Below are 55,575 nucleotides of genomic sequence, written 5' to 3'. Positions count from 1 at the left end.
CGTTGGCGTCGGCCCATTCGTCCCAGATGGTGACGCCGTTGTCCTTGAGATACTTGATGTTGGTGTCGCCCTTCAGGAACCACAGCAGCTCATGCACGATCGCCTTCAGCGGCAGCCGCTTGGTGGTCAGCATCGGGAAGCCGGCGGACAGATTGAATCGCATCTGATGGCCGAACACCGACAGCGTGCCGGTGCCGGTCCGATCTGTCTTCTCGGCGCCGTCTGAAAGAATCCGCTCGAGCAGGTCCTGATACTGGTGCATGTGCCAATGAGCCTTTGGGGAGGCGGCGAACTTAACGGCCGCCCCCGCGCTGCGACAGCAGCGATTCGCTGCTCCCACAGATTATACCCGGAAAAGGTGAGCGTTCCCGCGGCAAACGACAAGGGGCGGAACTTAAGTCCCGCCCCTCGCCTATCGGCTTGAAAGTGCTGGTTAAGTCGCCGGCTTGAGCACCGGGCTCCACTTCGCGATCTCGTTCTTGACGAGGGTTGCGAGGGCTTCCGGCGTCCGGTCCTTGGGGGCCGGGATGACACTGCCAAGCTCGAGCAAGCGCTTCTTCACGGTCTCGTCGTCGAGCGCCTTGATGGCGGCGGCGTTCAGGCTGGCAATGATCGCGGGCGAAGTTCCCTTCGGCGCGAACATTGCGTTCCAGGCCTGGGCCTGGAAGTTCGGCAGGCCGGCTTCCGCGGTCGTCGGCACGTTCGGCAGCGACGGATTGCGCTCGGGCGTTGCGATCGCATAGGCCTTGATTGTGCCGGCGTTGATCTGCGGAACCGCGTTGACGATCTGATCGCACATGTAGTCGACCTGCCCCGCCACCAGCGCGTTCATCGCAGGACCCGTGCCGTTGAAGGGCACGCCGACCGGCTTGATGTCGAGGATGGAGTGCAGGAGCTCGCAAGAGACATGCGAGACCGAGCCGACGCCGGCATGCGCAGCGTTCACCTTCTCGGCATTGGCCTTCACGTAAGTCACGAACTCCTTGAGGTCCTTCGGCGGAAAATCCTTGCGCGCGAGGATCAGGATCGGCGTGCCCGCGAGCAACGCGATCGGCTCAAAATCCTTTTCGGGATGATAGGCGAGCTTGGGATAGAGCGGCACGGATGCCGCGTGCGTGCCCATATGCCCGGTGATGAGCGTATAGCCGTCATTGGTCGCGCGTGCGGCGCGCGTGGTTGCGGTGGTGCCGCCGGCGCCGACCACGTTCTCGATGATGATGCTCTGCCCCAGCGTCTGCGCCATATGCGCGGTGACGATGCGCGAGATGACGTCGGTCGGGCCGCCCGCTGCGAACGGCACGATCATGGTGATGCTGCGCGTCGGATAGTTTTGCGCTTTCGCCGGTGCGACAAAGGCGCACAGCGATGCGAGCGCGGCAGCACATGCGCCCGTAGCAAGCGCGCGAAGAGAGGTCATATCGTTTTCCCCGGGACACAAACAAAAAAATGCCGGCCACAAGGGCCGGCATTTTCATGTCACGAAGACATCACACACGTCGATTCGACTTCCGAATGCGGCGTGCGGACGCAGGGCGCCGCGCGGACGCAGGGCCGCGCGGACGCAGAGCCGCGCGGACGCGATCAGTTCTCGGACTCGGTGAACACCTCGTCGCGCTTGGCACGCAGCGTCGGCAACACCGTCAGCACCAGAAGGCCGAGCGAGATCGCCAGCAGCACCGCCGAGAGCGGCCGCGTCAGGAACACGCTCCAGTCGCCGCGCGAGATCAGCAGCGCGCGGCGCAGGTTCTCTTCCATCAGCGGTCCCAGCACCATGCCGAGCAGCAGCGGCGCCGGCTCGAAATCGTGCTTGATCAGCCAGTAGCCGACCAGACCGAACACGCCGGCGAGGATGACGTCGACCGGCGCGTTGTTCACCGAGTAGATGCCGATCGCGCAGAAGATCACGATCGAGGGGAACATCAGCCGGTAAGGCACGCGCAGCAGGCGGACCCAGATGCCCACGAGCGGCAGGTTGATGATGATCAGCATCAGATTGCCGATCCACATCGAGGCGATCATGCCCCAGACGAGATCCGGCTGCTTCTGCATCACCTGTGGACCCGGCACGATGCCGTGGATGGTCATCGCGCCCACCATCAGCGCCATCACCGCGTTCGGCGGGATGCCGAGGGTGAGCAGCGGGATGAAGGAGGTCTGCGCTGCGGCGTTGTTGGCGCTTTCCGGCGCCGCCACGCCTTCGATCGCGCCGCGACCGAACCGCTTCGGATCCTTCGCGAGCTTCTTCTCGAGGGTGTAGGCCGCGAACGAGGCGATCACCGCGCCGCCGCCCGGAAGGATGCCGAGGATCGAGCCGAGCACGGTGCCGCGCAGGATCGGTGGCGTCGAGTCGACCAGGTCCTTCCTGGTCGGCATCAGGCCGGTGATCTTCTGCTGCACGAGGTCGCGGTTCATCTCGGCGCCTGCGTCGAGATTGCGGATGATCTCGGCGAAGCCGAACACGCCCATCGCCACCGTGGCAAAGCCGAGACCGTCGGCGAGCTCCGGAATGTTGAAGGCCATGCGCGAGGCGCCGGTCTCGATGTCCGAACCAACCATCGAGAGCAGGAGGCCGAACACGATCATCGCGATCGCCTTCAGCACCGAGCCCTTGGCCAGCACGACCGCGAAGATCAGGCCGAGCACCATCAGCGAGAAATATTCGGCCGGACCGAACGCCAGCGCGAGCTTTGTGAGTGGCGCGCCGAGGACGGCGATCAAAACGGTCGCGACGCAGCCGGCAAAGAACGAGCCGATCGCCGCGATCGCCAGTGCCGGGCCGGCACGGCCCTGCTTGGCCATCTGGTGACCGTCGATGGCGGTGACGACCGATGTCGCCTCACCTGGAATGTTGACCAAGATGGACGTGGTCGAGCCGCCATATTGCGCGCCGTAATAGATGCCGGCGAGCATGATCAGCGCGCCGACCGGCGGCAGGCCGAAGGTGATCGGCAGCAGCATCGCGACGGTTGCGATGGTGCCGATGCCGGGGAGAACGCCGACCAGCGTGCCGACGAGGGCGCCGATCAGGCACATCAGGAGGTTGATGGGAGAGAGCGCGACGGCAAAACCGTGAGCGAGGTTGGCAAAGATATCCATCACACCCTCACTGGACCAGGAAACGCGGGAACATCGGCATCGGTAGTCCGAGCACATAGGGGAACAGGATCGCGCAGCCGAGCGTCAGGCAGGCGCCGACGATGGCCGCCTCCAGCCACCGCGTCTCATGCGACCCGGTCGCGGCGATCATGAAGCTGACGAAGGCCGTGACCACGAGGCCGAGCGGCCGGATCGCGAGCGCGAAGAACAGGATCGCGACCATCACGAACAACGGCCCGCGCCAGGAATAATGCGACATTCCCGCCCCGTCCGTCAGAAGGCCGGTTAGGGCGATGCCAGCGGACAGCGCGACCAGAAGCCCGCCGAACATCCGCGGCGCGGTGCCTGCGCCGAAGGAGAAGCCGCGCATGCCCTGCAAATCACTGGAAGCCCACAGCGCAAACAGGGCGAGCGCCATCAGAATGACGCCGCCGACATAGTCCTGCGCCGAGCGGATGGTCATGAACAGCGTGACGATCGCCACCGCGAAGATCGGATAGGAATAGATCAGCGCCAGCAGCACATCGGATGACGCCTTCTTGGTCTCACCGCCGACTGCTCCGATCAGCGCACCGGGCGCGCCCGCGACCAGCGCGGTGGCGTGGCTGATCAGGACGGTGGCCGGGCCGCGTCCCGCCCCCCAGCCGAAGATCGTGCCGATCGACCAGATGAATTCGAAAATCTGCGGCGCAATCGCCAGCAGGCAAAAGCCGAGCGCCACCGAGGTGTTTCGGGTGGCTGTCGCTGAGTGGCCCATCGTATCGGCCATGCATGTCTCCTCCGCGACCCGTAAGTCACGAGCACTGTTGTTCTAAATCGGCTGGAAAGGGATCCCCGGGCCGCATCACTGCCTAGCGATTTTCATCACACAATGCCAGCAAAACCCAACAGGCCGCCGGCGAGCAAAAGCCATAGTGGATTGATGCGCGAGATCGAGGCGATCACCGCAACCATGGCGGTCAGAAGCAGTGCAGCAACGGTGCGATCGGTCGACTGGGCCAGGATCAGGGCGCTCGCTGCCATCAATCCGATCGACAGCGGAACCAGTGCAGCCTGGATCAGGCCGGGCCAGCGCGATTGGCTGGGCCGGCTCAGGAGACGGCTGACATAATAGGCAAGCAACGCGGTCGGCAGGCACATCGCCAGCGTCGCCGCCAGAGCGCCGGGGATGCCGGCAACGGCATAGCCGATTAACGTGACAATAAGCACGTTCGGACCCGGCGAGAGTTGCGCGATCGCATACGCGTCGGCGAACTGCTTGTCGGTCATCCAATGATGCACGTCGACCGCGATGCGGTGCATCTCCGGCACCGCCGCCGCGGCGCCACCGACCGCGAACAGCGACATTAGACCAAAGGTGGAGATCAGCGCCCAGATCGGGTTCTCGCTGTTCATGCTGCTACCTTCCGCCGCATCAGATATGTGACGCCGATGCTGACGGGGATCGCGACCAGCAGCACCGCCTGGAGCGGCAAGCGGAGCACGCCGATGGCGATGAACACGCCGAGCATCAGGAGGAGCACCACAACATCCATCCGCTTCAGCAGCGGCGTCATCATGCGGAAGACCACCGCGATCAGGAGGCCGACCGCGGCGCAGGAGATGCCGGCGAGGACCCGGCGCAGCACCTCGACGTCGCCGAACCGGGCATAGATGATCGCGAGCACGGTCATGATCAGCGTCGGCGGCAGCAGCAGCCCGCTGAAGGCGGCAACGCCGCCCGCGATCCCGCGCAGGCGCGAGCCGAACACCATCGACAGGTTGACGATATTGGGCCCCGGCAGGAAATGGCAGAGCGCAAAGGTCTCGTTGAACTCGTCCGCCGTCATCCAGCGGTGCTGGTCGACGATGGCGTGGCGGGCAAACACCAAGACCCCGCCGAAACCGGCCAGCGACATCCGGGCGAAGGCCAGGAACAGCGCCAGCAAGCCGGGCGGTGGGGCGTGGGCGACAGGGATATCCGGCTCTTGGACGGCCGGTGCTGAATCCGGGGGCATGTCAGGAGCTTAGAACGGCCGCGGCCGCGCGGCCAAGGTCAGAGGCGGACGGTCCGGAACCTATCCAAAGGGAACAGCGCGATCGCCGCTCGAAACCTCTGTTTTTTGAAACCTTTGCCCCCTATATTGGGGGTGCCGGTTCGCCGGCTATGGAAATAAACGGTCGTCGTAATAAACCATTCGGACCCGGGGGCGGTACCCGGCGCCTCCACCAAAGCTCATCGGACTCCAGTCCTTCAAGGTGAGTTTTGGCGGGGGCGAAATAGGATCGACGAGGGCGTAAAGGGCGTGCTTTTTCCCGGTATTGTTCCGCCGTTATCGGGCTACTGCAATAGTTGCCAACGACAACTTTGCTCCGGTTGCTCAGGCTGCGTAACGCAGTTTGAAAGACCACTCTAAAGTCCTAGCGGGTTAAGCTCCGCTAGGCGGGGTTCGGAGGCACCTGGCAACAGAAGCCTCCACTTTAACTTTTTGATTTCCTCTCCGGCGGGGACTCCTGCTGACCCGTCAGGCGCAGTACTATCGCGGCTTGGCGAGTCGGGCCGGCGGGGTCCGGCTCCGGGGATGCAACAGGACCACCATGGCGACCGATCATATCCGATACGATGTGCTGGCCCGCGACGCGCTGCGCGGCGTGCTGCGGAAGGTGCTGACCGATGCCGCGGCCCATGGCCTGCCGGGCGAGCACCATTTCTTCATCACCTTCGTGTCGAAGGCCGAGGGCGTGAAGCTGTCGTCGCGGCTCCTCGCGCAATATCCGGAAGAGATGACGATCATCCTCCAGCACCAGTTCTGGGACCTGACCGTGCTAGAGGACCGTTTCGAGGTCGGCCTGTCCTTCGGCGGCATTCCTGAGCGGCTGGTGGTGCCATTCAGCGCCATCAAGAGCTTCCTCGATCCGTCCGTGAAGTTCGGCCTCCAGTTCGACACCTCCGACGTTGCCGAGGTCGCACCGGAGACATTGCCGGCAGCCCCCGCTCCTGCCGCTGTGTCGGTGCCCGCGCCCGCCGCTGAGACGGCGGAAGCTGCGGACGAGCCGACCCCGCCGAGCCAGGGCGGCGCCGAGGTCGTGCGGCTCGATCGTTTCCGCAAGAAATGATCTAGGTTGGGCGCTAGGCCGTCGCGTCCGCCCAAACTGTCTATATAGAGAGGCATATCAGAAGGCCGCGCGGCGTTTCGCGCGACAGGATGGATATGCTCATGGCCAAGACGACCCGCCCCGCGCGCAACGCCGAAACTCGCACCGAGACCGACAGCTTCGGTCCGATCGAGGTCCCCGCCGATCGTTATTGGGGAGCGCAGACCGAGCGCTCGCGGCAGAATTTCCGCATCGGCGCCGACCGCATGCCGATCTCGCTCGTGCATGCGCTCGGCATCGTCAAGCTCGCCGCGGCGCAGTCCAATCTCGAGCTCGGCCTGCTCGACGAGCGCCGGGCCAATGCCATCATCCGCGCCGCGCGCGAGGTGATCGAGGGCAAGCTGGACGACCATTTCCCGCTCGTGGTGTGGCAGACCGGCTCCGGCACCCAGAGCAACATGAACCTCAACGAGGTGATCGCCAACCGCGCCAACGAGCTGCTCGGCGGCGAGCTCGGCGCCAAGAAGCCGGTGCATCCCAACGACCACGTCAATATGAGCCAGTCGTCGAACGACTCCTTCCCGACTGCGATGCACATCGCAGCCGCGAGCCGCATCAATGCCGACCTCGTCCCCGCCCTCGGCGAGCTGCTCGGGGCACTCCGCAAGAAGGAGAAAGAGTTCGGCAAGATCGTCAAGATCGGCCGCACCCACACCCAGGATGCGACGCCGCTGACGCTCGGCCAGGAATTTTCGGGCTATGCCGCGCAGGTCGAGAGCGGCATCGCGCGGCTGAAGGTCGCGGTGAAGGACCTCTATCCGCTGGCGCAGGGCGGCACAGCCGTCGGCACCGGCCTCAACTCGAAGCCGCGCTTTGCCAAGCTGTTCGCAAAGCACGTTGCCGGGATTACGAAGCTGCCCTTCACCAGCGCCGCCAACAAATTCGAGGCGCTGGCCTCGAACGACGCCTACGTGCTGGCGCACGGCGCCATCAATTCCGTCGCGACCGGCCTGTTCAAGATCGCCAACGACATCCGCCTGCTCGGATCAGGCCCACGCTCGGGGCTTGGCGAATTGATCCTGCCGGAAAACGAGCCGGGCTCCTCGATCATGCCGGGCAAGGTCAATCCGACGCAGTGCGAGGCGATGACCATGGTGTGCTGCCAGGTGTTCGGCAATCACACTGCCATCACGGTCGCCGGCAGCCAGGGCCATTTCGAGCTCAACGTCTACAAGCCGGTGCTGGCCTACAACATGCTGCACTCGATCCGCCTGATGGCGGATGCGGCGCGCTCCTTCACCGAACATTGCGTCAGCGGCATCCGCGCCGACGAGAAACGCATAAGTGAGCTGATGCAGCGCTCGCTGATGCTGGTCACGGCGCTGGCCCCGAAGATCGGCTACGACAACGCCGCCAAGGTGGCCAAAACGGCGCATGCCAACGGCACCACGCTGAAGGAGGAGGCGCTGCGGCTCGGCTTCGTCTCGGCGGACGAGTTCGACCGCCTGGTGCGCCCCGAGAAGATGACCAGCCCGGGATAAATTCCGAATTCCGATAGTCATCCGTAATGATACGGACGCTCGACGCTCAGAAATATGCAGTTTTAGAGACGGGATTTGATTACCGTCAATGAAATGGCCGGACGGCGTGTTACGCCCGCCGTCTGCCCTTGACGGGCGAAATTCATCGTTTGATGGCCCGAGGGGCCGATTGACGAGGATGAGCGAATGACGATCAAGTCTTGTGGGGCGCAGCGCGCCACCCTGTTTCTGAATGTTTCATCCTGCCTGATGAGGATCGGATGATGGAGACGCGGCATGGGGAACGTCATCAACCTGAATCGTTTCAGGAAGCGCGCCGAGCGGGAAGCCTCGGCGAAGCAGGCGGACGCCAACCGGGCGAAGTTCGGCCGCTCGAAGGCGGAGCGGTCGGCGGAGGAGACGCGCGCGGACAAAGCGAAGGCGCATCTGGACCAGCATCAGATCGATCGCGAGGAGCAGCCATGAAGTCGCCCGTCGTGAAACGGTCGATCGTGGTCGCCGGCCACAAGACCAGCGTCAGCCTGGAAGAGGCCTTCTGGAACGGCATGAAGGAGATTTCGGGCCTGCGCAACATGACGCTGTCCGAGCTGGTCGGCGAGATCGACAGCAACCGCCAGCAGGGCAATTTGTCCTCGGCGATCCGCCTGTTCGTGCTCGACTACTTCAAGAGCCGCGCCATGGCCGCCCTCCAGCCGGACAAGGTCCCGGCCCAGTAGCGGCCGAGGCGTTTCCTCACGCTTTCGGCATCTGCACTTTAAAATCACTCTAAGGTGCAGCTTCGGCCGACCCGCGCGCTTGACCTCACTGCCCTGCGTTGAAAATACAGGGCATGACCGACACCCATGACACGCGCCGCGAGATGCCGCTGGGCCTGGCCCAGCGCGGCTATACCGGCGTCATCCAGCACCTCTCCGCCAAGGACGCAGGCTCGGCGCTCTCGGATATCGAGCTCGAGAGCCGGCTGATCGAGCTCGGCTTCGTCGAGGGCGCCCGGGTCGAGGTCCTGCACGAGGGGCTGGTCGGGCGCGACCCGATCGCCGTGCGGGTCGACAACATCACGATCGCGGTGCGCCGCCGCGAAGCCATGGCCATCATCGTCGCCTAATTGGCGACCGGACATCTGCTCCCAAGGCCTTTGATCACATGGAATTACCCCTGCTGCATCTCGCCCTGGTCGGCACGCCCAACAGCGGCAAGACCTCGCTGTTCAACGCGCTGACCGGCAGCCGGCAGAAGGTCGCGAACTATCCCGGCGTCACCGTCGAGCGCAAGGAAGGCTTCTTCGTCACGCCCCAGGGGCGTCAGGTCTCGGTGGTCGACCTGCCCGGCACCTATTCGCTGCGCGGCCGCAGCCCGGACGAGGAGATCACCCGCGACTTCGTGCTCGGCAAGGCTTCCGGCGAGACCGTGCCCGACCTCGTGTTGTGTGTCGCCGATTCCACCAATCTGCGCCTGACCATCCGCCTGCTGCTGGAGCTCAAGCGCACCGGCCGGCCGATGATCCTCGTGCTCAACATGTTCGATATCGCGAGCCGCCGCGGCATCACCGTCGACGTCGAGCGGCTGGCCAAGGAGCTCGGCGTGCCCGTGGTCACCTCGATCGCGGTGCGCAAGGGCGGCACCGCCGACCTGCTGGCGCTGACCGACGAGATCTCTGCAAAACTCGCCGCCGAGCCGCCGCAGGATAACAGCTGGCGCGCGCTCAGCGTCTCCGAGCTGCGCGCCACCCAGCGCGAGGCCGATCGCATCATCGCCGATTGCGTCAGCCTGCCTGCCAGGCCCGACACCTGGACCGCGCGGATCGATGCGGTGGTGCTGCATCCGGTCGGCGGGCTGATCGTCCTGGCGCTGATCCTGTTCGTGATGTTCCAGGCGGTGTTCGCCTGGGCGCAGCCGGCGATGGACCTGCTCAAGTCCGGCTTCGACACGCTCGGGGAGTTCGTGCAAGCCACCCTGCCCGACGGCCTGTTGCAGAGTTTCTTGCAGAACGGCGCGATCGCGGGCGTCGGCAGCGTGATCGTGTTCCTGCCGCAGATCATCCTCATCTTCCTGTTCATCCTGCTCCTGGAAGATTTCGGCTACATGGCGCGCGCAGCGTTCCTGATGGACCGCATCATGGGCGGCGCGGGGCTGCACGGCCGCGCCTTCATTCCTCTGCTGTCGAGCTTTGCCTGCGCCATTCCCGGCATCATGGCGACGCGCGTGATCGACAACAAGCGCGACCGGCTGACCACGATCCTGATCGCGCCGCTGATGACCTGCTCGGCGCGCATTCCGGTCTACACGCTGATCATCTCCGCCTTCATTCCGGCAAAGGACGTCTGGGGCTTCATCAACCTGCAGGGCCTCGTGATGTTCGGCCTGTACGCGACCGGCATCGTCAGCGCACTTGCCGTCTCGTTCCTGATCAAATTCTTCATGCTGCGCGACTATGCGCCGGCGCCGTTCATGCTGGAGCTGCCGGACTACAAGATGCCCCGGCTGAAATCGATCGCGATCGGCATCTTCACCCGCGCCAAGATGTTCCTGTACCGCGCCGGCACCACGATCTTCTCGATGATGGTGTTGATCTGGTTCCTGGCTTCGTTCCCGCAGCCGCCCGCGGGCGCAACCGAGCCCGCGATCGACTTCAGCCTTGCTGCCATCATCGGCAAGGCGCTGGAGCCGCTGCTCGCCCCTGTCGGTTTCAATTGGCAGATCGCGGTCGCCCTGATCCCGGGCATGGCAGCGCGCGAGGTCGCGGTCGCGGCGCTCGGCACCGTCTATGCCATCGAAGGCGGCAAGGAAGCGGCCGAGCAGATCGGCCAGGTGCTGGCGACGAAATGGTCGCTCGCAACCGCTTTATCGATGCTGGCCTGGTACATCTTCGCCCCGCAATGCGCCTCCACGCTCGCCGTGATCCGGCGCGAGACCGGGAGCTGGGGATGGATGGCTGCGACCTTCGCCTACATGCTGGTGCTGGCCTATGCCGCGAGCCTCGTGACGTACAACATCGCGGTGGCGCTCGGGGCGGGATAGCCCCTCGAAACCAAACTTCGAAAACAACCCCATGCACAGTAGACCGGCGCTGCGATATCAGGGGCCTTACGTATTATCCGAAATACATTTGACACGTCGGGCAAAACACCGGCATAATGGCATCATCGAAAAGTGGCATGACGACTGTACTACTTCGTCGGGCAAAACACTGGCACGATGGAGTTGTCGAAGAAACTTCGTAACCGCATCGGAGATTTCTTCGCGCGCTTGATTTGAATCAAGCCCGTTCTCACAGCGCATTGCAAAATGGCGTAACGTCGTCGCAAGCTGGGCCCATTGTGGGGGGCGCGGAGCGAGCGAGATGTCGTTGCTGGCGTACTTCTGGAAGGTCGGTGCAGTGTTGCTCGCCCTGCTCTTCCTTGCGGACTTTTGTCTCCCGAAAGCCCCGATCGCCGAGAAGAGCGCCGCAGACCGGCCGGCGATACGCATTCACTCGGATCGCAAATTGCCCGAACGCGTCATCCTCGATACAAGCATGCCGGTCATCGTCGCAGCGGCGCCCGCGGTGTCGGTCGCGCAAGCCGCGGCCCCTCTCGACCGCGCAGAACCGCCGATGATCCGGGCCCAAACTCCGGCGGTTGCCAACGCACTCGCCATGGCGCGCCCGGACTCGCCGCCACGCGAGGCGGTCGATCGCAAGCGAGCGCGCAAGTCCCAACACGCCGCTGTGCGGTCGAAGCGACACACGCCGCCCCAAATGGTGCTGGCGGCTCGGCAGGGGCAGTTCGGATGGTTCGGGTACAGATACTGGTAATTGGTTGCGAGGCGCGCACGGCGCGCCTCCGGTCTCGCTCACTTATTGGCAAACATACATGATCCCATCGCCGCCCTTGACGAGCGTGCCCGGCGTGCAGCCGAGACCGTTACGAGCGGCGTAATCGCTCCAGCCGCTTCGTCACGCTCGAGCCCGACGAGCAGAAGGAGTGCGTCGACCGACGTCGCGCCGTCGAAGGCAGCATCGTGCTGTCCCTTGGTACAATGAACCTTATGACGATAGTCACCAGTTCCGCGCTGGAACAAGCTCGAATTTTGCGCGGACCTCGAGCGGTCGGCACTGGCCGGTGTCACATGCGCCATGGCTGACAAACCCGATCGTCACCTGATTGAGGAGTTGGATCAATGCCGATGCACCAGACCTCGGCCTCGCTTCCCCGCCCACATACGCTCATAGAGTTCGGAATACTCTCCGCCTCAAATCCGACGATCAGCCTGAGCGAATTCACCTACACACGTGGCAGCGAGATCTACAGCGAAAAAGAGCCGATCGAATTTGTCTATCAAGTCAAGTCGGGCGCGGTACGAAGCTGCAAACTGCTGTCCGGCGGACGTCGCCACATCGGTGCCTTCCACGTTGCCGGCGACTTCTTTGGGCTGGAGAACGGCGATGTCCACCGCTTCAGCATGGAAGCCATGGTCGACACGATCGTGCATCGCGTCAGGCGTGAGAGCCTCGATGCCGCCGCCGAGAATGACGGCACCTTGACCAGAGATCTGCTCCGCATGGCGGCTACGAATCTTGGGCATGCGGAGGATCATATGCTGCTACTCGGACGCAAGACGTCGATGGAGCGGGTCGCCGCCTTCCTGATCGAAATGGACAAGCGGCTCACCACCGCAGGCATTCTGGCGCTGCCCATGACTCGGCGCGACATAGCAGACTATCTCGGCCTGACGATCGAGACCGTCTCGCGATCGCTGTCGCATCTGCGCGAGCTCGGCATCCTTCGTTTCATCGACAATAGCCAGCGCCACATTGTTCTCGTGGACAGGCAGCAACTCGCCGGGCTCGACCGCCAGAACTGACTCTGGCAGCAACAGGCATCCCTGCTCGTTGCGACCTCCAATGAAAAAGGCCCCGGTCGATGCCGGGGCCTGAGTTCACTGGGAAGACATCAGATCAATAGCGCGCCGCGACCGGCGCACCGAAACCGCCGAAGCGGTAGTTCAACCGAAGCGTGACCATGTCCACATCCTGCGTGACCCCGCTGCCAGTCAGGGTGAACCCGCCGGGCGTCACGACCCCTGCGAAGGTGGTGTTGTCACGTCCCATCCAGAGATGGTCGTACTCGACGCCGACCGACCAGTTCGGCGAGAATCCATATTCCCAACCGACACCCAGCGCGCCGCCCCAGCGCGTGTGGCCTGCCGAGGCGAGGCCGACGCCGGTGACATTGTTGAAGATGTCAAAGCGATTGCGCGTCACGGCGGCGCCGCCCTTCACGTAGAGCAGCGAGGCGTTCCATGCCCAGCCGAGCTGGGCTGTGAACAGCCCGATGGCGTCGATCTTGCCCGTGGTCGAGATCAACGGATCGATCAGGCTGACGCGCGTGTTCTTGATCTCGGCCCAATCGCCCTGGGCTTCCAGGCCGAGCACAAACTGATTGGTTTGCCAGCGATACCCGATCTGCCCGCCGGCGAGGCCGCCGGAGCGATCGGCGCAACCGCTTCCGACGGCGCCTGCGGGCGTTATGAAATCCGCGCAACCGTGACTCTGTCCCCAGCCTCCGTTGGCGCCGATGTAGAACCCGGTCCAGTTGTAAACCGCCACCACCGGCGCGGGCGGCGGCGCCTTGACGGCCATATCGGCCGCCAAGGCCGGAGCCGACATGCTCAGCGCCGCGAAACCGATCGCCGCGATCGAAAGTTTTTTCATCGTTTCGTCCCCTTTGCTCAAGTTTCTTACGTCCGACGCAAGACCCTTATGCAGGCTGGCGTGCATAAAAGTCTGCGAACAGCCTGAAGTTTACGCGCGGGGGGAGTGTTGACCCGTAACAAAATGGCAACACCTAAGCGCCATCGCTATGCATGCAAAAGTGCTTAGTCGGTGTCCGAAGTGCCGCTCGTCGCGGCGCCATCCTGTTCGTCGGCGAGCCACGCATTGATGCCGGAGGACGGGATCAATCGCCTTGGAAGGTGCGGGTTGATCGTGCCTGCAAAGACGGCGCATCCCGCATCGCGCTTTTCGCGCGCGAAGAGTTTGGCCTCCTGCTCTGTCGGAAAAGTCCTTGTCTCGCGAGGGCTCCGCTGTCTCGGAAGAATGCCCCGCTGTTGCACCTCAAAGGTAACGTACCACGTTGCAATCATTGCGCTGCACCAACTGTCACCAACCCTCAGTGACGCGTTGTGGTACGACTGGCATCCGCCTGCTTGATTCAGATCAAATTTGATGCCCCCGGACAATACAGAGCAAACGGCATCAACCGGTCTGCATCGGCGCAAATTGCCGTCCAATCAGCGCAGGTCGCTGCGTCCATCCTCCGGATCGCTTTCCGGCTCCTGGATCAGCACCGCGGGTTCGTCATAGCCTGCGCGGCTGCTGTAGAACACCAAGGCCATCAGGCCGACGCCGACGATCAGCGAGAACACGACGCCGAGCACCAGCGCGACATAGCCCGCTTCCGGCACCTTGGTATCCGTGCTGACCCAGCCGAGATAGCCGAGCGCGCCGGCGCCGACGAGCAACGCGCACAGCACCGCGATGACCAGCCATCGGGCGAGCTTGCCGTCTTGCGGGTTGGATGGTGCCGGTTGATCATGTGTAACACTCATGGATCTCTCCTTTTGTGCCTGAGGAGGGCCACGGCATCACGCCTACTGTGCCGTGGCCTTGGTTGCGATTGCATGCAGCGCGCCGGTCATTGTGGTAATGGCAGCCCTCGCCGGCTCGCCAACGCCATGACGCCCCGCCACAAAGGCGGGATCGTTGTACGACAGCCAGGTTACGCCCTGCTCGTCCTGCCAGACCAGCGCCTTCAGTGGCAGGTCGATACCGATGGTCTGCGCCTGCTGCATCAACGGCGTGCCACCCTTGGCGTTGCCGAAGATCAGCAAATCCGTCGGCCGCAAATTCATCCCGACCGCAGCCGCACCCGCGGCGTGATCGACATGGGCGAACACCGTGAGACCCTTGGCTTTCACTTCCGCCTCTAGCCGCTTCATGGTGTCTTCGGGGCCGAAACTGCTCTTGATGGTGATGAGTCCGTCTGCAGCCATGACTTGCGTCTCCCATGAACATGTCGCCGCGATCAGAGCGAGCATCCTGATCAGTGCCGAAAGCCTCATTGTCCGCTCACTTGTTGCGGAACAGTTTGGCGGGATCGAATTCCGGCTCCGGAACGAAGCCGTCGCGATTGGGCATCTTGATCTTCGGCAAGGACTCCTTGTCGATCTTGCCATCGGCGGGAACGATGCCGTTGAGGCTCAATATGTAGGCGGTGACGGCATAGGTCTCGTCGGTGCTGAGCGAGCCCGGCGTCGGATAGGGCATCGCGCGATGGATGTAGTCGAACAAGGTCGTCGCATAGGGCCAGAAGCTGCCGACCGTCTTGACCGGCATGTTGGAGGCGAGCGTGCCCTGTCCGCCGGCGAGGCGATCCTTGATGCCGCCCTGGCCGTTGTCGCCGTGACAGGCCGCACAATTGTCGGCGAAGATCTGCTTACCTTGGACCGCGGTGCCGCTGCCGTCAGGCAGGCCCTTGCCATCGGGCCCGACGTCGATGTCCCACAGTTTGATCTCGGCAGGCGTCGCGGTACGGCCGAAATCAAACGCCAGTGCGGGAGCCGCGAGCAGTCCGGCGGCGAGGATGCCAACGAAAACCAGCTTGTCATGCGAGGACATTGCGGACCCTCCCGGCCTCGTCGATGCTCCAGGTCTGCTGCGCGTTGTAGTGAAACAGCGCATTGGTCCCCATCGCGGCGATGAAGGACTGCCGGTCCGGCTGGACGTTGCCCTTCTCGTCGGTCGAGCGGCTCACGATCTTGGTCGGCTTGCCGTCCCAGACCCAATCCATCTGGAAGCGCACCTGCGCCTTGGACAGCACCGGCTGGCTCAATTGCGCCGGCTTCCAGGTCTTCGCGCCGTCGGTCGAGATCTCGACCTTGGCGATCTTGCCGTGGCCGCTCCAGGCAAGGCCGGAGATGCGGTTGTAGCCAGGCTGGATCTGCATCATGCCCGAGGGCTGGGTGATGACGGAGTTGGTTTCCATCCGCAGCTGAAACTGCCGCGCCTTGCCATTCGCGAGCAACTGCGTGTAGCGCGCCGTTTCCCAGCGCGTCATCCAGGGCGCGTTGCCGAACTTGAGGCGGCGCAGCCATTTGATGTTGAGGTTGCCCTCGAAGCCCGGCATCACCAGCCGCATCGGAAAACCATGCGCGGGCCGCAGCGGCTCGCCGTTCTGCCCGTAGGCGACGAAAGCCTCGTTCACGATCTCGTCGGTGAGCGGAATGCTGCGATCGACGCCCGCGCCGTCGCCGCCCTCCGCCAGCATCCAGCTCGAACCCTTGTCCTTGGCGACGAGGTCGATCAGGAATTTCAGCGGGACGCCGGTCCATTCATTGGTGCTGACGAGGCCGTGCGTGTTCTGCACCGTGATATCAGGGTCGGATTTTTTCCAGTTCTCCCAGCCGTTGCCAGTGCACTCGATGAACACGACACGGGTGACCGACGGCATCTGCTTCAGGTCCTCGACGCTGAACACCAGCGGCTTCGAGACCATGCCGTGGATCAGCAGCCGGTGCTGCGCGGGATCGATGTCGGGCACACCCGAATGGCTGCGCTCGTAATGCAGGTCGGTCGGCGTGATGTTGCCGACGAGCTTCTGGTGCGGCGTCTTGGAATTGATGGCATCGCCGGGATCGACGTTGCGCTTGCCGGGCGTCGCCTCGGGAATGCGATCGAGTTTTGCGAAGCGGGAGCGTTCGCTGTGTGCGCTGAGATCGGCGCCGGGCCCGCGATCGGGCACGTCGGCCAGAGTCTCGGCGGCGGCAGCTTCAGTTGCGGCCGCGCCAAGGATGCCCGCCGACAGGCCTCCCACGAAGCCGCGGCGCGACACGTTCGCAGGCCGCGGTGACAATTCGGTTGGCGTTCTGGACGTCATGGGCTCTCCCGTCGATAACCGTGCTTTTTCGAAATGACGGCAACGCTCATGTCGCGACACTGACATGACGCTGCGACGATTGCGCGTTAGGTTGTGTTAGAAGGAATGAGCGTCGGCGCGTTGGCTCACGCTTCCTTGAACGCCTCATGCGCGCGAGTCGCGTAGACCAGCGCGGCGCCGGCATTGACCGAGATGGCGGTGCCGAGCGCTTCGGCAATCTCTGCTTCGCTCGCGCCGTGCTTTTTCGCCTCGGCCGCATGGACGGTGATACAGCCGTCGCAACGCAGGCTGATGGCGACCGCAAGCGCGATCAGCTCACGCGTCTTCGCATCGAGGTGATTTGTCTTGGCGCCTGCGCCGCTCAGGGTCGCGTAGCCCTTGACCGTATCGGGCGCGAGCTTGCCGATCTCGCCGACACCGGCGACGATCTGGCGGCGATAGTTGTTCCAGTCGAGCATGGCCATGAGATGCTTCCTTCTCATCGTGATGCCGTTAGGTTAGATGCGATCTGCCGCTCCGTGGAATGGCCGGGCGGCTCGGACTCATGTCCGCGAGGATCAAGGGGAGAAGGATGTCGGAGGCGGACGCGGCGGAGTTGTTGAAGGCGATGGTGCCGCTGTTCAGGATCCGTCCCGTGATCGAGGATTCCTGCAAGTTCGGCGGCAGCTGGGAGTCGCTACACGCGCCAAACGGCAAGGGTTGGGCGCAATTCCACATGGTCACCCGCGGCTCTTGCGTGGTCGAGCGGCCGGGCCTCGGCCCGCAGCGGCTGGAGGCCGGCGACATCCTCCTGCTGCCGCACGGCGACAGTCACGCGGTCCGAAGCCAGAGGGACGGTGCTGCCGGGCGGATTTCGACCGAGCTCCGGAACGGCGTCCGGCAGCGCGCGACGGTCGATGCCGAAGTCGACACCGAACTCCTGTGTGGCCGCTTCCTGTTCGAAACCTCGGACGAGAACCCGCTGATCGCGGCCCTTCCCGACGAGATCGTGCTGCGCACGGCGGGAGAGCCGTTGCTGGAAAGGTTCCGGCACCTATTGATCGACATCCGCGACGAGCTCGACGCCGGGCGCGTTGGAGCGGAGATGGTCGCGGCCGACCTTGCGCGGGCGCTGTTCGTCATGATGCTCCGCGACCATCTCGCCGACGAAGCCTCCGGGGACGGGACGATGTCGCTGTTGCGGGACCGCACCACGGCCCGCGTGGTAGCCGCAATCCTCAACGATCTCGCCAGGGACTGGACGCTCGATGAGATGGCGACGGTCGCCATCTCGTCGCGCGCGACGTTGGTGCGGGCGTTCCGCAAGCGCGCCGGGGTCGCGCCCATGACGTTCCTGGCCGATCTGAGATTGACGATCGCGCGCAAGCGGCTGGCCGGCACCTCCGATCCGATCGCAAAGATCGCCAGCGAGGTCGGGTACGCGTCCGAAAGCGCCCTGAGCAAGGCCATGATGCGCAGATACGGCCTGCGGCCCAGTGCCCTGAGAGTGGCGGGGCCTGGCCATCAGCAAGGCACGGCGGGCTGAGCGCGCCGATTGACCCGCCGGGCAAAACAGGGGCAGATGGCAGCGTCGGCCTCGGCATCGCTGGCCATCTCCAAAGCGGCAGTCTTTTTCCATGAATGGCTTCAGCACGATGAGGTTGACCGCCGAGCGGCTGAACGAAAATCACATCGACGATCTCGTCGCGCTGCATCTCGATCCCGAGGTGTCCCGCTATCTCGGCGGGGTGCGGGAGGCGGAGGCGACGAAGCAATACCTCGCCGTCAACATGGCGCATTGGGACCAGCACGGCTTTGGGCTGTGGGTCCTGCGCACGAAAGACGGGACCTTCGCCGGACGGGCGGGCATCCGGCACATCGTCGTCGATGACATCGACGAGATCGAGATCGCCTACACGTTCAAGCGCGAGTTCTGGGGCCAGGGACTGGCAAGCGAGATCGCGACCGCACTGACGGAGATCGGGCTGTCGCAACTCGAGCTGTCGTCCCTCATCGGCCTGGTCTTCCTCGCAAACGGCGCCTCCCGCCGCGTGCTGGAGAAGGCGAACTACGTTTTGGAGAAGAGCACGATTCATCGCGGCGAGGACGTGGTGATCTACCGTATCCGGCGGTGAAAGGCGGATTCACCCTCAGCCGGTGCGCGACCGAACGATTGATTGCGGCAGCGAAGCGAGAAACAGCACGACGCAGACGCACAAGAGCACGATGTCCTTGAACAGGAACTCTCCGGCCAGATTCCAGGCCATCGGATCGGTTGAGAGGCTCCATGTCACGACGCCCGGCGTCGTGAAGAAGAATGACCACGTGATCGCGAAGGTCACGACGCCCATGAATGAACCGACCGCAGACAAGATCGGACTGAAGCTGCCGGCCACGAGCAGCGCCGCGATCACGAATTCGGCGACACCGAGGAAATAGGCCTCGCCCCTCAGGCCGAACACCGACAGCCACGAGATGAACGGGCTGTTGGTGATGAACTGGGCGATGCCCTGTGCGGATTGCAGCGTGAATTTCTGCATTCCAAACGAGATAAAGATGATCACCATGACCCAGCGAAGGATGGCGAGCGGACGATAAGAACCGCCACCGCTCTCGGCGACATTGAACCCTTGCATGTGACGATGTCTCCCCGGACTGCGCGCGCATCTGCTGGCGAACGAAAGCGTTCGCTTACCGGCTATACGGAGAGGAGCTTCCGGTGTTACCCGCGCCTGGCTGGTTCACAGATCACAGCTGCGTGCGATGCGCGTGTTCGTGGACAGCGAGCGACAGCATGTAGGATGGGTAGAGCGAAGCGAAACCCATCGCGCTTCAGTACGCTCGGCAGGCAATGATGGGTTTCGCTTCGCTCTACCCATCCTACGGGCTACCTCACGGCTCCATCGTGTAGGAACGCCCGGGTTCGAGCACGTAGATGGTCAGGAAGCGGAGCGGTCGGTCCGGATCGCAATTGCGAAACAATGTGTGTGGAAGATCCGCTCGGTCCTGCAACGTCTCGCCCGCCCGGTATTGCCGCGGCTCGTCGCTGCCGTAAGCAGACTCGGCAACGCCTTCGACGATATAGATCGCGCCCGCGACGGGATGCCGGTGCAGAGGCGCAACACCGCCCGGCGGATAGGTGACCTCGACGACCATCAGCTCCTGCTGCGTGCCGGGCAAGGGAAGACGCTCGAGAACCTTGCGTGTGACGCCGGCAAAGCCTGCTTGTTGTGCGCGTGTTCCACCGTCTGATCGTTCATCCATGGGTGCCTCGCTTGCTCTTGCAGTTCCATTGCAACTTGTTCGCTGGAGCTCGCGAATGCAACCGACCTGAACAGCCATTCAAGAAAGTTTCGCTACTGTTCCTGCAACAGGTGATGGCGGCAGTCGTTGACTCCGCGACGATGCAGACCAAGGAGGAACAGATGAAGAAGCTGACTTACGCTCTTGCGGCGCTAGCGACGCTTGCAATCGGTGCCCCCACCATCGCCAATGCGGCCGGCTTCGGCGTCTATGTCGGCGGCGACAGGGATTATTATGACGGCCCGCGCGCCCGCATCTACGAGCACGACCGCGGCTGGCATCATGGCTGGTACCACCGCGACCGCGACTATGACCGCGGCTTCGTAATTCGCCGACATCACGACTGGGACGATTAGTGCGGACCAGTACAAGTGAGCAAGGAGGCCCCGCTGCGGCGGGGCCTTTTTGCATTTGGACGAAAGAAGAGGCCGCCGACCGCGGCGGCCTCCTCATTGCGATACGCATCAAATCACTTGGTGTAACCCTGGCTCGTGCACCACCACATCGCGTCGGCCGCGCTGGTGCCGCGCTCTATGACGTATTTCCGGCAGGCTTCGTAATTGGCAGCATAGCGCTTGGCGCACGGCACCGGTGAAATGGTGCCGCCGCTCCAGGAGCATTTGTACTCGGCACTTGCAGGCGACGTCGAAAGGGTTGCGACAGCGAGCCCGACGACGAGGAACGACAAGGTCTTCATGGCTATCTCTCCCATATCCTGGGGATAGCGCGTGCTATCCCAGGTGGTACGATAGCACGCTTTCGACCGCGCCGGTTCGGCGATTGCCCGCCCGGAATCGAGGGAGAGCCTTGCGGAAATCTGGATTGCTTCGTCGCACGGGCGCCTCGCAATGACGACGGAAGCCATCCTGCAACTTGTCCGATGGGCAGACGATGCCCATCCTGCGACGTCTTACCTGAAATACCCGAGCACGAGATCGATGTCCGAGCTGCGGGCCGCGGTGCCGGTCAGCTCGGCGTCGATGACGCGGCGGCAGGCTTCGATCGCGGCGTGGTCGCCGAGATCGTTGGCGGCTTCGAGAACGAGCCAGGCGGCGTCCACCGACGCCTTGTCCGGTGCGCCGTCGCCGACATCGGCGGTGACGGCCTTGGTGAGGTTCTTGTTCTTGCGAACCGCGGTGCCGAATTGAGGCAACATTGCAAATACTCCCTCGATTTCCCGCTCAGTGAACCTGGAGCTCGGGCTGACGGCCCGCATCGGCACCCGCGCCGGTCTTGCGCGACTGGTAGAACTTCAAGATGCTGCGCGAGGTCTCGATCTTGAGCCGGCCGAACTCGCGTTCATTGTCCTGGAGCTCGCGCGCCGTGATCAGATGATCCTTGGCGCCGAGGAACAGCAGCGACATCGTCGTATCCCAGGCGAAGTCGAGCGCCTTGCACAGCACCAGCAGCATCTCGCGGTTGCGGTCCATCAGCGCGCGCTCGATCACGTCGACCGGCAGCGCCGACAGCAGCGACAGGCCGATCTGCACCTCGTCGAAACGGTGCTGTCGCGCGTAATTCGAGATCGAATCCTGGTTGAGATTGCCCTGGCGGTACTGCGTCGTCACCACGCGCTTGGCGACGAAATAGCTGCGCGAGGACGGACCGAACTTGGACTGAAGGTCGCCGGTGACCTCGGTCACCGAGCTCTGGATCTGCGCCATCATCTCGGGACGCTCGGTCTCGAGGCGGCGGCGCACGTCTTCCGACGCCTTCGAGATCAGCTGCTGGAAGATGTGCCGCGGCACGTCCTTGCGCAGGCCGAGCTGCTCGGCGAGGATCGAATCTCCCTCGGCGCGGCGGACCATGTGCAACAGGCCGGAGCCGGAGAAGCGCGCGCCCTCGTTCCTGGCAACCGAGGTCACGACCTCCTGGTTGCCGCGCTTGACCAGCACGTCGGTCACGGCCTCGCCGATCTGCTGGCGCTGCGAGATCGCGAGCAGATGCGCCTGGCCCTTGGTCAGGGCGCTCTCGACCAGCATCTTCTCGTCGATGCGATTGGAATCGCGCAGCACGGGACCGGCGACCTCGATCTCGTCGTCGAGGGCGAGCTTCTCGATGACGTTGAGCGGGGCGTGATCGCAGGCCGCCATCAGCTCGGAGAGCTGCGCCCGCGCCGCCACCTCGATTTCGTCGGCGAGCCGGCCGATGACCTCGCCGAACATGCTGATCTCGTCGTCGCTGTAGCGGCCCGTGATCAGGATGTCGGTCGCATGCCACAACGCCTTGGCGCGGCTCTCGTCGGTGCCGCGCGCGATCGCGTCGTCCAGATCCTGTAGAAGCGATTTCGCCCCGTTCATCTCGATAACCCCAGTTCTTGGTCGTCCTTGGCGCGCCGTCCTGCCTGTGCTGGCAGGACGCCGAATTCCTCTGGGAACAACACTAGAGCTGAGATGCGAGAATTCAGTAAAATCAGCAAATCAGTTTTGCCGACCAAAATTCATTCAAATGCGAGGGAATGGGTTAACTGGCGAGCAGGACGGGAAGCCGCCGCACGGGAGGTGCGCCCCCTCTCCCGCTTGCGGGAGAGGGTTGGGGAGAGGGTGTCTCTGCAATGGGATAGCCCCCTGGAGGAGAGAGCCCTCACCCGGCGCTTTGCGCCGACCTCTCCCGCAAGCGGGAGAGGTTAAGAAAGCCCGCGGCTCGATCCCCGCAAACCAATTGGCCCTTACGGATTCGACGGCGTCAGGACCAGCGGCGGCTTCGGCCGCGGCTTTGCCGGCGGCGGGCCCGGGGCCGGTCTCACCTCGATCGGCGGCGGCAGGGGGGCGACCTGCTGGCTTGCGAGCGGCGGGCTTGTAAGGGGTGGGCTTGGCGCTGCGGGAGCGGCCTGCGGCGCCTTCGGCATCGGCGCGGCCTTTGGCTTGGCCGGCGGCGCACGACGCGGGTCGCGGCCGGGCAGCGGCACGTCGGTCAGCGACGGCTCCGGCACCGGATCGGGGGACACCAGCGTCGGCAGCGCCGCGGTCGCCGGCGGCGGCTCGCCGCGCTCGATCGCATCTAATCGGCGCGTCTCGCGGTCGATGGTGCGCACGGCGAGCCATGACGACAGCGGCGCGAGATCGACGGTGCGGCTCAGCCTGTCGGGGGGGCCTGCCGCGAACAGCTGGATCTCCGGCGGCGCGCCGGAGAGCCCGGTCATGATCGGGGTCAGGCTGGCGCGGATGTCGGCCTGGTCGGCGGGAATGTCGTAGCCGCCGGAGACGATGGCGCGCGCATTCTTCGCTTCCAGCGGCGTTGCGCCGACCCGCAACCGACCGTCGCGGATCGTGAAGGGGATCTGCGCCGAGGCAACCGCGATGGGAGCTGCCGACAAGGCGGGCTCGACCAGTTGCCGCAGGCGGTTGTCGTCGCTGACCTGGCCGCCGTCGCTGGCGCGGATGGCGATCTCGAAGGCGCGCGGATTGAGACCGGATATCTCGGCGGACTCCAGCGTCACCGTGCCGTTGCCGGCGAGCGCGCCGGTCAGCGCCGCGATGCTACGGCCCTGGCTCGTCAGCGCCATCTGCACCGAGGCGCGCCCCTTCGGCAGCGCGAGATCGCGGTAGCGCAAGCTCGCCGCATCGACATTGGCAAGCTCGATGCGCGCGCTCAGCGCGAGGCCATTGGCGCCGTTGCGCGCATCAAAGCTCGCCGACATCTCGCCGCCGCCGAGACCGCCCTTGAGGCCGTCGAGCGCGAGCGACTGGCCGTCGCTCCTGAGGATGCCGCCGACGGGACGCAGCTCGATGCCGCCGGGCAAATTGCCGTGCAGCGCCTGGAAGGCGATCCGGCCGCGCCAGCCACTGATGAGCCCCGCGCTGAGCGGCTCGCCGGCATCACGCCCGGCAGCACCAACGGCCATTGCGAGCGCAGGCATGAGATCGAGTGAGTCGAGGCCGACTTCGCCCTCGACGTTCTTCTCCGGGTCGAGCGTCACCGCGAGATGGCCGCGCAGATGCGAGCCGGCCGCGCTGCTGTCGAGATCGTCGAACGTCAGGCGGTTGCCTGACAGGGCGACGCGCGCGGACAGGTTGACGCTCTGCACCGATTTGTCGGTCGGGCTGGTGCCGAACAGCGGTGCCAGATTGGCATTGCGCACGCGCAAATTCACGCTGCCTTTGGGCTCCGAGAGTTCGACATTGCCTTGCGCATCCGCGTCCAGCCCGCCGCCGTTGAGCTTTGCGTTCAATTGCAGCGGCCGCCGCCAGGCGCCGCTCAGCTTGCCTTCGAACTGCGAAGCGCCCTCGCCTGCGGCCACGATGCGGTCGAGCCCGAGCAGCGCCAGCAAGGGGCCAGCCTGCGGTGTCGAGACTTTCGAGTCCAGCGTGAAGTCGCTGCTCCGCAACGTCTCGATATCGATGCCGCTCACGGCGGCGACCGGCGTCTGCGCGGTCAGCGTTGCGCTCGCCTTGAGCTGCGGCGCGTCGAGGTCGAACACGGCGCGGGCGTTGCTGCGATCGGCATGTTCGGCGTTCTTGTCGAGGCTGAGGTCGAGCTTGAGGCGCGTCGCGCCCGACACCGACGGGAGCGCATCGAAGCGTGCGCGCGCCGAAGGCGCAAACGGCTCGATCAGCGCGGTCAGCTCGCGCAGCGAATTGGCGGAGGATTTCAGCGCGAGCTTGCCGGTCGCCTTGGTGCGATCGAAACTGCCGCTCGCCTCCGTGGTCACGCCGCTGGCCTGGCCGAACCGCAACTGCTCCAGCGACAGCGCCGCCGGGCCGTAGCCGAGCTTGGCCGCGAACGGCTTCAGCTCCTGGCCGGCAGAGATGGCGCGGCCGATATCGAGCGAGAGTCTTGCTTCCTCCGGCCATTCGCCCTGCGGGCCGGCGAGCGCGCGCACGAAGCTTGCGGCGGCATCGAGGTCGAGGCGATCGGCCTTGATCTCGGCGTCGATGTGCGAGCCCTTGCTCGCGCCGGTCTGCACGAAGGCGATGCGGCCCTCCACCGCGCCGCCCTCGATCTCGGCCTTCAACTTGTCGACGGCGAGATGATTGGCGGCGATCGTGACGTCGCCGGACAGGCGCAGCGGCCGCGTGCTGCGGCGGTTGATCTCGCTGCGGCCCAGGAGCCAGGCCACCAGCGTATCCGGATCGGACGACTCGACGCTGAGGCGGCCACTGAAACTGTCAGCGCCGGGCGTCGCACCGTTGAGCGAGAGCTGCGTCATGCCGGGCGCACGCAGCTCGAGCTTCTGGAAGGTCCAGGACCGTCCGTCGGTCGAAAGCTCCGCGGCGATGTTCTGGAGCGGACGGCCGCCAAGCATGATCTGGTCGGAGTTGAACTCGATCTGCGCCGGGATCGGCGCCTGCGGGATCGCAGCTAACCCGGCGCGCAGTGCCGGCAGGATGCGCAGCGGCTCGGTGTCATCCTTGCCGGCGAGCTTGTCGGCATCGACCTGGCGCGCCGACAGCACCGCGCGCAGCAGCGGCGAGGCGCCGAATTTGAGATCGCCGACGCCGCCGAGCTTGAGCGCGCTGTCCTCCGCACCGAAGCTGGCGTCGACCTGCTCGAACTTGGCGCCGGCCGGATCGGCCTTGAGTTTTGTCGTGAGCTTCCACGGCGTCGGCCCGGCCTCGCCCGGCTTTTTGGCCGCGGGCACGGCGAGCGTCAGCGCGCCGTCGAATTTTGGCTGGCGGTTGTCGAAGGCGAGCACGCCTTCAAGATCGGCGAGGATCGGGCGCTCGCCAGGATCGACGTTGAGATGCAGACGCGTGGCGCTGCCGTCTGCGCTCGGACCGGACGAGATTCGGAACGGATAGCGCGAGCGGCCGACCGTAAAGCTGCCGTCGCCGCGCACCGAGCCGGCGAGCGAGCGGACGTCGCCGGAGAAGGCGATGTCGTTCAATTCCAGCGTCGAGCGGCTGGCGGCATCGTGCAGGGCGATGCGGCCGGTGAGGTTGAGCCGCTCGATCGCGAGCGAGGCGAGGTTGAAGGTGCCGCTCGCGGTCGAGGGCAGATCGACCCGCCCGCGCGCATCGAGGCCGAGATCGACCGCCATGCCATTGACCGAAAGCTCGGTGGCGCGCCATTCGCCGCGCATCAGGGAGCCCAGGCTGAACTCGACGTCGAGCTTGTCGGCGCGCAGGCGGCCGAGATCGTTGTTGCCGCCGAAGGTGACCGAGCGCAGCCGCAGGGTCGGCGCCGGCAAGAGCCGCGCGTCGAGCTCGCCTGCCACCCGCACCGGCACGCCGATGATGCGGCTCGCCTCCGCCTCGAACTGGGGCCGGAACTGGTTCCAGTCGATGAAGTAAGGCCCGATCAGCGCGGCCAGCAGCGCAATGATGAAGGCAATCGCTAATCCGAGCAGCGTCGTCTGCACGGGTCTCCCCTCGGCCAAACCGGCCCGGGCCAAACCTGAGGGCCTCAGGCGCGCCGGAACAGCCCCCTTATATAGGGCCAAGTGTGGCGAAGTCACAGCGACTGTTGCGCGCGGAGGTTAACGCCGGTGGTAAACCCTCATGGTGAGCAGGCCGCGGAAACGCGGCCGTCGCGAACGGCAAGGCCCGGCTATCGCCGCGTAGATGTAGCGGGGCCTGTCATCCTTCGAGACGCGCTGGCGCGCTCCTCAGGATGAGGACCCTGGCAGCGATCACCAGCTCGCCGGCAGCCGCTTCAGGCCGCGCAGCACGAAGGTCGGGCGCCATTCGGGGTTCTCGACGTCGTCGATCCGCAAGCCCGGCAGCCGCCGCAGCAGCGTCGCGATGGCGATCTCGGCCTCGATCCGCGCCAATTGGGCCCCCAGGCAGAAATGGATGCCGCCGCCGAACGACAGCGGCCTGACATTGGGCCTGGTAACGTCGAGCCGGTCGGGATCTTCAGGATAGACCGCCGGGTCGCGGTTGGCCGAACCGAGCAGGCACAGCACGGATTCGCCTTTGGGGATGGTCTTGCCGCCGAGTTCGACATCCTCCAGCGCGACGCGGCCGGTCATCTGCACCGACGAATCATAGCGCAGGAATTCCTCGATCGCCCCCACCATCAGCTCCGGCCGCGCCTTGAGCAGCGCGAGCTGGTCCGGATTGCGGTGGAGCGCAAGCAGGCCGTTGCCGATCAGATTGACGGTGGTCTCGTGGCCCGCGCCGAACAGCAGGATGATGTTGGCGGTCAGCTCCTCGTTGGTGAGCTTGTTGCCGTCTTCCTCGGCCTGCACCAGCTGGGTGGTGAGATCGTCTCCGGGACTGCGGCGGCGCAGCTCGAACAGCTGCTGGAAGTACATCTGCGCCATCATGTTGGCGGCATTGCCCTTGGCGATCTCCTCGGGCGACATCGGCACCGGATCAAGCAGCCGTCCGCCGTCGCGCGAGCTCTTGTAGAAGACCTCGCGATGATCCTCGGGAATGCCGAGCATGTCGCAGATGATGGTGACAGGCAGGCGGAAGGCGAAATCCTCGATCAGGTCCATGTGGCCGCGATCGATCACGGCATCGATGGTCTGGTCGACGATCTCCTGGATGCGTGGTCGCATGTCCTCGACGCGGCGGGCGGTGAACGCCTTCACGACGAGGCCGCGCAGGCGGGTATGGTCGGGCGGATCGGCTTGCAGCATCCAGTGACCCATGCTGCGGAAGATCGGCTCGTCCATGATCTGCGGGCCGTAGCGCCGCTTGGTGCGCTCGACAAAATCCTTGCCGAAGCGCTTGTCGCGCATCACGAGGCTGACGTCGGCATGGCGGCTGGTGACGAACTGGCCGAACGACGTCACATGGACCGGATCGATCGTACGCAGCCGGTCGTAATGCGGATAGGGATCGCGGATGAAGTCAGGCGACAGCGGATCGAACAGCGGTCCGCCTGCGGGTTGCACTTGCTCGTTCATGGTGACCTCACATCGGTTGCCGCATGACACGAATACGCCGGCAGCCCCTCTTTCGCGCAGCGTAACCATCCCTGAAATCATCAACTCGATACATTGTTGTATCGAGTTGCATTCTGCCCTAAACTGCGCCGATGTCAAGGGTAAGAACCAGGCCGACCAGGGACGACACGCGCGACAAGCTGTTCGAGGCGGCCGCGCGCGTGTTCGAGGCGGACGGCATCGGCGGCGCCAGCATCGAGGCAATCGCGGCCGCGGCGGGCTTCACCCGCGGCGCGTTTTATTCGAACTTCAAAAGCAAGGACGAATTGATCATCGCCATGCTCGAGGACCATGTCGAGCAGTCGATCCGGCGCAATATGGACATCCTGGCCCAGCACGACAATCTCGACGATTTCATCGCGGCACTGAAATCGATGGACCGCAGCAAGCAGGATCCCCTCGGCCGCTCACCCCTGCTCCACATGGAGATGATCCTGTTCGTCGCGCGCGCCGAGAAGCGCCGTCCCGAGCTTGCAAAACGGCTGCGCGCGCGGCGCAAGCTGGTTGCCGACATCGTCGAGGCGACCTTGAAGAACAAGCCGAGCGGCGAGACGCTAAACCCGCCCTGGATGGCCAGCGTCGTACTGGCGCTGGAAGACGGCTTCCGCCTGCACCGGCTGATCGATCCCGAGACCACGCCGGCCGACAGCTTCTTGCGCGCGATCACTGATTTGCGCCGCAGGACGGGACTGGCGTCGGACTAGAATCTTCGCATGCGCTAATCCGTCGCAGTCGGGGAACGCCTTGCGCAACGCGGTCTGAATCGGCCGCGGAACAGCGGAACGTGCCGATCTCTTCAATCACCGCGATCAGCGACAAGGCCTCCGTCGGAAGACGCGCAGCCGTCGAGATGAACGCGCCGTTTATCTTCATGACTCTTTCTCTCTCCCGCACGCGCGTTTGCAACTTTTGCCCGTCGTTGCTGTTGGCCCGGCATCGCAACACCAACTGGGAGGAAGGCACATGAAGAAGACCGCGTTGGTTCTGGCAACCGTCGGCACGCTCGGCGTGAGCGCCGTGGCAGCGCCAACGCCCGCGGAAGCCCGCTGGCGTGGCGGCTTCGGTCCGGCGCTGGCAGGCGGGTTGATCGCAGGCGCCATATTCGGCGGCCTCGCCTCTTCCGCTTACGCGTATGGTCCGGGTTACGGCTATTATGGCCCTGGTTACGGCTATTACGGCGGCGGCTACGAGCCGTATCCCTGGGGCGGCTACACCACGACCTACTACAGCTCGGGTTATGCCCCGGCCTATTACGGCTACCGCTATCGCCGCGTCGTGCGTCCCGCTTTCGCCTATTACGGCGCACCGTTCCCGCGGCGGCACTTCTACCACCATCGTTGGCACCATCACTGGTGATGTGAAGCGCCAAGACAGGCCCGGCGCGGAACGCTGAGCCTCGGAAACCGAACAACCAGATCGATGCATCCGGCTTCGATCGAGAGCGTTCGTGCGCGCGGTCGCGTCGTTACGCAACCGCGCAACTGCAACCAAGCAACCCCAAGGAGATTCAGATGAACATGGGAAAGAACAAGTTCCTGCTGACGACAGCAGTGCTGCTCGCTGGTGTCAGCCTGGCATCGGCGCAAGGCATGCGTGAAGGTGCTGGCGGCGGAATGAGTGCGGGCGGCAGCGCAAGTGGCAGCGCAGCTGGCGGTGCCAGCGGAGGTGCTGCGGAACACTCCAGCGGCGCGAGCTCGCACGGTGCAGGTGGCGCCTCGCACAGCGAAGGAATGACGCAGGGCCGCGCCGGCGGTGGCCGGGCCGAGGGTTCCTCCGCGACGCAAGACAGCAGCCGGGCCGCCGACAAGGCCGACAAGCAGACGATCGGTCAGGGCCGCGAGCGCGACAACGCACGTCAGTCGCAATCCGAACCCGGCAAGCAGGGCAAGGACCAGACGATCGGTCAGAGCCGTGGCGATCGCGACCAGGCGCGTCAGTCCAAGTCCGAGAGCGACAAGAGCGGAAAGGATCAGACCGTCGGACAGAGCCGCAGCGACCGCGACCGTACGCATCAGTCGCAAGGCGCAGAGCAGAACAAGAGCACGACCACGGGCGCCAATACCAGGGACAATGCCCGGGATAAGGCTGCGCAAGACAAGAACGCACAGGACAAGAACGCACAAGACAAGAATGCCCAGGGCAAGAATGCGCAGGGTCAGAGCACCACGACGACCGGCGCGAACACCAGGAATGACGCCCAGAGCAAGACCGCGCAGGATCCGAGCAAGACAACCACCGGCGCGAACACTGGCAATAACGCCCAAGGCCAGAACGCCCAAGGCCAAAACACGCAGGGCGCAACGACCGGCGCCAACACGCAAGGACAGGCCAACGCCCAGGCACAGACCCAGAGCGGGGCTACGCAGAGCATGTCCGGCCGCGTACAGGTGAATGCCCAGCAGCAGACCCAGCTGCAGCAGTCGGTGCTGAGCTCACGCAATGTGGACCGCGTGAGGGTCAACACCAATTCGCTCAACTTCCGCGTCAATGCCGGCGTGGTCGTGCCGCGGAACATCTCCGTGGTTTCGGTCTCGGCCTATCCCGCGCTGATCGACGTCTATCCTGACTACCGCGACGACAGCTTCTTCGTCGTCGATGACGAGATCGTCGTCACCGACCGGAGCCGCAGGATCGTCGACGTCATTCCCGCCGGACCGCGGACGCACTATGCTCGGAGCAGCAGCTCGACCGTTAGCGGTGGCGGCGGCAGCGTTGCCGCGCTGGATCTCAGCCCGGACGAGATTCGCGTCGTTCAGCGCGTCCTGATCGAACGCGGCATGCTGTCCGGCGAAGCCGACGGCGTTCTCGGGACGGATACGCGCAATGCGTTGATGACCTTCCAGAGACAGGAAGGCTTCCAGGCCACCGGCTCGATCGATACCCGCACGGTCACTGCGCTCGGCGTGTCGAACCAGATCAGCGCCACGCAAGGTCAGTCGACCACCGTCGGCCAGGGCGGCAACAACCAGTCGACGCCGCAGAGCACGACCGGGCAAAGCACCGGCCAGAGCAACGCGCCGGCGCAGCAGAACCAGACCACAGGTCAGGCTCCGCAGAACCAGCCGTCCACGACCGGCCAGGCTCAGCAGAACCAGCCGGCGAACCCGGGCCAGGCCAGCACGCAACCGCCATCGGGCCAGACCACCGGCCAGGCCCCGGCCCAGAGCAACACTCAGTCCACCAGTCAGCCCGGCACCAGCCAGAACACGCCGACTGGACAAACCAACCAGAACAATGCCCCGCCGCCTTCGACGTCAGGGCAGCCGGCCAAGAAGTACTGACGCGCTTCCGAGCCCCGCCTCCCGGCGGGGCTCTTTTTCTGCGGCCTGCCGCATTGAAAGCGATAGGCCGTAGCAAGCAGACCTGATGCTAGCGCGCCCTGGCCGCCCACACGCGCGTCCGCACGCAGTTGCGAGGCATTTGCAATCAAAAGAGCACAGTCGGCATTGGTGCCGTTGACTGACACAGAATTAATTTGCCCCCTGCGCTTCCAAAACGTAACTGCCGATCAAGGGCGACGTGATCCGGCAATGGCCGGGCGAGAAGGCGCTGCAACAACAAGCAAGAAAAGCAAGCGACGCGCTACTTTTCGTCCAGGAGACATCATTGCCCGGCATCGTCCATGTCGTGGATGACGACGCATCGTATCTGACGACCATCCAGCAACTTCTCGAGGCGAGCGGATACCGCGTCGCGATCTATGCGTCGGCGCAGCAATTGCTGGACCAGGCGCCAGACGAAAGCAAAGGCTGCATTCTTCTCGACGTCCGGATGCCGGGCCTTTCCGGACTCGAGCTGCAGCAGCGCCTGATGCAGCGCGGCTCGACGCTGCCCATCATCTTCCTGACCGCTTACGCGGACATCGGCATCACCGTGACGGCGATCAAGGCGGGTGCGGAGGACTTCCTCATCAAGCCTGTCAGCCCGGATGATCTGCTGCGGGCGATCGCACGCGCGATGGCGCGGCATGGCAACGCGCGCGCGCTCGACGGCGAAGTGGAGGTGCTTCGGCGCAGGCTATTGACGCTGACGCCGCGCCAGCGGCAGGTCTTCCAGATCATCGTGCGGGGCAAGACCAGCAAGCATGCCGGGCGCGAGCTTGGGAGCTCCGAGCGCACCATCAAGGCGCATCGGCGCGCGATCATGGAAAAGTTTCAGATCCAGTCGCTGGTGGAGCTGGTCCGGATTGCCGAACGGCTCGGCGTGCTCGGCGCGACGGACGAGCCGGCGGCGGACGCATAGGGCGATCTCTGCGTGCGAGCAGAAGCGACCCGGCAGCGCGAGAATCAGCCGCCGTTCAGCGTATTGCTGATCCGGGTGACGATCGCATCCCATTGCCGCTTCTCGGCGGCCGGATAGTTGATCAGCACGCAGTGGACGTAGCGGCTGGCGAAATTGCAGCGGTCGTACCAGATCTTGCCGCGCCGGATGCTGGAGACCACGAAGAAGCGCGGTGTGACGCGCTTGTAGATGATGCCGGCCGGCGGGTTCTTCCTGGCCAGGAACGCCCGCGGTGAGCCGCCGTCGTTCGGGACGGCCTGCACCGTGAGGTCCGCACGGCCGTCGCCTGTCCGGTACTGCACGCCATATCCGTCGGGCCGGCCCGCTTCTTCGGTGAAGATGGACGCGGGAATGTCGACACTGGTTCCGCTCTCGGGAATGCGATAGCTGCTCCAGCTCTCCGCGCCGGCGGCAGCCGGCAACGCGCAGAGCATGATCAGGATTGCGGCGGTCTTCTTCATCATGTTGCTGCTCTTGTGCCGGTTGGTTGGATGGTAGCCGCCCGGCCGCAACAACGTGGGGAATAGCCGGACGTTCCGATCCGGAAAAAGTACCCCGGCCCGATGGCGTTCGAAGAAACGCATCGAAGCGACGATACGCTAGATCCTTCGGCTCGGCGACCTTCGCGTCAGTATCGTAGGGTGGGCAAAGCGAAGCGTGCCCACCATTTCTCTCGAAATCATTGACAGGTGGTGGGCACGGCGCAGTGCGCCTCTGCCCACCCTACGATTCCGAGTTCGCGGAGATCCCCCTCACATCCCTCGCAGCAGCTCGCTCAGCGGCCGCTTTTGCCCTTGTTCGTGGGCAAGGGGCAATTGGTGCAGACGCTGTCGTCGCACATCCGGCAGATCGTGAAGCGATCCATCTCGGATGTGTCCTGCCTCGCCAGCAGCTCGTGGATCAGCGTCTCAAGCCGCTTCGTCTCTGCAGGCGACAGCACATCCAGAAGCGACGCGACGGCTGAAATCCTTGAGGTCATCAACTCGTTCCGCATCGCCGCGCCCGTGGCGGTGAGGTGCAAGGCGATCTCGCGGCCGTCCTTTCCGGCGCGGCGCTCGACGAGCCGATCCGAGACCAGACGGTCCACCAGGCGGACGGTGCCGGAATGCGACAGGCCGAGGATGCGCCGCAGCTTGTCGTTGGTCATGCCCTGGCCGTAGCCGATGACGACGAGCGCCGCGGGCGTCTCGCCACCCCGGCCTATGACCTCGCGCGCGCCCTGCTCGATCCGATCCATGACCGCGAGCGAGAGCGCTCCCAGCAAATTCGCGATTCCCGTTTCCATACCCGCAACAATATGTGCGCTGCGCACAAAAAACAACTTGACCAGACATGTGTGCTACGCACATATTCGCGTGCAAGAAACGACGACATGGAGAATGACGATGAATCCGAGCAGCGCTGCGCGGACGACACCAACGGCCACCGTCGGTGAACCCGCCCTGAAATACGTAGAGGCCAATGGCGTGCGGTTCGCCTATCTCGAACAGGGGACCGGTCCTCTCGTGATGTTCCTGCACGGATTTCCCGACAACGCCTGGTCCTATCGCAAGCAGCTGCAGGTCTTCGCCGATGCCGGGTATCGTGCGGTCTCGCCGTTCCTGCGCGGCTACGCGCCGACCGGGATTCCCGCGGACGATGTTTTCGACCCCATCGCGCTCGGCAGGGATCTCGAAGCGCTCATTGCGGCGCTGAGCGAGGACGGACAAGCCTGCGTCGTCGGCATGGATTGGGGTGGCACGTCGACCTTTCAGGCGCTGGCCACGGCGCCATCGTCGATCAAGGCCGCCGTGGTGATGAACACGGCCCACCCGATCACGTTCTCGAGCATCAGGCGCGATCCCGAAATCGTTCGATCCATCTTCCACGTCTACTTCTTCCAGCTGATCGGCGCCGAGTCGGCGGTCAATATCGAGGGACTGCCCTTCGTCGACTATCTCTGGAAGCTGTGGTCACCGGCCTTCGACAACGAAGCGCATCTCCGTTCGGTCAAGGAGACGCTCAGCTCGCCGGGCACGATGGCGGCGGCGCTCAAATATTATGGCGGCCTCACCGAAGCGAGCCGCATGGGCCGGCTGCCGATCAATGACATGCACACGCCGACGCTGACGATCTATGGCAGCAACGATCCGACAGCGAAATATTCGGTGAAAGAGGAGCGGCTGTTCAAGGGACCGCACAAGCGCGTCGTTCTGCCTGATGTCGGGCACTTCCCGCACCTCGAGCGTGAGGCTGAAGTCACCGGCCTGATCATGGACTGGTTCAGGACGCACGCATCCGCCTGAAAGCAATCGCGGACGCCGGACGACGCCGCACGATCGATCTCATTCTCTCAGCAGGAGTGCACGCAATGGACATCGGGACACAGCAGAAATACGCAGAGACGTTTCTTGGTCTTCACAGGACAGGCGATCCGCTCGTTCTGTTCAACGCGTGGGACGCCGCTACCGCCAAGGCGATTGCGAAGGCGTCGGCCGCCATCGCGACCAGCAGCGGAGCGGTCGCCTCCGCCCTTGGCTACGCCGACGGAGAAAATGTCCCGCTCGACGTGGTGGCCGGCCTGGTGTCGCGGATCACCGCGACCGTCCCGGTTCCGGTATCAATCGATCTGGAGGCGGGATATGGCGACACACCGGATGCCGCCGCGACGTCGGCGACGAAAATTCTGCAAGCCGGCGCCGTCGGCATCAATATCGAAGACGGGCTCTCCGGCGGAAAGCGCCAACTCGTCAGCCCCGAACAGCACGCCGCGAAGATCAAGGCGGTGCGAAAGGCCGCGCAAGATTTCGGCGTTCGCCTGTTCATCAATGCCAGGACCGATCCGTTTCTGCTGAAATTCGGATCGCCGGAGGAATGCCTGAACGAAGCGGCTCGGCGCGCGAAGGTCTATGCCGAGGCCGGCGCCGACGGGATTTTCGTTCCCGGCCTCACCGACCTCGCGCTGATCGAGAAGCTGGTTCAGCTCACGCCGCTGCCGGTCAACATCATGGTGACGCAAGGTGTTCCCGAAATCCCCGATCTCGCCCGCGTCGGCGTTCGGCGGGTGAGTCTCGGGCCGTGGCCCATGATGGCAGCGATGCGTGTCATCGGACAGGCCGCCGCGGGGGTCGCAGCGAGCAAGCAATACGGCACGTTCCTGCAGCCGAACGCCTGAGCCGACCTCTCAGGCCGCGCTACGCCGACCGCTTCACCGCCTCGCGTCCCGCCGCCACATCGAGCCGGCCGAGCATCGCCCTCGCCTGCTCGGCGCAGTGCTCGATCAGCCAGCGCTCCAACGCGACCGGCGCGAGCGCGGGGGCGTAGAGGAAGCCTTGCACGACGTCGCAGCCGAGCTCGGCCAGCGTCCTGCGCTGGCCTTCGGTCTCGACGCCTTCGGCGACGACGGTCATGCCGAGGCCCTGGCCGACACGGACCACGGCGGTGGCGATCGCGAGCGCGCCCGCGTCCTTCTCGATGTCGCGCATGAAGCTGCGGTCGATCTTGAGCTCGCGGATCGGCAGATGGGCGAGACGGCTGAGGCTGGAATAGCCGGTGCCGAAATCATCGACCGAAAGCCCGACGCCGAGCTCGCGGATCGCGTTCATGGTCTCGAGCGCGGCGACGCTGTCCTGCATGAACGCGCCCTCGGTGATCTCGAGCATGAGGGCATCCGGCGGCAGATCGTGTTCGGCGAGGATATCCTTGAGCCGCGCGGCCAGCGTGACGTTGCGGAAGTTGATCGGCGACAGGTTCACCGAGACGCTGGGAATGTTGAGCCCGGCGCGGCGCCAGCTCGCCATCTGTCGGCAGGCCTCGCGCACCGACCACAGGCCGATCTGCTCGATCAGGCCGCACTCCTCGGCGAGCGGGATGAATTTTGCGGGCGAGACGTCGCCGAGCACGGCATCGTGCCAGCGCGCCAGCGCCTCGACGCCGTGGATGGCGCCGTCACAGCTGCGGATCTGCGGCTGATAGCTGAGGCTGAGCGCGCCCTCGGCGATGGCCTTGCGCAGCGCCGCGATCAGCGCCAGCCGCTGCTCGGCGAGGCCGTTCATCTCGACGCTGAAAATGCGATGGGTGGAGCGGCCGGCCTGCTTGGCCATGTACATGGCGGCGTCGGCCTGCTGCATCAGCGTGTCGATGTCGGTGGCGTGGTCGGGATAGAGGCTGATGCCGATGCTGGCCGACATCGGCATCAGTTTCGATCCGAGCCTCAAGGGTGCGGCCAACGCCTCCGTGATTCCTGACGCGACGCGCTCGGCGTCCTGCGCGTTACGCTTCGGCAGCAGGATGACGAATTCGTCGCCGCCGAGCCGTCCCAGCATGTCCTCGGGACCGATATGCTCGCGCAGGCGCTGCGCGAGCTGGATCAGCAGCTCGTCGCCGGCCGCGTGGCCGAGCGTGTCGTTGACGTCCTTGAAATGATCGACGTCGAGGAAGGCCAGCGCGACGTGACTGCCGGTCGAGCAGGCATCGATCGCAGTGGTGATGAGATGCCGCAGCTGCGCGCGGTTCGGCAGGCCGGTGAGGATGTCGTGATAGGCAAGCCGCGCGATCTCGGCGCGCGCCTCCTTGCGCTCGATCGCGAAGGCGCCGAGATCGACGCAGGCGTCGACGATGCGGCGGTGCCAGTTGCTCGGCGCGCGCGGCTCGCGAAAATAGAAGGCGAAGGTGGCGATGACCCGGCCATCCTTGGCCTTGATCGGCGTCGACCAGCAGGCGCGCAGGCCAACTTCGAGCGGGCGCGTCTTGTAGGGCTGCCAGCGCGGATCGGTGTCGAGATCTTGCGCCAGCACCGGCTCGCCGTAGAAGGCGGCGGTGCCGCAGGAGCCGACATCGGGACCGATCGCGATGCCGTCCAGTGCGCGGGAATAATCCTCGGGCAGGCTCGGTCCGCCGAGCGGATGGACCAGGCCCGCGGCATCGACGTGAAGCAGCGAGCAGACGACGTCAGGCGCGATCTCCTCGACGCGGCGGCACAGCCTGTCGGCGATGTCGGTGATCGGAACCTCATCGGCAAGCGCGCTCATGATGAGCTGCTGGAGCGAGCGCAGCTGCTTGGTCTCGGTGATGTCCTCGAGCAGTGCGAAGATGTGCCTGACCCGCCCCTTCTTGTCGCGGAAGGCGTCGATGCGGGCGCTGACCCAGATCTCCTCGCCGTGCTTGTTGTAGACCAGCGTCTCGATTTCGCCGCGCGGGCCGCCGGCCATCAGGCGCCTGACGAGCTTTGCGACGGCATTGCGATCGGTGTGACAGCCGGCGATGAGCTCGCCGGCGCGGCGGCCCTCGGCCTGGTCGCTGCTGTAGCCGAACAGTGTCGTGAAGGAGGAATTGACGTAGACGATGTTCTGCTCGACGTCGGTGATGATCACCGCGCGATTGGTCTGGTCGGAGACGGCGTGGAGCAGCCCGATCCTGACACGGCGTTCGGCGTCGGCGGTGACGTCGCGCGCGAACACGATGCGATGGGCGGTGCCGCCGACGGTCGCGGGCGACATCGACACGAGCGCCTTGATCCGGCTGCCGTCGCGGCGCACGAGGCTGATCTCGCCACGGAAGTCCGGGGCGGCGTCGGCATGAAGGCATTTGAGCGTGAGAATGCCGGCATCGCGGCCGAGCACCTCACTTCGCGTAAGCTTCCAGATCCGCTCCGCGGCGCCGTTGAAATGCGTGATGCGATGCGCCGCGTCGACGATGACGATGCCATCGTCGGCGCATTCGAGCGCGGCGCGCAGCACATCCGGAATTTCGGTCACAACACAATCGGAAGCGGACATCGTCTGACCCGGCGGGGATCGGGAAAATGCGGCAATCAGCCCGGGGTTAACGCTTTGATGGTGTCCAAGACGTTTTTGCGACCCGCCGTCAGCCGCCCAACATGCGACATGCTTAACGTTCCGCGAAAGCTGCGAAGATATCTTTGATGTTCGCGGAACCTATTCGGCGCCGGTTCCCGCTCGCACCCTGTGCAGCTGACCGGCCACGGCCCGCACCTTGCGCGGCGCTGCCTGCCAGATCGCGAGCGCCGACAATCCGCTGACGAGAATGGCGATGCCGAAGGCGAGCGTGTAGTCACCGGCGCGATCGTAAAGAAACCCGGTCACCCACGGTCCCGCCGCGCCGCCAGCCAATGCCGCCAGCATGATCGTGCCAAAAATGCTGCCCTGGTGCCTGCCCTGGAAGATCTCGAACACCACCGCGCCCATGATCGAGGTGAGGCCGTAGCCGAGCGCGCCTTGCGTGAACACCATGATGTAGACGAGCCACAGCGAGGGCTGGAACTTCAGCGCCATCAGCGCCGCGAAGCAGATCGCGAAGCCGACACAGCTGATCGCCCAGACCCATTCCCGCCCGATCCGGTCGGAGACGTGGCCGAGCCATATCTGGCCGGGAATGCCGAGCAGGCTGACAATGCCGAGTGCCCACACCGCGACGGAAGGACTGAAGCCGATATCAAGCAGGAATTTGGTCTGATGCACTTGCACCGCGTACCAGATGTAAAGGCCGCAGAAATAACCGAGCGCGATCCACCAGAAGCGCGCGGTCGCAACCGCGCGCTTGAGCGTCCACTCGGTCGCGACCCAGGCGGGATCGACGACGTTCGAGACCAGCTTGGCGGCGCCGGACGCCTGAGCAGCGTCGCCATCGGGCTGAAGGCCGATATCCTCGGGGCGCTTGTGCAGCAACAGGTTGATCGGCGCCAGCACGATCAGGAGCAGCAGGCCCATCGCCGTGCAGGCGGTGCGCCAACCGGTCTGCTCGATCATGTGCTGGACCCATGGCAGCAGCGTCACCGAGCCGAGGCCGACGCCGGCAAAGGCGATGCCGATGGCAAAGCCGCGCTTGCGGATGAACCAGTTCGGCAGGAACAGCGATTGGCCGGAATAGCCGAGACACACGCTGCCGGCGCCGACCATGACGCCGAGCGTCACATAGAGATGCCAGGGCACGCTGGTCAGCGGCGCCAGCAGCAGCCCGCCGCCCATCAGCACCACGCCGAGCTCCATCACCGCGCGGGGACCGGCGCGATCCATCAGCCGCCCGATCAGCGGGCTCGCCACGGCAGAGGCGACGAAGCCGAACGAGAACGCGCCCGCGGTGACGCCACGCTCCCAGCCGAACTCGGAGATGATCGGCGGAAAGAACAATGAGAATGCGGTGCGCGCGTTGACGCCGATCGCCATGGTGACGAAGGTCACGGCGACCACGACCCAGCCGTAGAAGAACCGAAGCCGCATGGTGTGTTTCATCCCTGGACGATCCTACCGACCATCCGGGGATACGCAGGTCAAGCGATTTTCGCGCATGTGCGCTCGGCGCAGGTCAATCGCTCTGAACATTCACATGCGGTCGTCATGCCCGGGCTTGTCCCGGGCATCCACGTTCTTTGTGCTGCGGCGAAGGCGTGGATGGCCGGGTCATAGCGAGCGGAAGCGACGCCGTCCTTCGGACGGCTATGCCCGGCCATGACGCTGTGGAAGCGAGGCGCGCTCAGGCGGCGTCGCGCTGCGTCGTGCGAACGGGCACGTCGAATTCGATCTGGTCGACCGGCACCGGCCTGCCGAACAGGTAGCCTTGCGCAAAGTTGACACCGAGCGCGGTCAGCCGCTCGAATTCCTCGGCTGTCTCGACGCCTTCGGCGGTGACCGACATGTCGAGCCCGCGCGCCAGCGTCACGATCGAGGAGATGATGGCGGATGAGCGTGGCTGGTGCGTGAGGTTGCGGATGAAGGACTTGTCGATCTTGATCTTGTCGAACGGGAATGCGGTGAGATAGCTCAGCGACGAATAGCCGGTGCCGAAATCGTCGAGCGCGAGCTCGATGCCGATGCTCTTCAGCCGCTCCATGAAGGCGTGGTTCTCGACACCGCGCTCCAGCAGCACCGATTCCGTGATCTCGATTTCGAGCCGCTGCGGCGGCAGGCCGGAGTCGGCGAGCGCGGCGCAGATCATCTCGAACAGCTCGGCTTCCTTGAACTGGATCGGCGACAGGTTGACCGCGACCATCAGATTGGAGGGCCAGCCGGCCGCATCGGCGCAGGCGCGCCGCAGCACGAATTCGCCGAGCGGCACGATCAGCCCGGTCTCTTCGGCAAGCGCAATGAACTGGTCGGGCGGGATCAGGCCGCGGCTCGGATGCCGCCAGCGCACCAGCGCCTCAAAGCCGCGGTGCGCGCCGGTGAGCGCATCGACGAACGGCTGATAGTGCACTTCGAGCTGGCATTGCGCGATGGCATCGCGCAAATCGCCTTCCAGCATGTTGCGCGCCTCGAGCTCGGCCGACATCGCCTCGTCGTAGACGGTGTAGCAGTTGCGGCCCGCCGATTTCGAACGGTACAGCGCAAGGTCGGCCTTCTTCAGGAGCTGCTCCTGGTCGCTGCCGTGATCCGGCGCGATCGCAATGCCGATGCTGGTGCCGATCTCGACGCGATGGCCGGGCAGCAGGAACGGCTCGGCCACGAGCTTGGCGATCCGCGCTGCGAGCTCGGTCGCGCAGGCGCGCTGGTCCTCGCTCCCTTCCTGGATGATGGCGAACTCGTCGCCGCCGAGCCGCGCCAGCACGTCGCCGGCGCGCAATGCGGATCTCAGCCGCTGGGCCACCTGGCGCAGCAGCACGTCGCCAGCGCCGTGACCGAGGGAATCGTTGACGTTCTTGAAGCGGTCGAGATCGAGCATCAGGATCGAGAAGGCCGCGCCGGCATCGTCGAGCTGGCCGTTGAGCTCGTCGAGCCGGGCGAGGAAGAAGGCGCGGTTGGGCAAGGCGGTCAGGATGTCGGTCTGGGCGAGCTCGAGCACGCGCCGGTTCGCCAGCGACAGCCGTCGCGAATTGCGGCTGGCGAGCATCAGATAGGTCGACAGCGACAGCGTGAGCAGCAAGCCGACGATGAGGACCGCGGCCGCGCGGTCATAGACCGTCTCCAGCGCGCCGCCGGCCGTCGGCATGGCGCGCACCTGCCAGTCGGTGTCCCCGATCTTGAGACCGCCCGACCAGTGCAGCATCCGCGCGACGTCGCGCATCGACTGCGGCGCAGTGGCGGCCGACGAGAAATCCGGCAGCATGTACTCGAGGCTGACGATCTGCCCCGTGAAGGGCGGATAGACGTTGACGCTCACCGCAGGACTTGCGCCGGTGGTCACGCGAATGGTGTGGAGCAGCAGAGGCAGGTCGAAGACGCCGACGACGAAGCCGGTGAGATTGCGTCGCCGGTCCGCGACCGTCTCGCGCGACGTGCCCTTGGCATAGACGGGAAGCGCCACGAGCACGTCGGGCAGCCGGCCGCCCTCCTTCGGCTCGAACAGGCGCGTGCGAATGGCGGCGACCCGGTCGTTGTCGCGCGCCCGCTCCAGCGCCGCACGGCGCTCCGGGATGGTCGCGTAGTCCATGCCATAGACCTGCGAGGTCTTCGGCTGGGTCGAGTAGAACACCGGGAAATATTCGTCACCCTGCGGCGCGGTCGCGAGGGCCTCGCCCTGAAGCGACTTGACGCGATAGCCGGACACCCCGTCCGTGATCGCGGCAGCCTCGTATTCGGCGCGCTCCTTGCGGTTGACGCGCGGCAACCATGCGATGCGCAGCATGCCAGGATGGCGCTCGAACAGGCGGGCGCTGAAGGTCTCGAATTCGCTGCGGGTGATGTCCTCGTTGGTGGATTCGAACAGCGTACGCAGCGCGACCAGCCGCGAGATATACTCGCTCATGCCGTTCTGCATGACGATGGCTTCGGTCTCGGCCGCGTTCTCGAACTCGATCCGGTTGACGCGGCCTTCCCAGCGCGCGACGGCGGCGGCGCCCACGATCGAGAACAGAAGCCCGACGGCGACGGCGACGAGCGCAGGGCGATAGAGCCCGAGCAGCGGCGCGGCACGCCACCATCCGGTCACACGCTTCCGATCCTGATCGTTCTGATCGCGACCGCCCATCTTGATCCCGCAAGTCCCCCTCGGCGCGCCGGTGCGAACTTCTGGTTGAGCCGCCGGCGCGACTATCGGACAAGGATCGCGGTTAAGAACTGGACAATATCGGAACCCGCGTGGTCCGCATCACGCGGCTTAGTTAACGATTGCCCCCGCAAGTTTCGGCAGTCTGGACATAACTTGCCGGTTTTCCCCGGAGTCATACGGACTCGCTGGTCATCGAGCGGTTAGCGACCTGTTCAGGGCCGCAGACTTATCTTTCCACCAAGCGCATTCAGCATCCGGCAAAGCATCCTCATGACACAATCGCGATCCGCGACATCTGTCGCCCTGGCCATCGCATGGCTGGCCGCGCTGATGCTTCCGGCGAGGTGCGAGGAGGCCGGCGTCAGCGAGGACGCGATCCTGTTCGGCCAGGCCGCCGCTCTCGAAGGCCCCTCCTCCGCGCTCGGACAGCGCATGCGGCAAGGCATCGTCGCGGCGTTCACCGAGATCAACGCCAAGGGCGGCGTTCATGGCCGCAAGCTCCAGCTCATCAGCCGCGACGACGGCTACGATCCCGACCGCTCGACGGCGCAGACGCTGCGCCTGATCGACGAGGACAAAGTGTTCGCACTGATCGGCGCGGTGGGAACGCCGACCGCGATGGCGACGATCCCGATCACCAGCACCAGGAACATTCCCTTCATCGGCCCGTTCAGCGGCGCCGAATTCTTGCGCGACCTCGAGCTCGCCAACGTCGTCAATATCCGCGCCAGCTATGGCGCGGAGGCCGAGGCCTGGATCAAGCACCTCACGGAGGATCGCCACTTCGCCCGCATCGGCATCTTCTACCAGGACGATTCCTTCGGCCGCGACGGTCTTGCCGGCGTGAAGCGCGCGCTCGCCAAGCGCGGGCTCGAGCTCGCCGCCGAAGGCACCTTCGAGCGCAACACCCGCGCGGTCGGCTCGGCCTGGCGCACCATCAAGCGCGCCGAGCCCGAGGCCATCGTCATGGTCGGCACCTACGGTCCCTGCGCGGAGTTCATCAAGCTCGCGCATCGCAGCGGCTCCTACCCGACCTTCGTCAACGTCTCCTTCGTCGGCGCCAATGCGCTCGCCAAGGAGCTCGGCCCCGAGGGCGAGGGCGTCATCGTCTCACAGGTCGTGCCGTTTCCCTGGGACCACTCGCTCAAGCTCGTCGCCGACTACCAGGCGGCACAGAAGGCGATCGACCCGACGCTGACGCCGGATTTCGTGTCGCTCGAAGGCTACCTCTCCGGCCGCCTCGCCGCCGCAGCGCTGGAAAATGCCGGACCGCAACCGACGCGCGCGGGCCTGCTACGCGCCATCAACGATGTCGGCCGCTTCGACATCAGCGGCAGCATCGTCACCGTCGGCGTGCGCGCACTCGACACGCCACCAAAAGTGTTCTTGACGGTGATCGAGAAGGACGGGACATTCAAGGCGGTGGATCGGCTGTAGGGGTTAATGAGATTGAGACTCCACTAGCGCACCGATGAAGGTGCGAACGGAGAGAGCGGCACTTGTTGGCGAGAGGGGCGTTAGGGCCGCCGCGTCCAGCGATCGGCGTTGACGGCGCCCTGAGGCACCTCGCCTTTGACGATGGCCTCCACCTGCCGCACGGTTTCCAGCGACTGGTATTCGATCGCCTGCGGCGTCAGGCCGCCGACGTGAGGCGTCGCGATGACGTTTGGCAGTTTCGCGAGCTCCGGCGTCGGCATCTGGTCGGGCGCGCGGCCGACATCCATCGCCGCTCCAGCGATGCGGCCCTCGAGGAGCGCCTTGGCGAGCGCGGCCTCGTCGACGAGATTGCCGCGCGAGAGATTGACGAAGACGGCATGCTTCTGCATGCGCGCCAGCGCCGCCTCTCCGATCAGGTTCTCGGTCTGCTCGTTGGCGATGGCAAGGCAGACGACGTAGTCCGCTGCGGAAAGGAGCTCGTCGAGGCTGACGTGCCGGATCGCGCTGTCGCTGACATCAGCGAAGGGATCGGCGACCAGCACCTCCATGCGCAGCACCTTTGCGATCTCGGCGAGATAACGCCCGATGCTGCCATAGCCGATGATGCCGATGCGGCTGCCGGCGAGCTGGCGGCCCATCCGCGCTTCCGGCTTGCGGCCGGCCTGGTAGTCGGCGGTGGTCCGCGACACGCCGCGGGAGAGATCGACCATGAAGCCGAGCGCGAGCTCGGCGACGGCCTGCACGAAGCCGGGCCCGGCGCGGGTCACGAGCACGCCGGCGTTCGAGGCCGCTTCCACATTGACGTTGCGGATATCGACGGCGCAGCGGACGAAGGCGCGCAGGCGCGGGAGCTGCGCAAAGATCTCGCCGCGTCCCTCGGTCATGCGATCGGCGACGATGATGTCGGCATCTTTTGCTGCGCGCGCGAGCCCGGTTGCGTCCAGAGTCTCGTCGCTCTCGTGCAGGATCACCTCGGCGGCCGCGCGCAGGCCGTTCAAGCTGCGATCGCCGTAGTAATTGCGCCGCATCTCCGGCGTGTGCGCGAGCAGGACCTTCACGACAAGACTCCTTCAGTAGCCGAATGCCCGCGGCAGCGCGGTCGAGAGCCATGGCACGAAGGCGATGACGAGCAGGCAGAGGAACAAGAGGCCGAGATAGCCCATGATCGGCTTCACGGTCTGCTCGATCGGCACGTTGCCGATCAGGCAGGCGCCGTAGAGCCCGAGCCCGAGCGGCGGGGCGAACAGGCCGATGCCCATCGCGATGACGAGCACCACGCCGAAATGCAGGGGATCGACGCCGAGCTGCACCGCGACCGGCAGCAGCAGCGGCCCAAAGATGATCAGCGCGGCCGCGCCTTCCAGCACCGAGCCCATCACGATCAGCACGGCGATGGCGAGCAGGATGAACAGCCAGACGCCGGAGGTCTTGGAGAGGCCGAGCATGAAATCGCCGACCGCATGCGGCACCTGCTGCAAGGTCAGCGTGAACGCCAGCGACTGCGCAGCGGCAACGATGAACAGCACCAGACCCGCACGCGTTGCCGCCTGGACGAAACTGTGCGCGGCCGATCTGAAGCCGAGCTCGCGGAACACCACGCTGCCGACGACGAGCGCATAGGCGACCGCGAAGGCGGAGATTTCCGTGGCCGTGGCAAAGCCGCTCTTGAAGCCGAAGAAGATCATGAAGATCAGGCCGAACGAGGCGATCGCGCCGCTCCAAAGGCCCGACACCGGCGCCTGCGGCGCGATGTCCTCGGCGTCCGCCGGCGGCTTGCCGAAGATGATGGAGACCGCGATCAGCACCAGCGCCATCAGCGCGGCAGGCAAGAGCCCGGCCATGAACAGGCCGCCGATCGAGAGGTTCGCGACGAAGCCGAGGATGATCAGGTTGATGCAGGGCGGAATGGTTTCCGCCATCACTGCGGACGCCGCCAGCAGCGCGACCGCACCGCCCGGATTCTGCTTCGAGCGGCGCGCGGCGGGGATCAGCACCGAGCCGACCGCGGCGACGTCGGCCATCTTCGAGCCTGAGATGCCCGAGAACAGCACCATCGAGGCCACCATCACGACGTTGAGGCCGCCGCGCATGCGTCCCACCGCGCGCTGCAACAGCTCGATCAGGCGCACCGACATGCCGTTGGCTTCCATGAGGTAGCCGACGAGGATGAAGAAGGGAATCGCGAGCAGCACGAAATTGTCGATGCCGCGCGCCATCTGCTGGGCGAAGATGACGCCGGGCAGCGCGCCCTCGACCCAGATGAAGATCAGCGCGGCCAGCGCCAGCGCAAAGCCGATCGGCAGGCCGCCGAACAGCGTTGCGAAGAAGCCGATCAGCATCAGCGTGCCCGCCGAGGGCACCGACGACGGCGAGAGGTAATCCCAGGCGAGATAAAGGCCGGTGACGATGACGATCGCAATGAGGCCCCTGACGATGTCGGGAAGCGGCCTTGCGCAGAGATGGTCGATCGCGAACACCGTCATGAACAGGGCGCCGACGCCCATCGGGTAGAAGGTCAATTCCAGCGGCAGGCCTGAACCGGTGGTCTGGCCGGCGGTGAGCGAGCCAAGCTTGATCGCGTTGTAGGCGACATAGCCGGAGATCAGCACGATCAGCAGCGCGCTGGCGGCATCGACCAGCGTGCGCAGCCGCACCGGCAGCAGGTCGCGGAAGAAGGACACGCCGACATTCTCGCCGCGCGCGAGCGCGCTCGCCGCGCCGAAGAAGGCCGAGCCGACCATCAATCCGCGCGCGACATCGTCCGACCACTCGACCGGCGCGTTGAAGAAGAAACGCAGCAGCACGGAGGCGCACACCACGACGAGATCGGCGGCGAGCAGGATGGCCGCAATCGCGTCGCTGACGCGAAGCAGCAGGGTGATGCTCCCGTGGCGGCCGCCCGAGACGGGCACGGCGGCGGTCATCGTCATCTCAGGCTTGCGTCGCGCGGATCATGTCGATGACCGGTTTGGATTCCGGCCGTGCCCTGACGAAGTTCTCGATCTGCGGCGCGACGCGCTTCTTGAAGGCCTCGCGGTCGCATTCGGCGACCGTCACGCCCTTCTCGGTCAGGGCCGCCAGCGCCTCCTTCTCGACCGCGAGCCCATGGGCGCGGGTGTCGGCCGCGGCCTTCTTGGCGGCATCGAGGAAGCCTTCGCGCAGCTTCGGATCCATGCGGTTATAGGTCATGTCGCTGAAATAGATCGCGAGCGGCGAGAAATTGTGCTGCGTCAGCGCGTAGAACTTTGAGGTTTCGAAGAACTTGCTGGCGAGGATCGTCGGCGGATCGTGCTCGAGGCCATCGAGCACGCCGGCCTGCAAGGCCGTGTAGATCTCGCCGAAGGCCAGCGGCGTCGCGGCGGCGCCCATCAGGCGCAGGCATTCGGTGATGACGGGATTGGGCAGGGTGCGAATCTTGAGACCGGCGAGATCCTCCGGCGTCTTCACCGGCTTCTTCGCCAGCACGCTGCGCGAGCCGAAATTATAGGCCCAGGCGATGATGCGGATGTTGCCGCCCTTGAGCAGTGCGTCCTCGATCGGCTTGGCCGCGCCGGAATCGAACGCCTTGGTCTGCTGCGGAAAGCTCGAGAACAGAAAACCGAGGTCGAAGGTGCCGACCAGCGGCACCAGGTTGGCCGAGATCGACGAGCCCGACACCATGAGGTCGATGACGCCGAGCTTGACCGAGTTGATGACGTCGATCTCCTGGCCGAGTTGATTGTCCGGGAAGAAGGCGACCTCGACCTGCTCGCCGAGGCCGTTGCCCTTCAGATTCTTCACGAGGTTATCGTAATAGACGCGGCCGTTGGCGTATTTGGGATCGTTCGGCAGCGAGGAGGAGCATTTCAGCTTCAGCGTCGCAGCTTCGGCGCGGCCGATGATGGCGGGAGAGAGCACGAGGCCGGCGGTGACCGCCGCCGATGACTTGATGAACGCGCGACGGTTCACGGGCACGATGGTCATGGTGCGGTCTCTCCCAAGCATTCTTGTTTACGGCCGCGATCGTTGTCGCGGCCTGTTGCGCAGACTGTATGGCCAAAGCGACGGGGCAGGCAAGGGTTGGGCCCGGACCTCGCAAAGCCGCGCGCGGCGAATGGCGACGGCACGCGCGAGCAGCGAAACGGTCATGTTTTGCGGGATTCGCGATGCGGATGGGCCCACGGCGCGGGACGTGAGAGAGCACGCCATGCAGCGGCGGGGATCAATCCAATTGGCGCATGGATCAATGCGCAATTCACATGGATGGCGCCAGAACGATGCTTCCCGCTCCGGCAGACGCCCTGCCCCATTTTGCCGCAGCGGGCAGCGTGATCCAGCGCACAGACAGTGTCATGGCACAGACGTAGAAAAGGTGACATCATCGCGCGCATTGCCGATGGAGGTGACACCATGCGCCGTCCAGTCCTTTGCAATTTGCTTCTTGCATCCGGCCTTCTTGCATTCACGCAATTGATGACACCGACGGAGGCCGCCGCCGAAGCAAGGCTCGCGCTCGTGATCGGCCAGTCCGCCTATCGCACCGTGCCGGAACTGCCCAATGCCGCCAACGACGCCAAGGGCATGACCGAGCTGCTCGGCAATGCCGGCTTCACCGTCACCACGGCAGCCAATCTCGGTCAGAACGAGATGCGCGCGGCGATCTCGGATTTCGCCGGCAAGGTCAGCGCCAGCGGCGCCGACACCGTCGCGCTGGTGTTTTATGCCGGCCATGGCCTGCAGATCGACGGCGAGAACTATCTGGTGCCCGTCGACCTCGACCCCAAGCGCGAGGCCGACATTCCGCTCCAGGGCGTGCGGCTCAACGACCTGCTCAACACGCTCGGCGCGCTGCCGACGCGGGCGCGCATCTTCATGCTGGACGCCTGCCGCAACAATCCGTTCCCCGCGCTCAGCGGCGCCGGCCATGGGCTTGCGATCGTCGACACCAAGGCCGGCGCGCCCGGCTCGTTCATCTCCTATTCGACCTCGCCGGGCGCGGAAGCCGAGGATGGCAACGGCATCGACAGCCCCTACACCACGGCCGCGCTGGCCATCGCTAAGCAGCCGAACCTGCCGATCGAGGAAGTGTTCAAGCGCATCCGCGTCGCGGTGGCGCAATCGACCGACGGACGGCAGATCCCCTGGGAAAGCTCCTCGCTGACGACCGATTTCAGGTTCTTCGGCGGCGAGAGCAGTTCGTCGTCCCTGCCGGGCGCATCATCGATGGCGCTCGCCAGCGGCACACGCAGCGTCGAGGACTGGCGCAAGGATTTGCAGGGCAAGGACGCCAAGGCGGCCTATGAGATCGTGATCGCTGACGACACCGTGCAGGCCTATCAAGCCTATATCGAGCTCTACGCTCAGGACGCCCGCACACCGCGCTTGCGCACCGTGCTGGAGCGTCGGCGCCAGATGCTGGCCTGGGAGCGCGCCACCGCCATCAACACCCGCGCCTCGTTCGAGGCCTATCTCGCCAACTGGGACAACAGCGACCTGGCTGCTACCGCGCGCAGGCTGCTGCTCCGGGTTCAGAACCGCAACTATGCCTTGCCGGTCGCGGCCGCGGCGGCCCCTGCCCCGATCGCCGTCGCATTGGCGCCGACCTGCCCGTGCTCGACGCCGACGGGCCCGGCTTCGCCGGTCAACCCCGACGTGGCGCCCATCATCAAGAAGCGCGTCGACGACACGCCGCCAAAGCGCAAGGTCGACGAGACCCCGCCGAAGCGCAAGGTGGTCGAGACACCGCCGAAGCCGCGCCGGCCGCCGCCCGACGAAGTGGTCTACGAGCGCGCACCACCGCCGGATCGCGGCCCACCGCCCGGCGCCATCATGCAAGGCATCGGCATTGGGATCGGCATCGGCATGGGCATGGGTGGCGGCCGCGGCGGCGACTACCACAACGACCGCGGCCGGTACTGAGGCAGTCCACCGCACTGCGAAGAATGTCCGCAAGCCCATGGCTTGCGGACATTCTTGTTGATGACGGAGAAGTGGCTCGATCCGCCGCTCTCCTCTCCGGAAATGCTGTAGTCTGATCGGCCACCGCCAGCCTTTCCGGAGACGACCCATCAATGCCGCACGACGCTCACGCCAAGGGATCATCGAAGCACGCCTGGCCGCTGTTCAGCTCGCTCGCGTCCTACGCCCTGCCCGGCGATCTGATGGCGGGGCTGACGCTGGCGGCGATCGCGATCCCCGAGCAGATGGCGACCGCGCGGCTCGGCGGTTTTGCGCCGCAGATCGGCTTCTTCGCCTTCATGGCGGGCTCGCTGGGATTTGCGCTGCTCGGCGGCAACCGCTTTCTGTCCTGCGGCGCCGATTCCACGATCACGCCGATCTTCGCCGGCGGACTCGCTGCGCTGGCTGCGGCCGGTACGCCGGAATATCAGGGCCTCGCGATCGCGCTGGCGCTGATGGTCGGCGCGATGATGCTGGCGGGCGGCGCATTCCGGCTCGGCGGCATCGCCAATTTGTTGTCGGTGCCGGTCATGGTCGGCTTCCTCGCCGGCATCTCCGTCCACATCATCGTGTCCCAACTGCCGGGTGTGCTCGGGCTGCCATCGCCGAGCGGGCCGACGCTCGATCGCATCGGCGTGCTCGCAAGCGAGATCGGCCGAACCAATCCCATCACGTTCTGTATCGGCTTCGGTGTGCTCGCCGTGGTCTTCATCTCCGAGAAGATCAGCGCGAAAATTCCGGGCGCACTGATCGGGCTGGTCGGCGCGACGCTGGCCACGATCGCGCTCGGCCTCGAAAGCAAGGGCGTCAGCGTCGTCGGCAGCGTGCCCGGCACGTTGCCGCGGCCGACCTTCCCCGAGCTTGCGCCGGAGCTGTGGGTGCGGCTGGTGCCACTCGCCTTCGTCATCACGGTCGTGGTGATGGTGCAGACCGCCGCGACGACGCGCTCGTTCCCGTCCGATCCTGATAAGCCGGCCGATGTCGACCGCGATTTCCTCGGCGCGGGGGCCGGCAGCGTCTTGGCCGGCCTGTTCGGCGCGTTTCCGGTCAATGCCAGCCCGCCGCGGACGGGCATTGTCGCCGAGACCGGCGGGCAGTCGCAGCTTGCGGGCCTTGCCGCAGCAGTGATCGTGCTGGCGCTACTCGCGTTCGGCACCGGGCTGTTGCAGCACGTGCCGGACGCCGCGCTGGGCGGCATCCTGCTGTTCGTGGCGCTGCGCATCATCCGCGCCAAGCAGATCGCCACGATCTACCGGCAGTCGTTCGGCGAGTTCCTGCTGATCGTGGCCACCGCCGCGCTGATCATCGTACTGCCGATCCAGCAGGGCGCCTTCCTCGGCATCGCACTGTCGCTGCTGCACGGCATCTGGAGCACCACGCGCGCCAGGCTGGTCGAGTTCGAGCGCGTGCCGGGCACCACCATCTGGTGGCCGGCGCATCCGCACCTCCCCGGCGAGCGCATCGCCGGCGTTGCCGTGATTGGCCTGCAGGCGCCGCTGTCGTTTCTCAACGCGCCGGGTTTCCGCAGCGACGTGAGCAAGGTGCTCGGCACGGCGACGCCGCAACTCTTGGTGCTGGAGGCGAGCGGCATGGTCGAGATCGACTTCACCGCCGCGCAGATATTGCTCGACGTGTTCAAGGTATGCAGCGAACAGGGCGTTACCGTCGCGCTGGCGCGGCTGGAATCGGTGCGCGCGCAGGACGCGTTCGAGCGGTTCAGACTGTTCGATGCCCTGCCCCGCGAGCACGTCTTCCACAGCGTGGACGAGGCTGTGCGGAAGCTGGCGAAGTAACCGTTCTACGATGCCAATGTCGGATGATCCCGCTGCACCGTCTCGCGGATCCAGCTCGCGTGAATGGCGCGGAACAGGATCTGCGCGGTCTTGAGATCGCCAGCCGTCATGCAGAGATCGACGATGCGACGGACAGCGTCGTCGCGCATCAGGTCGTCCGAGATCTTCATCGCGATCTCCATCGCGACCTTGGCGGCGCGCTCGTAGCGTTCGCTGTCGCGCTTGTCGTTACGAGCCGAGCCGGCGGCGCTCGGAGCCGCAGCGTCACAGATCGCGCGGATGCGCGCGGCGGCCTCGATGTCACCGAGCGGTGCTTCGATCGCCTCGTCCCAGATGTCCTGTCGCGTCTTGCGCGCGAACCACGTCATCGCCCCACCATCCGCGATCTTCGAGCCGCCATATCGCCGCGCTTCAGCCTCCCCAGCATAGAGAGGCCGATCAAGATCAGCGAGGCGATTTTTCCGCAGGATCTTGACGTCTTCAGGACGTTCGGCGTGGTCCGATGGCCTCGAACTGCGCCTTCTGCTCGTCATTCAACGTGGCGTAGAAATCCTCCAGCGCCGCGCGCACCGACTTGACGCCGTCGAGCATCACATCGAGCCGCTTGCGGACCGCGGCCATTCGCGCCGGCGGGGTCATCACCTCGCTTGGCTGGCAGGCCGACTTGAGCGATGCGCTGACCCTGGCGCTGGTGTCCTGGAGCACCTGCAGTGCGGCGCGCTGCGTATCGTTGGGGTGAAGCCTCGCCTCGATGTCGGCGCCGGGCCAATCAAGCGCAGCAGTCGCGCCGCAGGTCTGGACCAGCGATCCCCCACTGCCGCTAGAAGCTGTCGCGCGGCGCTGATCTTCGGCCAGGGCATTGAACCGCGCCTTCTGCTCGTCGGTGAGCGAGCCATAGAAGCTGTCGAGGGCGGGCTGAACGAGATCGACGGCTTTCACCATCGCCTCGACACGCTGCTGCATCGCCGCCAGCCGGCCGGGTGCCGTCGCTGCGACCTGCGACGGACAGGACGCGCGGATCAGCGCTGCAGCGTCAATCGAAGCATTGCCGAGCGCATCGAGATTGGCGCCTTGCGCCTCGGTCGGCTGCACCGCCGCGGCGATCTGATCGATCGGCAGACCGACGATCTCGCGGCGCTCGCTGCCGCAAAGCTGATCCAGCGCAACGCCTCGCGCTTGCCGTCGTCCCTGCGGGCGCTGCGGCAGATAGGCCGACAGTCCGTCATAGCCATAAGGTCCGAACAGGCCGGCATAGATGTCCGGATAGCCGTAGCCCCAGAAGCCGAGGCCGTCGCCCCAGATCGTGTAGTCGTAGAGATCGTTATAGGCGAACGGCCAGAACAGCGGTCCGACCCAGCCGTAACCGCCACCCGCGTGTTGCCACCATCCGCTGCTGGCGCCGTGCCAGCCGGCGAGCGCGGCCGCAGCCGTGATCTGGGCGCGCGCCGCCGGGTTGCCGATCAGGCGACCGTTGCGGAAAGCGCCGGAATGCGCGTTGAACGCGTTGCGGAAATGCGCAGGGCGGACGGACGCATTGCGGATCTGACCGAAGTTGGGGCCGTGTCGGGCGCCGGTTGCAAACCGCATCGCGCGATGATGACCGCCACCATGTGCATGCCCGAAGCCGTGGCCGTGAAAATGGCCGCCGCCGTGATGGCCTCCACCATGCCCGCCGCCGTGACCTCCGCCATGGCCGCCGCCGTGACCACCACCATGACCACCGCCGTGTCCGCCACCGTGTCCGCCCTTGCCCAGAGCCGTCCCTGCCAGCATGCAGGCAAGCGCCATCACGGCAATTGCAATGACCGGTCGCAACATCGCATCCTCCCGCAAAGCCGCGCCATTGAGGCATCGGAACTTGTCGGGAATTGGAACCGGCTTGGCTGCCGAAAGTTCCCGGGCCGCGCGCTACGCCTCCGGCACGATCTTGCCGGGGTTGAGGATGTTGAGCGGATCGAACGCCTGCTTCAGCGCGCGCATCGCTTCGATCGCCTCCGGACCGAGTTCCGCCTTGAGATATTTCTGCTTGCCCTGGCCGATGCCGTGCTCGCCGGTGCAGGTGCCGTCCATCGCCTGCGCGCGCTCGACGAGGCGATGCATGAACTCCTCGCCGCGCGCCATCTCGGCGGCGTCGTTGGTGTCGCAGACCAGCGAGCAGTGGAAATTGCCGTCGCCGACATGGCCGACGATCGGCGACAGCAGGTTGAGGCGTTTGAGATCTTCCTCGGTCTCGCTGACGCAATCGGCAAGGCGCGAGATCGGCACGCAGACGTCGGTCGCAACCACGCCGATGCTATCGCCGGGGCGCAGCGCCTTCACGGACCAATAGGCGTCGTGCCGCGCCTGCCACAGTTTTGTGCGGTCCTCCGGTTTGGTAGTCCAGGAGAAATCGCCACCGCCGCACTCCTTGGCGATCTCGCCAAACGCCTTCGACTGCTCGGCGACCTCGACCTCGCTGCCGTGGAATTCCATCAACAGCAGCGGTGTCTCCGGCAGCGTCAGCTTGGAATAGGCGTTGCAGGCCTTCACCTGCGCAGTGTTGAGCAGCTCGATGCGCGCGACGGGAATGCCGGTCTGGATCGCCAGGATCACGGCCTGACACGCCCCGTGCACGGTCTCGAACGACACCGCGCCGGCCGCGATCGTGTCAGGGATGCCGCGGAGCCGGATTGTGAGTTCCGAGATGATGCCGAGCGTGCCCTCGGCGCCGACGAACAGATGCGTCAGGTCGTAGCCGGCGGAGGATTTCTTGGCGCGCGTGCCCGTGGTGATGATCTCGCCGTCGCCGCGGACGACCTTCAGCGCCAGCACGCTGTCGCGCATGGTGCCGTAGCGCACCGCGTTGGTGCCGGAGGCGCGGGTCGAGGCCATGCCGCCGAGCGAAGCATCCGCGCCGGGATCGATCGGGAAGAACAGGCCCTGGTCGCGCAGATGTTCGTTGAGCGCCTTGCGGGTGACGCCGGGCTGGATCACGCAGTCGAGATCCTCGGCATGCACGGCGAGCACCTTGTTCATGTCGCGCAGGTCGATCGAGATGCCGCCGGCGGGCGCGTTGACCTGGCCCTCGAGCGAGGTGCCGGTGCCGAAGGGAATGACGGGGACGCGATTCTTGGCGCAGATCCGCACCACGTCCTGGATGTCGGCGGTCTCCTGCGCCATCACCACGCCGTCCGGCGGCTGGTTGACGATCCACGTGGTGGTATGGCCGTGCTGCTCGCGGACGGCCTGCGAGGTGATGAGGCGGTTGCCGAAGCGCGCGGCAAGCTGCTCCAGCGCGCTTGCGAGGGCTTTCGGCTCGACCCGCGGCGGATTATTGGTGATGGTCGTACCCACGGACATTCCTCCCGACAGAAGAACCGTGGCAAAGGACATAAAGCCGGTCAAGTCAAGCGACCGGACGCATACCCAGGGAATGAAACATGCCGGAGAGTGCCGCTTCGAAGCCCGCCGCAGAGCCGTTCCGCGCCTCGATCATGCAGATCGAGCCGCAATGGATCGACTATAACGGCCATCTCAACATGGCCTACTACAACGTCATGTTCGACCGGGCGATCGACGAGCTCTGGCTCGAGCTGGGAATGGGTCCGGCGTACAAGAAGGAGCGCCACGGCTCGACCTTCACCGCTGAATGCCACGTGCGGTACTTGCGCGAAATCCACCTCGGCGATCCCGTGCAGATCCTCGTCTGGCTGCTCGCCGCTGACGACAAGCGGCTGCACACATTCGAGGAGATGCGGCACGCGACCGAGGGCTGGCTGTCGGCGACCTCGGAGAACATGTCGCTGCACATGGATATGAATGCGCGGCGCGTTGCGCCGTTTCCGCCTGATGTCCGGGAGCGCGTCGTTGCGGTCACCAAGGCCCACAGCGCCGTGCCGCGGCCCGAGGGCATCGGCCGCAACGTGGCGATGCCCTCGAAGCGCTAGCTATATTCTGGTGCGGCCACGCGCCAATCCGACCACGGCCGAGACCAGGAACAGAACGACCGCGATGAAGAAGATGATCTTGGCGATCTCGATCGAAGCGCCGGCGATGCCGCCGAAGCCCAGGATGCCGGCGATCAGTGCGATAACCAGAAACGTCACAACCCAGCCTAGCATGGCGAAAACCTCGTCTTGATGTCTGTCTGCGATCGACGCGGCTGACCGCGCCACCTGCCCAGACAATCTCGACGTGGGAACGATGGTTCCCCACCCGGCCCGGTGGAAATTGGCCCGGCTTTCGGGAACAAATCGGGCCGCCGCGTACGTGGAAAACCCCGTCCCGGTGCCCCATATAGGCAGCAATCCCTGTTAAGAAGGCTCCCTCCCGTCACCCCGCGGTGCCATCGTGGGGCCAAATGATTCGCATGACCGAGCCGAGCAAGATTACCAGCGTTCCCGACCACCAGCCCGCAGCCGGCGGCATCGCCGCGCGTGCACGCGCCTCCGTGGGCCCGAAATATCTGTCCGGGCTCAATC

53 protein-coding genes and 1 other RNA gene (2 of these 54 running past the window's edge) are annotated in these 55,575 nt (G+C 65.3%); 23 read left to right on the top strand and 31 right to left on the bottom strand.

What is annotated here, in order from left to right; genetic code table 11:
- From BRAGE_RS0102985 to BRAGE_RS0102960, 6 genes are all read right to left on the bottom strand, one after another.
- Positions 1-262, bottom strand: partial view of a thymidylate synthase gene (locus BRAGE_RS0102985; RefSeq protein WP_027560521.1) — the beginning only. The gene continues 533 nt to the left of window position 1, outside the view; the window shows 262 of its 795 coding nt (coding positions 1-262); its start codon is at positions 260-262; its stop codon lies off the left edge, out of view.
- A 171-nt stretch (positions 263-433) separates the two neighbouring features.
- The gene (locus tag BRAGE_RS0102980; protein ID WP_027560522.1) at positions 434-1,417 is read right to left on the bottom strand and encodes a tripartite tricarboxylate transporter substrate binding protein BugD; all 984 of its coding nucleotides are present in this window, start codon (positions 1,415-1,417) and stop codon (positions 434-436) included.
- 164 nt (positions 1,418-1,581) lie between these two features.
- Positions 1,582-3,096 carry a tripartite tricarboxylate transporter permease gene (locus tag BRAGE_RS0102975; RefSeq protein ID WP_027560523.1) on the bottom strand — a complete coding sequence of 505 codons (1,515 nt, stop codon included), beginning with the start codon at positions 3,094-3,096 and terminating at the stop codon, positions 1,582-1,584.
- A 7-nt stretch (positions 3,097-3,103) separates the two neighbouring features.
- The gene (locus BRAGE_RS0102970) at positions 3,104-3,865 is read right to left on the bottom strand and encodes a tripartite tricarboxylate transporter TctB family protein (protein ID WP_027560524.1); all 762 of its coding nucleotides are present in this window, start codon (positions 3,863-3,865) and stop codon (positions 3,104-3,106) included.
- Positions 3,866-3,960: 95 nt separating this feature from the next.
- On the bottom strand, positions 3,961-4,491 hold the full coding sequence (locus tag BRAGE_RS0102965) for a chromate transporter (protein ID WP_027560525.1): 531 nt from the start codon (positions 4,489-4,491) through the stop codon (positions 3,961-3,963).
- A complete protein-coding gene (locus tag BRAGE_RS0102960; RefSeq protein ID WP_027560526.1) occupies positions 4,488-5,093 on the bottom strand; it encodes a chromate transporter in 606 nt (201 codons plus the stop codon). The genes BRAGE_RS0102965 and BRAGE_RS0102960 overlap by 4 nt, the downstream gene beginning before the upstream one ends.
- A gap of 95 nt (positions 5,094-5,188) precedes the next feature.
- Between BRAGE_RS0102960 and ssrA the strand changes: the two genes are divergently transcribed.
- From ssrA to BRAGE_RS0102920, 9 genes are all read left to right on the top strand, one after another.
- Positions 5,189-5,556: a transfer-messenger RNA gene (gene ssrA, locus BRAGE_RS52080) on the top strand.
- Between the two features lie 117 nt (positions 5,557-5,673).
- Complete coding sequence (locus BRAGE_RS0102955) at positions 5,674-6,192, top strand: SspB family protein (protein ID WP_027560527.1); 519 nt, start codon at positions 5,674-5,676, stop codon at positions 6,190-6,192.
- An 89-nt stretch (positions 6,193-6,281) separates the two neighbouring features.
- Positions 6,282-7,712 (top strand): class II fumarate hydratase, encoded by a 1,431-nt coding sequence (fumC, locus tag BRAGE_RS0102950; protein WP_027560528.1) that lies wholly within the window; start codon positions 6,282-6,284, stop codon positions 7,710-7,712.
- 276 nt (positions 7,713-7,988) lie between these two features.
- Positions 7,989-8,177 carry a DUF4169 family protein gene (locus BRAGE_RS0102945; RefSeq protein WP_027560529.1) on the top strand — a complete coding sequence of 63 codons (189 nt, stop codon included), beginning with the start codon at positions 7,989-7,991 and terminating at the stop codon, positions 8,175-8,177.
- Positions 8,174-8,428, top strand: a complete 255-nt coding sequence (locus BRAGE_RS0102940) for a ribbon-helix-helix domain-containing protein (protein WP_027560530.1) — start codon at positions 8,174-8,176, stop codon at positions 8,426-8,428. The genes BRAGE_RS0102945 and BRAGE_RS0102940 overlap by 4 nt, the downstream gene beginning before the upstream one ends.
- Before the next feature lie 113 nt (positions 8,429-8,541).
- The gene (locus BRAGE_RS0102935) at positions 8,542-8,817 is read left to right on the top strand and encodes a FeoA family protein (protein WP_027560531.1); all 276 of its coding nucleotides are present in this window, start codon (positions 8,542-8,544) and stop codon (positions 8,815-8,817) included.
- A 38-nt stretch (positions 8,818-8,855) separates the two neighbouring features.
- On the top strand, positions 8,856-10,730 hold the full coding sequence (gene feoB / locus BRAGE_RS0102930; protein ID WP_027560532.1) for a ferrous iron transporter B: 1,875 nt from the start codon (positions 8,856-8,858) through the stop codon (positions 10,728-10,730).
- Between the two features lie 322 nt (positions 10,731-11,052).
- Positions 11,053-11,505 carry a hypothetical protein gene (locus BRAGE_RS0102925; protein WP_027560533.1) on the top strand — a complete coding sequence of 151 codons (453 nt, stop codon included), beginning with the start codon at positions 11,053-11,055 and terminating at the stop codon, positions 11,503-11,505.
- Between the two features lie 365 nt (positions 11,506-11,870).
- Positions 11,871-12,554 (top strand): helix-turn-helix domain-containing protein, encoded by a 684-nt coding sequence (locus tag BRAGE_RS0102920; protein WP_027560534.1) that lies wholly within the window; start codon positions 11,871-11,873, stop codon positions 12,552-12,554.
- Positions 12,555-12,648: 94 nt separating this feature from the next.
- Here the strand turns inward: BRAGE_RS0102920 and BRAGE_RS0102915 are convergent, their stop codons facing one another.
- The 6 genes from BRAGE_RS0102915 to BRAGE_RS0102885 all read right to left on the bottom strand — a co-directional run bounded on the left by BRAGE_RS0102915 (position 12,649) and on the right by BRAGE_RS0102885 (position 17,091).
- Positions 12,649-13,404 (bottom strand): outer membrane beta-barrel protein, encoded by a 756-nt coding sequence (locus BRAGE_RS0102915; RefSeq protein WP_027560535.1) that lies wholly within the window; start codon positions 13,402-13,404, stop codon positions 12,649-12,651.
- A gap of 578 nt (positions 13,405-13,982) precedes the next feature.
- Positions 13,983-14,300 carry a hypothetical protein gene (locus BRAGE_RS0102905; RefSeq protein ID WP_027560537.1) on the bottom strand — a complete coding sequence of 106 codons (318 nt, stop codon included), beginning with the start codon at positions 14,298-14,300 and terminating at the stop codon, positions 13,983-13,985.
- A 42-nt stretch (positions 14,301-14,342) separates the two neighbouring features.
- Positions 14,343-14,813, bottom strand: coding sequence for a DUF302 domain-containing protein (locus tag BRAGE_RS0102900; RefSeq protein ID WP_027560538.1), 471 nt, complete (start codon positions 14,811-14,813; stop codon positions 14,343-14,345).
- Between the two features lie 7 nt (positions 14,814-14,820).
- Positions 14,821-15,369 (bottom strand): c-type cytochrome, encoded by a 549-nt coding sequence (locus BRAGE_RS0102895; RefSeq protein WP_027560539.1) that lies wholly within the window; start codon positions 15,367-15,369, stop codon positions 14,821-14,823.
- Complete coding sequence (gene soxC, locus BRAGE_RS0102890; protein WP_027560540.1) at positions 15,356-16,627, bottom strand: sulfite dehydrogenase; 1,272 nt, start codon at positions 16,625-16,627, stop codon at positions 15,356-15,358. The genes BRAGE_RS0102895 and soxC overlap by 14 nt, the downstream gene beginning before the upstream one ends.
- A gap of 125 nt (positions 16,628-16,752) precedes the next feature.
- A complete protein-coding gene (locus tag BRAGE_RS0102885; protein ID WP_199820243.1) occupies positions 16,753-17,091 on the bottom strand; it encodes a carboxymuconolactone decarboxylase family protein in 339 nt (112 codons plus the stop codon).
- 107 nt (positions 17,092-17,198) lie between these two features.
- On the opposite strand from BRAGE_RS0102885, the gene BRAGE_RS0102880 reads away from it, so the two are divergent.
- The gene (locus BRAGE_RS0102880; protein ID WP_028146183.1) at positions 17,199-18,152 is read left to right on the top strand and encodes an AraC family transcriptional regulator; all 954 of its coding nucleotides are present in this window, start codon (positions 17,199-17,201) and stop codon (positions 18,150-18,152) included.
- 91 nt (positions 18,153-18,243) lie between these two features.
- Positions 18,244-18,741 carry a GNAT family N-acetyltransferase gene (locus tag BRAGE_RS0102875; RefSeq protein WP_027560542.1) on the top strand — a complete coding sequence of 166 codons (498 nt, stop codon included), beginning with the start codon at positions 18,244-18,246 and terminating at the stop codon, positions 18,739-18,741.
- A gap of 15 nt (positions 18,742-18,756) precedes the next feature.
- On the opposite strand, the gene BRAGE_RS0102870 is transcribed toward BRAGE_RS0102875, so the two are convergent.
- Together BRAGE_RS0102870 and BRAGE_RS0102865 are read right to left on the bottom strand one after the other, a co-directional pair.
- Complete coding sequence (locus BRAGE_RS0102870; RefSeq protein WP_027560543.1) at positions 18,757-19,242, bottom strand: YkgB family protein; 486 nt, start codon at positions 19,240-19,242, stop codon at positions 18,757-18,759.
- Between the two features lie 256 nt (positions 19,243-19,498).
- A complete protein-coding gene (locus tag BRAGE_RS0102865; protein ID WP_027560544.1) occupies positions 19,499-19,870 on the bottom strand; it encodes a cupin domain-containing protein in 372 nt (123 codons plus the stop codon).
- 161 nt (positions 19,871-20,031) lie between these two features.
- Between BRAGE_RS0102865 and BRAGE_RS0102860 the strand changes: the two genes are divergently transcribed.
- On the top strand, positions 20,032-20,265 hold the full coding sequence (locus BRAGE_RS0102860; protein ID WP_027560545.1) for a hypothetical protein: 234 nt from the start codon (positions 20,032-20,034) through the stop codon (positions 20,263-20,265).
- A gap of 113 nt (positions 20,266-20,378) precedes the next feature.
- Here BRAGE_RS0102860 and BRAGE_RS0102855 read toward each other — a convergent pair whose 3' ends face one another.
- The 5 genes from BRAGE_RS0102855 to BRAGE_RS0102835 all read right to left on the bottom strand — a co-directional run bounded on the left by BRAGE_RS0102855 (position 20,379) and on the right by BRAGE_RS0102835 (position 27,707).
- Positions 20,379-20,606, bottom strand: a complete 228-nt coding sequence (locus tag BRAGE_RS0102855; RefSeq protein WP_027560546.1) for a hypothetical protein — start codon at positions 20,604-20,606, stop codon at positions 20,379-20,381.
- Positions 20,607-20,819: 213 nt separating this feature from the next.
- Positions 20,820-21,065, bottom strand: a complete 246-nt coding sequence (locus BRAGE_RS0102850; RefSeq protein WP_027560547.1) for a hypothetical protein — start codon at positions 21,063-21,065, stop codon at positions 20,820-20,822.
- A gap of 25 nt (positions 21,066-21,090) precedes the next feature.
- Entirely contained in the window at positions 21,091-22,209 is a 1,119-nt protein-coding gene (locus BRAGE_RS0102845; RefSeq protein WP_027560548.1) for a DUF2336 domain-containing protein, read from the bottom strand.
- Between the two features lie 368 nt (positions 22,210-22,577).
- A complete protein-coding gene (locus BRAGE_RS0102840) occupies positions 22,578-26,210 on the bottom strand; it encodes an AsmA family protein (protein ID WP_027560549.1) in 3,633 nt (1,210 codons plus the stop codon).
- 270 nt (positions 26,211-26,480) lie between these two features.
- Positions 26,481-27,707, bottom strand: a complete 1,227-nt coding sequence (locus BRAGE_RS0102835) for a cytochrome P450 (protein ID WP_027560550.1) — start codon at positions 27,705-27,707, stop codon at positions 26,481-26,483.
- 131 nt (positions 27,708-27,838) lie between these two features.
- On the opposite strand from BRAGE_RS0102835, the gene BRAGE_RS0102830 reads away from it, so the two are divergent.
- The 4 genes from BRAGE_RS0102830 to BRAGE_RS0102815 all read left to right on the top strand — a co-directional run bounded on the left by BRAGE_RS0102830 (position 27,839) and on the right by BRAGE_RS0102815 (position 31,988).
- The gene (locus tag BRAGE_RS0102830; protein ID WP_027560551.1) at positions 27,839-28,450 is read left to right on the top strand and encodes a TetR/AcrR family transcriptional regulator; all 612 of its coding nucleotides are present in this window, start codon (positions 27,839-27,841) and stop codon (positions 28,448-28,450) included.
- Between the two features lie 259 nt (positions 28,451-28,709).
- Positions 28,710-29,102 carry a hypothetical protein gene (locus BRAGE_RS0102825; RefSeq protein WP_028146182.1) on the top strand — a complete coding sequence of 131 codons (393 nt, stop codon included), beginning with the start codon at positions 28,710-28,712 and terminating at the stop codon, positions 29,100-29,102.
- 155 nt (positions 29,103-29,257) lie between these two features.
- Positions 29,258-31,027 carry a peptidoglycan-binding protein gene (locus BRAGE_RS0102820; protein WP_028146181.1) on the top strand — a complete coding sequence of 590 codons (1,770 nt, stop codon included), beginning with the start codon at positions 29,258-29,260 and terminating at the stop codon, positions 31,025-31,027.
- Between the two features lie 325 nt (positions 31,028-31,352).
- Positions 31,353-31,988 carry a response regulator transcription factor gene (locus tag BRAGE_RS0102815; RefSeq protein WP_027560553.1) on the top strand — a complete coding sequence of 212 codons (636 nt, stop codon included), beginning with the start codon at positions 31,353-31,355 and terminating at the stop codon, positions 31,986-31,988.
- A gap of 44 nt (positions 31,989-32,032) precedes the next feature.
- On the opposite strand, the gene BRAGE_RS0102810 is transcribed toward BRAGE_RS0102815, so the two are convergent.
- The gene (locus BRAGE_RS0102810) at positions 32,033-32,488 is read right to left on the bottom strand and encodes a hypothetical protein (RefSeq protein ID WP_027560554.1); all 456 of its coding nucleotides are present in this window, start codon (positions 32,486-32,488) and stop codon (positions 32,033-32,035) included.
- 314 nt (positions 32,489-32,802) lie between these two features.
- A complete protein-coding gene (locus BRAGE_RS0102805; protein WP_231164102.1) occupies positions 32,803-33,291 on the bottom strand; it encodes a MarR family winged helix-turn-helix transcriptional regulator in 489 nt (162 codons plus the stop codon).
- Positions 33,292-33,412: 121 nt separating this feature from the next.
- On the opposite strand from BRAGE_RS0102805, the gene BRAGE_RS0102800 reads away from it, so the two are divergent.
- A complete protein-coding gene (locus BRAGE_RS0102800; RefSeq protein ID WP_027560556.1) occupies positions 33,413-34,312 on the top strand; it encodes an alpha/beta fold hydrolase in 900 nt (299 codons plus the stop codon).
- A 65-nt stretch (positions 34,313-34,377) separates the two neighbouring features.
- Entirely contained in the window at positions 34,378-35,181 is an 804-nt protein-coding gene (locus BRAGE_RS0102795) for an isocitrate lyase/PEP mutase family protein (RefSeq protein WP_027560557.1), read from the top strand.
- 19 nt (positions 35,182-35,200) lie between these two features.
- On the opposite strand, the gene BRAGE_RS0102790 is transcribed toward BRAGE_RS0102795, so the two are convergent.
- The 3 genes from BRAGE_RS0102790 to BRAGE_RS0102780 form a co-directional block, all read right to left on the bottom strand.
- A complete protein-coding gene (locus BRAGE_RS0102790; protein ID WP_027560558.1) occupies positions 35,201-37,783 on the bottom strand; it encodes an EAL domain-containing protein in 2,583 nt (860 codons plus the stop codon).
- Positions 37,784-37,942: 159 nt separating this feature from the next.
- Positions 37,943-39,244, bottom strand: coding sequence for an MFS transporter (locus tag BRAGE_RS0102785; RefSeq protein ID WP_108914473.1), 1,302 nt, complete (start codon positions 39,242-39,244; stop codon positions 37,943-37,945).
- A 253-nt stretch (positions 39,245-39,497) separates the two neighbouring features.
- A complete protein-coding gene (locus BRAGE_RS0102780; RefSeq protein WP_027560560.1) occupies positions 39,498-41,927 on the bottom strand; it encodes a bifunctional diguanylate cyclase/phosphodiesterase in 2,430 nt (809 codons plus the stop codon).
- A gap of 291 nt (positions 41,928-42,218) precedes the next feature.
- Between BRAGE_RS0102780 and BRAGE_RS0102775 the strand changes: the two genes are divergently transcribed.
- Complete coding sequence (locus BRAGE_RS0102775) at positions 42,219-43,385, top strand: ABC transporter substrate-binding protein (RefSeq protein WP_027560561.1); 1,167 nt, start codon at positions 42,219-42,221, stop codon at positions 43,383-43,385.
- Positions 43,386-43,465: 80 nt separating this feature from the next.
- On the opposite strand, the gene BRAGE_RS0102770 is transcribed toward BRAGE_RS0102775, so the two are convergent.
- Genes BRAGE_RS0102770 through BRAGE_RS0102760 form a run of 3 tightly spaced genes read right to left on the bottom strand, consistent with a single transcriptional unit; the run spans position 43,466 to position 47,348 of the window.
- Complete coding sequence (locus BRAGE_RS0102770; protein WP_027560562.1) at positions 43,466-44,443, bottom strand: hydroxyacid dehydrogenase; 978 nt, start codon at positions 44,441-44,443, stop codon at positions 43,466-43,468.
- A 12-nt stretch (positions 44,444-44,455) separates the two neighbouring features.
- Positions 44,456-46,309, bottom strand: a complete 1,854-nt coding sequence (locus BRAGE_RS0102765) for a TRAP transporter large permease (RefSeq protein ID WP_027560563.1) — start codon at positions 46,307-46,309, stop codon at positions 44,456-44,458.
- A 7-nt stretch (positions 46,310-46,316) separates the two neighbouring features.
- Positions 46,317-47,348 (bottom strand): TRAP transporter substrate-binding protein, encoded by a 1,032-nt coding sequence (locus BRAGE_RS0102760; protein ID WP_027560564.1) that lies wholly within the window; start codon positions 47,346-47,348, stop codon positions 46,317-46,319.
- Positions 47,349-47,774: 426 nt separating this feature from the next.
- On the opposite strand from BRAGE_RS0102760, the gene BRAGE_RS0102755 reads away from it, so the two are divergent.
- A complete protein-coding gene (locus BRAGE_RS0102755; protein ID WP_027560565.1) occupies positions 47,775-49,283 on the top strand; it encodes a caspase family protein in 1,509 nt (502 codons plus the stop codon).
- 152 nt (positions 49,284-49,435) lie between these two features.
- Positions 49,436-51,115 (top strand): SulP family inorganic anion transporter, encoded by a 1,680-nt coding sequence (locus tag BRAGE_RS0102750; RefSeq protein WP_027560566.1) that lies wholly within the window; start codon positions 49,436-49,438, stop codon positions 51,113-51,115.
- A gap of 5 nt (positions 51,116-51,120) precedes the next feature.
- On the opposite strand, the gene BRAGE_RS0102745 is transcribed toward BRAGE_RS0102750, so the two are convergent.
- From BRAGE_RS0102745 to BRAGE_RS0102735, 3 genes are all read right to left on the bottom strand, one after another.
- Positions 51,121-51,483, bottom strand: coding sequence for a hypothetical protein (locus BRAGE_RS0102745; RefSeq protein ID WP_027560567.1), 363 nt, complete (start codon positions 51,481-51,483; stop codon positions 51,121-51,123).
- Positions 51,484-51,595: 112 nt separating this feature from the next.
- Entirely contained in the window at positions 51,596-52,933 is a 1,338-nt protein-coding gene (locus BRAGE_RS0102740) for a Spy/CpxP family protein refolding chaperone (protein ID WP_027560568.1), read from the bottom strand.
- Between the two features lie 90 nt (positions 52,934-53,023).
- Positions 53,024-54,448 (bottom strand): FAD-binding oxidoreductase, encoded by a 1,425-nt coding sequence (locus BRAGE_RS0102735; RefSeq protein WP_027560569.1) that lies wholly within the window; start codon positions 54,446-54,448, stop codon positions 53,024-53,026.
- An 86-nt stretch (positions 54,449-54,534) separates the two neighbouring features.
- Here BRAGE_RS0102735 and BRAGE_RS0102730 point away from each other — a divergent pair, with 86 nt between their 5' ends.
- Entirely contained in the window at positions 54,535-55,041 is a 507-nt protein-coding gene (locus tag BRAGE_RS0102730; protein WP_027560570.1) for a thioesterase family protein, read from the top strand.
- On the opposite strand, the gene BRAGE_RS0102725 is transcribed toward BRAGE_RS0102730, so the two are convergent.
- On the bottom strand, positions 55,042-55,215 hold the full coding sequence (locus BRAGE_RS0102725; RefSeq protein ID WP_011089300.1) for a DUF1328 domain-containing protein: 174 nt from the start codon (positions 55,213-55,215) through the stop codon (positions 55,042-55,044). It lies immediately after the preceding gene.
- A gap of 239 nt (positions 55,216-55,454) precedes the next feature.
- On the opposite strand from BRAGE_RS0102725, the gene BRAGE_RS0102720 reads away from it, so the two are divergent.
- A protein-coding gene (locus BRAGE_RS0102720; protein ID WP_027560571.1) for an ATP-dependent helicase crosses the window boundary here: on the top strand, positions 55,455-55,575 show its beginning. It continues 2,459 nt past the right edge of the window; only the first 121 of its 2,580 coding nucleotides appear in the window; its start codon is at positions 55,455-55,457; its stop codon lies off the right edge, out of view.

Origin of the sequence: Bradyrhizobium genosp. SA-4 str. CB756, from assembly GCF_000473125.1 — a bacterium.
GTDB lineage: Bacteria > Pseudomonadota > Alphaproteobacteria > Rhizobiales > Xanthobacteraceae > Bradyrhizobium > Bradyrhizobium arachidis.
This window is presented reverse-complemented; position numbering and strand designations above follow the sequence as displayed.

Excerpts from the sequence above, each read along its gene's own strand:
- BRAGE_RS0102980 (WP_027560522.1), bottom strand. The coding sequence starts at position 1,417 with ATGACCTCTCTTCGCGCGCTTGCTACGGGCGCATGTGCTGCCGCGCTC.
- BRAGE_RS0102975 (WP_027560523.1), bottom strand. The coding sequence starts at position 3,096 with ATGGATATCTTTGCCAACCTCGCTCACGGTTTTGCCGTCGCGCTCTCT.
- BRAGE_RS0102970 (WP_027560524.1), bottom strand. The coding sequence starts at position 3,865 with ATGGCCGATACGATGGGCCACTCAGCGACAGCCACCCGAAACACCTCG.
- BRAGE_RS0102965 (WP_027560525.1), bottom strand. The coding sequence starts at position 4,491 with ATGAACAGCGAGAACCCGATCTGGGCGCTGATCTCCACCTTTGGTCTA.
- BRAGE_RS0102960 (WP_027560526.1), bottom strand. The coding sequence starts at position 5,093 with ATGCCCCCGGATTCAGCACCGGCCGTCCAAGAGCCGGATATCCCTGTC.
- BRAGE_RS0102955 (WP_027560527.1), top strand. The coding sequence starts at position 5,674 with ATGGCGACCGATCATATCCGATACGATGTGCTGGCCCGCGACGCGCTG.
- fumC (WP_027560528.1), top strand. The coding sequence starts at position 6,282 with ATGGATATGCTCATGGCCAAGACGACCCGCCCCGCGCGCAACGCCGAA.
- BRAGE_RS0102945 (WP_027560529.1), top strand. The coding sequence starts at position 7,989 with ATGGGGAACGTCATCAACCTGAATCGTTTCAGGAAGCGCGCCGAGCGG.
- BRAGE_RS0102940 (WP_027560530.1), top strand. The coding sequence starts at position 8,174 with ATGAAGTCGCCCGTCGTGAAACGGTCGATCGTGGTCGCCGGCCACAAG.
- BRAGE_RS0102935 (WP_027560531.1), top strand. The coding sequence starts at position 8,542 with ATGACCGACACCCATGACACGCGCCGCGAGATGCCGCTGGGCCTGGCC.
- feoB (WP_027560532.1), top strand. The coding sequence starts at position 8,856 with ATGGAATTACCCCTGCTGCATCTCGCCCTGGTCGGCACGCCCAACAGC.
- BRAGE_RS0102925 (WP_027560533.1), top strand. The coding sequence starts at position 11,053 with ATGTCGTTGCTGGCGTACTTCTGGAAGGTCGGTGCAGTGTTGCTCGCC.
- BRAGE_RS0102920 (WP_027560534.1), top strand. The coding sequence starts at position 11,871 with ATGCCGATGCACCAGACCTCGGCCTCGCTTCCCCGCCCACATACGCTC.
- BRAGE_RS0102915 (WP_027560535.1), bottom strand. The coding sequence starts at position 13,404 with ATGAAAAAACTTTCGATCGCGGCGATCGGTTTCGCGGCGCTGAGCATG.
- BRAGE_RS0102905 (WP_027560537.1), bottom strand. The coding sequence starts at position 14,300 with ATGAGTGTTACACATGATCAACCGGCACCATCCAACCCGCAAGACGGC.
- BRAGE_RS0102900 (WP_027560538.1), bottom strand. The coding sequence starts at position 14,813 with ATGAGGCTTTCGGCACTGATCAGGATGCTCGCTCTGATCGCGGCGACA.
- BRAGE_RS0102895 (WP_027560539.1), bottom strand. The coding sequence starts at position 15,369 with ATGTCCTCGCATGACAAGCTGGTTTTCGTTGGCATCCTCGCCGCCGGA.
- soxC (WP_027560540.1), bottom strand. The coding sequence starts at position 16,627 with ATGACGTCCAGAACGCCAACCGAATTGTCACCGCGGCCTGCGAACGTG.
- BRAGE_RS0102885 (WP_199820243.1), bottom strand. The coding sequence starts at position 17,091 with ATGGCCATGCTCGACTGGAACAACTATCGCCGCCAGATCGTCGCCGGT.
- BRAGE_RS0102880 (WP_028146183.1), top strand. The coding sequence starts at position 17,199 with ATGTCGGAGGCGGACGCGGCGGAGTTGTTGAAGGCGATGGTGCCGCTG.
- BRAGE_RS0102875 (WP_027560542.1), top strand. The coding sequence starts at position 18,244 with ATGAATGGCTTCAGCACGATGAGGTTGACCGCCGAGCGGCTGAACGAA.
- BRAGE_RS0102870 (WP_027560543.1), bottom strand. The coding sequence starts at position 19,242 with ATGCAAGGGTTCAATGTCGCCGAGAGCGGTGGCGGTTCTTATCGTCCG.
- BRAGE_RS0102865 (WP_027560544.1), bottom strand. The coding sequence starts at position 19,870 with ATGGATGAACGATCAGACGGTGGAACACGCGCACAACAAGCAGGCTTT.
- BRAGE_RS0102860 (WP_027560545.1), top strand. The coding sequence starts at position 20,032 with ATGAAGAAGCTGACTTACGCTCTTGCGGCGCTAGCGACGCTTGCAATC.
- BRAGE_RS0102855 (WP_027560546.1), bottom strand. The coding sequence starts at position 20,606 with ATGAAGACCTTGTCGTTCCTCGTCGTCGGGCTCGCTGTCGCAACCCTT.
- BRAGE_RS0102850 (WP_027560547.1), bottom strand. The coding sequence starts at position 21,065 with ATGTTGCCTCAATTCGGCACCGCGGTTCGCAAGAACAAGAACCTCACC.
- BRAGE_RS0102845 (WP_027560548.1), bottom strand. The coding sequence starts at position 22,209 with ATGAACGGGGCGAAATCGCTTCTACAGGATCTGGACGACGCGATCGCG.
- BRAGE_RS0102835 (WP_027560550.1), bottom strand. The coding sequence starts at position 27,707 with ATGAACGAGCAAGTGCAACCCGCAGGCGGACCGCTGTTCGATCCGCTG.
- BRAGE_RS0102830 (WP_027560551.1), top strand. The coding sequence starts at position 27,839 with ATGTCAAGGGTAAGAACCAGGCCGACCAGGGACGACACGCGCGACAAG.
- BRAGE_RS0102825 (WP_028146182.1), top strand. The coding sequence starts at position 28,710 with ATGAAGAAGACCGCGTTGGTTCTGGCAACCGTCGGCACGCTCGGCGTG.
- BRAGE_RS0102820 (WP_028146181.1), top strand. The coding sequence starts at position 29,258 with ATGAACATGGGAAAGAACAAGTTCCTGCTGACGACAGCAGTGCTGCTC.
- BRAGE_RS0102810 (WP_027560554.1), bottom strand. The coding sequence starts at position 32,488 with ATGAAGAAGACCGCCGCAATCCTGATCATGCTCTGCGCGTTGCCGGCT.
- BRAGE_RS0102800 (WP_027560556.1), top strand. The coding sequence starts at position 33,413 with ATGAATCCGAGCAGCGCTGCGCGGACGACACCAACGGCCACCGTCGGT.
- BRAGE_RS0102795 (WP_027560557.1), top strand. The coding sequence starts at position 34,378 with ATGGACATCGGGACACAGCAGAAATACGCAGAGACGTTTCTTGGTCTT.
- BRAGE_RS0102790 (WP_027560558.1), bottom strand. The coding sequence starts at position 37,783 with ATGTCCGCTTCCGATTGTGTTGTGACCGAAATTCCGGATGTGCTGCGC.
- BRAGE_RS0102785 (WP_108914473.1), bottom strand. The coding sequence starts at position 39,244 with ATGCGGCTTCGGTTCTTCTACGGCTGGGTCGTGGTCGCCGTGACCTTC.
- BRAGE_RS0102780 (WP_027560560.1), bottom strand. The coding sequence starts at position 41,927 with ATGGGCGGTCGCGATCAGAACGATCAGGATCGGAAGCGTGTGACCGGA.
- BRAGE_RS0102775 (WP_027560561.1), top strand. The coding sequence starts at position 42,219 with ATGACACAATCGCGATCCGCGACATCTGTCGCCCTGGCCATCGCATGG.
- BRAGE_RS0102765 (WP_027560563.1), bottom strand. The coding sequence starts at position 46,309 with ATGACCGCCGCCGTGCCCGTCTCGGGCGGCCGCCACGGGAGCATCACC.
- BRAGE_RS0102760 (WP_027560564.1), bottom strand. The coding sequence starts at position 47,348 with ATGACCATCGTGCCCGTGAACCGTCGCGCGTTCATCAAGTCATCGGCG.
- BRAGE_RS0102755 (WP_027560565.1), top strand. The coding sequence starts at position 47,775 with ATGCGCCGTCCAGTCCTTTGCAATTTGCTTCTTGCATCCGGCCTTCTT.
- BRAGE_RS0102750 (WP_027560566.1), top strand. The coding sequence starts at position 49,436 with ATGCCGCACGACGCTCACGCCAAGGGATCATCGAAGCACGCCTGGCCG.
- BRAGE_RS0102745 (WP_027560567.1), bottom strand. The coding sequence starts at position 51,483 with ATGACGTGGTTCGCGCGCAAGACGCGACAGGACATCTGGGACGAGGCG.
- BRAGE_RS0102740 (WP_027560568.1), bottom strand. The coding sequence starts at position 52,933 with ATGTTGCGACCGGTCATTGCAATTGCCGTGATGGCGCTTGCCTGCATG.
- BRAGE_RS0102730 (WP_027560570.1), top strand. The coding sequence starts at position 54,535 with ATGCCGGAGAGTGCCGCTTCGAAGCCCGCCGCAGAGCCGTTCCGCGCC.
- BRAGE_RS0102725 (WP_011089300.1), bottom strand. The coding sequence starts at position 55,215 with ATGCTAGGCTGGGTTGTGACGTTTCTGGTTATCGCACTGATCGCCGGC.